The sequence below is a fragment of the Micromonospora sp. NBC_00898 genome (assembly GCF_045207895.1).
Classification (GTDB): domain Bacteria; phylum Actinomycetota; class Actinomycetes; order Mycobacteriales; family Micromonosporaceae; genus Micromonospora.
Genome location: NZ_CP108775.1, coordinates 5,798,785 through 5,854,632, shown reverse-complemented (window position 1 = coordinate 5,854,632; position 55,848 = coordinate 5,798,785). Strand labels below are relative to the sequence as shown.

The 55,848-nt window shown below is 74.0% G+C and carries 54 protein-coding genes (2 of these 54 cut by a window edge); 33 read left to right on the top strand and 21 right to left on the bottom strand.

Annotation, left to right across the window (positions count from 1 at the left end; genetic code table 11):
* Positions 1-338, top strand: partial view of a PP2C family protein-serine/threonine phosphatase gene (locus tag OG799_RS28445; protein WP_406039292.1) — the 3' end only. 790 nt of this gene lie to the left of the window's left edge; the window shows 338 of its 1,128 coding nt (coding positions 791-1,128); its start codon lies off the left edge, out of view; it ends in the stop codon at positions 336-338.
* A 37-nt stretch (positions 339-375) separates the two neighbouring features.
* On the opposite strand, the gene OG799_RS28440 is transcribed toward OG799_RS28445, so the two are convergent.
* Positions 376-822: a MarR family transcriptional regulator gene (locus OG799_RS28440; protein WP_406039290.1), complete on the bottom strand. Its 447-nt coding sequence runs from the start codon at positions 820-822 to the stop codon at positions 376-378.
* 130 nt (positions 823-952) lie between these two features.
* Here OG799_RS28440 and OG799_RS28435 point away from each other — a divergent pair, with 130 nt between their 5' ends.
* From OG799_RS28435 to OG799_RS28420, 4 genes are all read left to right on the top strand, one after another.
* Positions 953-1,621 (top strand): NAD(P)-dependent oxidoreductase, encoded by a 669-nt coding sequence (locus OG799_RS28435; RefSeq protein WP_406039288.1) that lies wholly within the window; start codon positions 953-955, stop codon positions 1,619-1,621.
* An 18-nt stretch (positions 1,622-1,639) separates the two neighbouring features.
* Positions 1,640-1,999: a DoxX family protein gene (locus tag OG799_RS28430; RefSeq protein ID WP_406039286.1), complete on the top strand. Its 360-nt coding sequence runs from the start codon at positions 1,640-1,642 to the stop codon at positions 1,997-1,999.
* A 115-nt stretch (positions 2,000-2,114) separates the two neighbouring features.
* The gene (locus OG799_RS28425) at positions 2,115-3,971 is read left to right on the top strand and encodes an acyl-CoA dehydrogenase (RefSeq protein ID WP_406039285.1); all 1,857 of its coding nucleotides are present in this window, start codon (positions 2,115-2,117) and stop codon (positions 3,969-3,971) included.
* 290 nt (positions 3,972-4,261) lie between these two features.
* Complete coding sequence (locus tag OG799_RS28420) at positions 4,262-4,531, top strand: DUF6458 family protein (protein ID WP_067300694.1); 270 nt, start codon at positions 4,262-4,264, stop codon at positions 4,529-4,531.
* 33 nt (positions 4,532-4,564) lie between these two features.
* On the opposite strand, the gene OG799_RS28415 is transcribed toward OG799_RS28420, so the two are convergent.
* Positions 4,565-5,101, bottom strand: a complete 537-nt coding sequence (locus OG799_RS28415; protein WP_406039284.1) for a SixA phosphatase family protein — start codon at positions 5,099-5,101, stop codon at positions 4,565-4,567.
* Positions 5,102-5,217: 116 nt separating this feature from the next.
* On the opposite strand from OG799_RS28415, the gene OG799_RS28410 reads away from it, so the two are divergent.
* On the top strand, positions 5,218-5,505 hold the full coding sequence (locus tag OG799_RS28410) for a DUF6458 family protein (protein ID WP_406039282.1): 288 nt from the start codon (positions 5,218-5,220) through the stop codon (positions 5,503-5,505).
* Positions 5,506-5,566: 61 nt separating this feature from the next.
* Here the strand turns inward: OG799_RS28410 and OG799_RS28405 are convergent, their stop codons facing one another.
* Positions 5,567-6,244 carry a hemolysin III family protein gene (locus tag OG799_RS28405; protein WP_406039280.1) on the bottom strand — a complete coding sequence of 226 codons (678 nt, stop codon included), beginning with the start codon at positions 6,242-6,244 and terminating at the stop codon, positions 5,567-5,569.
* Positions 6,245-6,352: 108 nt separating this feature from the next.
* On the opposite strand from OG799_RS28405, the gene OG799_RS28400 reads away from it, so the two are divergent.
* The 3 genes from OG799_RS28400 to OG799_RS28390 are packed head-to-tail and all read left to right on the top strand — an operon-like array spanning position 6,353 to position 8,572.
* Positions 6,353-6,964 (top strand): allophanate hydrolase subunit 1, encoded by a 612-nt coding sequence (locus OG799_RS28400; protein WP_406039278.1) that lies wholly within the window; start codon positions 6,353-6,355, stop codon positions 6,962-6,964.
* A complete protein-coding gene (locus OG799_RS28395) occupies positions 6,961-7,839 on the top strand; it encodes a biotin-dependent carboxyltransferase family protein (RefSeq protein WP_406039276.1) in 879 nt (292 codons plus the stop codon). The genes OG799_RS28400 and OG799_RS28395 overlap by 4 nt, the downstream gene beginning before the upstream one ends.
* On the top strand, positions 7,823-8,572 hold the full coding sequence (locus tag OG799_RS28390; RefSeq protein WP_406039274.1) for a LamB/YcsF family protein: 750 nt from the start codon (positions 7,823-7,825) through the stop codon (positions 8,570-8,572). Before OG799_RS28395 ends, OG799_RS28390 begins: the two co-directional genes overlap by 17 nt.
* Positions 8,573-8,797: 225 nt before the next feature.
* On the opposite strand, the gene OG799_RS28385 is transcribed toward OG799_RS28390, so the two are convergent.
* The 8 genes from OG799_RS28385 to OG799_RS28350 form a co-directional block, all read right to left on the bottom strand.
* The gene (locus OG799_RS28385) at positions 8,798-10,630 is read right to left on the bottom strand and encodes an NHL domain-containing thioredoxin family protein (RefSeq protein ID WP_406039272.1); all 1,833 of its coding nucleotides are present in this window, start codon (positions 10,628-10,630) and stop codon (positions 8,798-8,800) included.
* A gap of 118 nt (positions 10,631-10,748) precedes the next feature.
* On the bottom strand, positions 10,749-13,496 hold the full coding sequence (locus tag OG799_RS28380; RefSeq protein ID WP_406039270.1) for a hypothetical protein: 2,748 nt from the start codon (positions 13,494-13,496) through the stop codon (positions 10,749-10,751).
* Between the two features lie 349 nt (positions 13,497-13,845).
* Positions 13,846-13,983, bottom strand: a complete 138-nt coding sequence (locus OG799_RS28375; RefSeq protein ID WP_199737156.1) for a hypothetical protein — start codon at positions 13,981-13,983, stop codon at positions 13,846-13,848.
* A 222-nt stretch (positions 13,984-14,205) separates the two neighbouring features.
* Positions 14,206-15,672: a dihydrolipoamide acetyltransferase family protein gene (locus OG799_RS28370; RefSeq protein ID WP_406046434.1), complete on the bottom strand. Its 1,467-nt coding sequence runs from the start codon at positions 15,670-15,672 to the stop codon at positions 14,206-14,208.
* Between the two features lie 5 nt (positions 15,673-15,677).
* The gene (locus OG799_RS28365; protein ID WP_406039268.1) at positions 15,678-16,667 is read right to left on the bottom strand and encodes an alpha-ketoacid dehydrogenase subunit beta; all 990 of its coding nucleotides are present in this window, start codon (positions 16,665-16,667) and stop codon (positions 15,678-15,680) included.
* Positions 16,667-17,845, bottom strand: a complete 1,179-nt coding sequence (pdhA, locus tag OG799_RS28360; RefSeq protein ID WP_406039266.1) for a pyruvate dehydrogenase (acetyl-transferring) E1 component subunit alpha — start codon at positions 17,843-17,845, stop codon at positions 16,667-16,669. Before pdhA ends, OG799_RS28365 begins: the two co-directional genes overlap by 1 nt.
* A 795-nt stretch (positions 17,846-18,640) precedes the next feature.
* A complete protein-coding gene (locus tag OG799_RS28355) occupies positions 18,641-18,946 on the bottom strand; it encodes a hypothetical protein (RefSeq protein WP_406039264.1) in 306 nt (101 codons plus the stop codon).
* A 367-nt stretch (positions 18,947-19,313) separates the two neighbouring features.
* A complete protein-coding gene (locus OG799_RS28350; RefSeq protein WP_406039263.1) occupies positions 19,314-19,997 on the bottom strand; it encodes an NUDIX domain-containing protein in 684 nt (227 codons plus the stop codon).
* 75 nt (positions 19,998-20,072) lie between these two features.
* Here OG799_RS28350 and OG799_RS28345 point away from each other — a divergent pair, with 75 nt between their 5' ends.
* Both OG799_RS28345 and OG799_RS28340 read left to right on the top strand, forming a co-directional pair.
* Positions 20,073-21,167: an SPFH domain-containing protein gene (locus OG799_RS28345; protein WP_406039261.1), complete on the top strand. Its 1,095-nt coding sequence runs from the start codon at positions 20,073-20,075 to the stop codon at positions 21,165-21,167.
* Positions 21,164-22,075 carry a hypothetical protein gene (locus OG799_RS28340; protein WP_406039259.1) on the top strand — a complete coding sequence of 304 codons (912 nt, stop codon included), beginning with the start codon at positions 21,164-21,166 and terminating at the stop codon, positions 22,073-22,075. Before OG799_RS28345 ends, OG799_RS28340 begins: the two co-directional genes overlap by 4 nt.
* A gap of 32 nt (positions 22,076-22,107) precedes the next feature.
* Here the strand turns inward: OG799_RS28340 and OG799_RS28335 are convergent, their stop codons facing one another.
* The 3 genes from OG799_RS28335 to OG799_RS28325 all read right to left on the bottom strand — a co-directional run bounded on the left by OG799_RS28335 (position 22,108) and on the right by OG799_RS28325 (position 27,022).
* Positions 22,108-23,331: a hypothetical protein gene (locus OG799_RS28335; RefSeq protein ID WP_406039257.1), complete on the bottom strand. Its 1,224-nt coding sequence runs from the start codon at positions 23,329-23,331 to the stop codon at positions 22,108-22,110.
* Between the two features lie 111 nt (positions 23,332-23,442).
* Positions 23,443-25,128, bottom strand: coding sequence for a GTPase (locus OG799_RS28330; RefSeq protein WP_406039255.1), 1,686 nt, complete (start codon positions 25,126-25,128; stop codon positions 23,443-23,445).
* Between the two features lie 52 nt (positions 25,129-25,180).
* Positions 25,181-27,022: an ABC transporter gene (locus OG799_RS28325; RefSeq protein ID WP_406039253.1), complete on the bottom strand. Its 1,842-nt coding sequence runs from the start codon at positions 27,020-27,022 to the stop codon at positions 25,181-25,183.
* A gap of 219 nt (positions 27,023-27,241) precedes the next feature.
* Between OG799_RS28325 and dnaK the strand changes: the two genes are divergently transcribed.
* The 5 genes from dnaK to OG799_RS28300 all read left to right on the top strand — a co-directional run bounded on the left by dnaK (position 27,242) and on the right by OG799_RS28300 (position 31,997).
* Positions 27,242-29,098 carry a molecular chaperone DnaK gene (gene dnaK, locus OG799_RS28320; RefSeq protein WP_406039251.1) on the top strand — a complete coding sequence of 619 codons (1,857 nt, stop codon included), beginning with the start codon at positions 27,242-27,244 and terminating at the stop codon, positions 29,096-29,098.
* Between the two features lie 48 nt (positions 29,099-29,146).
* Positions 29,147-29,887, top strand: coding sequence for a nucleotide exchange factor GrpE (gene grpE, locus OG799_RS28315; protein WP_406039249.1), 741 nt, complete (start codon positions 29,147-29,149; stop codon positions 29,885-29,887).
* Between the two features lie 79 nt (positions 29,888-29,966).
* Positions 29,967-31,163 carry a molecular chaperone DnaJ gene (gene dnaJ, locus OG799_RS28310; RefSeq protein ID WP_406039247.1) on the top strand — a complete coding sequence of 399 codons (1,197 nt, stop codon included), beginning with the start codon at positions 29,967-29,969 and terminating at the stop codon, positions 31,161-31,163.
* A 30-nt stretch (positions 31,164-31,193) separates the two neighbouring features.
* Positions 31,194-31,634, top strand: coding sequence for a heat shock protein transcriptional repressor HspR (locus OG799_RS28305; RefSeq protein ID WP_406039245.1), 441 nt, complete (start codon positions 31,194-31,196; stop codon positions 31,632-31,634).
* A 141-nt stretch (positions 31,635-31,775) separates the two neighbouring features.
* On the top strand, positions 31,776-31,997 hold the full coding sequence (locus OG799_RS28300) for a hypothetical protein (protein ID WP_406039243.1): 222 nt from the start codon (positions 31,776-31,778) through the stop codon (positions 31,995-31,997).
* A gap of 288 nt (positions 31,998-32,285) precedes the next feature.
* On the opposite strand, the gene OG799_RS28295 is transcribed toward OG799_RS28300, so the two are convergent.
* The 3 genes from OG799_RS28295 to OG799_RS28285 all read right to left on the bottom strand — a co-directional run bounded on the left by OG799_RS28295 (position 32,286) and on the right by OG799_RS28285 (position 34,611).
* Positions 32,286-32,717 carry a hypothetical protein gene (locus tag OG799_RS28295; protein ID WP_406039241.1) on the bottom strand — a complete coding sequence of 144 codons (432 nt, stop codon included), beginning with the start codon at positions 32,715-32,717 and terminating at the stop codon, positions 32,286-32,288.
* Between the two features lie 179 nt (positions 32,718-32,896).
* Positions 32,897-34,105, bottom strand: coding sequence for a cation:proton antiporter (locus OG799_RS28290; protein WP_406039239.1), 1,209 nt, complete (start codon positions 34,103-34,105; stop codon positions 32,897-32,899).
* Between the two features lie 5 nt (positions 34,106-34,110).
* Positions 34,111-34,611, bottom strand: coding sequence for a cation:proton antiporter regulatory subunit (locus tag OG799_RS28285; protein ID WP_406039237.1), 501 nt, complete (start codon positions 34,609-34,611; stop codon positions 34,111-34,113).
* 30 nt (positions 34,612-34,641) lie between these two features.
* Here OG799_RS28285 and OG799_RS28280 point away from each other — a divergent pair, with 30 nt between their 5' ends.
* The gene (locus OG799_RS28280) at positions 34,642-35,745 is read left to right on the top strand and encodes a hypothetical protein (RefSeq protein ID WP_406039235.1); all 1,104 of its coding nucleotides are present in this window, start codon (positions 34,642-34,644) and stop codon (positions 35,743-35,745) included.
* A gap of 20 nt (positions 35,746-35,765) precedes the next feature.
* On the opposite strand, the gene OG799_RS28275 is transcribed toward OG799_RS28280, so the two are convergent.
* Positions 35,766-36,902, bottom strand: coding sequence for an epoxide hydrolase family protein (locus OG799_RS28275; protein WP_406039233.1), 1,137 nt, complete (start codon positions 36,900-36,902; stop codon positions 35,766-35,768).
* Between the two features lie 82 nt (positions 36,903-36,984).
* Here OG799_RS28275 and OG799_RS28270 point away from each other — a divergent pair, with 82 nt between their 5' ends.
* The 16 genes from OG799_RS28270 (at position 36,985) to OG799_RS28195 (ending at position 51,065) form a co-directional block, all read left to right on the top strand.
* Complete coding sequence (locus tag OG799_RS28270) at positions 36,985-37,626, top strand: TetR/AcrR family transcriptional regulator (protein WP_406039231.1); 642 nt, start codon at positions 36,985-36,987, stop codon at positions 37,624-37,626.
* Positions 37,627-37,711: 85 nt separating this feature from the next.
* A complete protein-coding gene (gene clpB / locus OG799_RS28265) occupies positions 37,712-40,300 on the top strand; it encodes an ATP-dependent chaperone ClpB (RefSeq protein ID WP_406039229.1) in 2,589 nt (862 codons plus the stop codon).
* Positions 40,301-40,409: 109 nt separating this feature from the next.
* Entirely contained in the window at positions 40,410-40,787 is a 378-nt protein-coding gene (locus tag OG799_RS28260; protein ID WP_406039227.1) for a hypothetical protein, read from the top strand.
* Between the two features lie 72 nt (positions 40,788-40,859).
* On the top strand, positions 40,860-41,771 hold the full coding sequence (locus OG799_RS28255; protein WP_406039225.1) for a hypothetical protein: 912 nt from the start codon (positions 40,860-40,862) through the stop codon (positions 41,769-41,771).
* A 163-nt stretch (positions 41,772-41,934) separates the two neighbouring features.
* Positions 41,935-42,564: a DUF4178 domain-containing protein gene (locus tag OG799_RS28250; protein ID WP_406039223.1), complete on the top strand. Its 630-nt coding sequence runs from the start codon at positions 41,935-41,937 to the stop codon at positions 42,562-42,564.
* A 2-nt stretch (positions 42,565-42,566) separates the two neighbouring features.
* A complete protein-coding gene (locus tag OG799_RS28245; RefSeq protein WP_406039221.1) occupies positions 42,567-43,118 on the top strand; it encodes a DUF2617 family protein in 552 nt (183 codons plus the stop codon).
* Entirely contained in the window at positions 43,115-43,546 is a 432-nt protein-coding gene (locus OG799_RS28240; protein ID WP_406039219.1) for a DUF4247 domain-containing protein, read from the top strand. The genes OG799_RS28245 and OG799_RS28240 overlap by 4 nt, the downstream gene beginning before the upstream one ends.
* A 29-nt stretch (positions 43,547-43,575) precedes the next feature.
* Complete coding sequence (locus tag OG799_RS28235; RefSeq protein WP_406039217.1) at positions 43,576-43,998, top strand: DUF350 domain-containing protein; 423 nt, start codon at positions 43,576-43,578, stop codon at positions 43,996-43,998.
* Positions 43,998-44,795 carry a hypothetical protein gene (locus OG799_RS28230; protein ID WP_406039215.1) on the top strand — a complete coding sequence of 266 codons (798 nt, stop codon included), beginning with the start codon at positions 43,998-44,000 and terminating at the stop codon, positions 44,793-44,795. The genes OG799_RS28235 and OG799_RS28230 overlap by 1 nt, the downstream gene beginning before the upstream one ends.
* Positions 44,792-46,360, top strand: a complete 1,569-nt coding sequence (locus OG799_RS28225; RefSeq protein WP_406039213.1) for a polyamine aminopropyltransferase — start codon at positions 44,792-44,794, stop codon at positions 46,358-46,360. The genes OG799_RS28230 and OG799_RS28225 overlap by 4 nt, the downstream gene beginning before the upstream one ends.
* A gap of 73 nt (positions 46,361-46,433) precedes the next feature.
* Positions 46,434-47,432 carry a hypothetical protein gene (locus tag OG799_RS28220; RefSeq protein WP_406046432.1) on the top strand — a complete coding sequence of 333 codons (999 nt, stop codon included), beginning with the start codon at positions 46,434-46,436 and terminating at the stop codon, positions 47,430-47,432.
* A 94-nt stretch (positions 47,433-47,526) separates the two neighbouring features.
* Positions 47,527-48,312, top strand: a complete 786-nt coding sequence (locus tag OG799_RS28215; RefSeq protein ID WP_406039211.1) for a hypothetical protein — start codon at positions 47,527-47,529, stop codon at positions 48,310-48,312.
* 72 nt (positions 48,313-48,384) lie between these two features.
* A complete protein-coding gene (locus OG799_RS28210; RefSeq protein ID WP_406039209.1) occupies positions 48,385-49,119 on the top strand; it encodes a hypothetical protein in 735 nt (244 codons plus the stop codon).
* The gene (locus OG799_RS28205; protein WP_406039207.1) at positions 49,116-49,925 is read left to right on the top strand and encodes an SDR family NAD(P)-dependent oxidoreductase; all 810 of its coding nucleotides are present in this window, start codon (positions 49,116-49,118) and stop codon (positions 49,923-49,925) included. The genes OG799_RS28210 and OG799_RS28205 overlap by 4 nt, the downstream gene beginning before the upstream one ends.
* Positions 49,926-50,090: 165 nt before the next feature.
* A complete protein-coding gene (gene pyrE, locus OG799_RS28200; protein ID WP_406039205.1) occupies positions 50,091-50,630 on the top strand; it encodes an orotate phosphoribosyltransferase in 540 nt (179 codons plus the stop codon).
* A gap of 57 nt (positions 50,631-50,687) precedes the next feature.
* Complete coding sequence (locus tag OG799_RS28195; RefSeq protein ID WP_007454255.1) at positions 50,688-51,065, top strand: helix-turn-helix transcriptional regulator; 378 nt, start codon at positions 50,688-50,690, stop codon at positions 51,063-51,065.
* A 180-nt stretch (positions 51,066-51,245) separates the two neighbouring features.
* Here the strand turns inward: OG799_RS28195 and OG799_RS28190 are convergent, their stop codons facing one another.
* The 3 genes in view from OG799_RS28190 to OG799_RS28180 are tightly spaced (at most 50 nt apart) and all read right to left on the bottom strand, a layout consistent with a single transcriptional unit that may run on beyond the window.
* Positions 51,246-52,052, bottom strand: coding sequence for a DedA family protein (locus OG799_RS28190; protein WP_406039203.1), 807 nt, complete (start codon positions 52,050-52,052; stop codon positions 51,246-51,248).
* A gap of 50 nt (positions 52,053-52,102) precedes the next feature.
* Positions 52,103-54,619, bottom strand: coding sequence for a polynucleotide kinase-phosphatase (locus OG799_RS28185; RefSeq protein WP_406039201.1), 2,517 nt, complete (start codon positions 54,617-54,619; stop codon positions 52,103-52,105).
* Positions 54,616-55,848, bottom strand: the 3' portion of a protein-coding gene (locus OG799_RS28180) for a 3' terminal RNA ribose 2'-O-methyltransferase Hen1 (RefSeq protein ID WP_406039199.1). It continues 201 nt past the right edge of the window; 1,233 of the gene's 1,434 nt are visible here — the last part of the coding sequence; its start codon lies off the right edge, out of view; the stop codon is at positions 54,616-54,618. Before OG799_RS28180 ends, OG799_RS28185 begins: the two co-directional genes overlap by 4 nt.

Below are 55,848 nucleotides of genomic sequence, written 5' to 3'. Positions count from 1 at the left end.
TGGAACCGCCCGCGCCCGCGCCGCCGCTCGGCTTCATGCCGGTGGTCCGCCTCCGGGTGGAACGGCTGGAGCCGGGGGACCGGCTGCTGCTCTTCACCGACGGCCTCGGCGAGGCCCGGCGGGACGGCGAGTTCTTCCCGACCGCCGACCGGGCCTGGCGGCTGCTCGGCCACGGCACGGTCGCCGACGGTCTGGCCTCGCTGGAGACTGCCCTGGTCGAGTGGGTGCACGGCCGGCTCGACGACGACATCGCGCTGGTCCTGATGGAGTACACGGGCCCGCGCAGCGGCGCGACCGCCGCCGTGCCGAGCTGGGAGGTCGGCGCGACCGAGAGCTGACGGCGGGTCGGGGCGGTCCGCTCACGGGCCGCCGGGCTCAGCCCTCCGCCAGCTCGTCGGTGGCCCGCCGGCCGGCCTCGCCGGCCCGGTGCAGGAAGTCGGCGATCACGTCGAGCTGGGTCGCGTCGTACCCGGCGCAGATCTCGTCCATCGAGGCGTTCATGCCGGCGTACAGGCCGTACAGCTCCGCGTTGCGCTCGCGCAGCGCCCGGACGGTGACCGACCGGCGGTCCGTGGCGTCCGGGTCCCGCTCCCGGACGATCCAGCCGCCGCGTTGGAGCCGGTCGAGGACGCCGGTCATGGTCGCCGGGTGCAGCCCGGCCCGCCGGGCCAGTGCGCCGGGGCTGAGCGGCCCGTGCCGGGCGATCAGGTCGAGGCAGTCCAGGTCCACGTCGCGCAGCGAGAGGCGTACGCCGACGTGGTGGTTGAGCAGCGCGAGCTGGTTGTTCAGCTCGCGCATCGACTCCTTGATCCGGGTCGCCATGCGGCGTCGACGACGCGCGTCCTCAGGTTCTACGGAATCCATATTGTTTGAGCCTCGTATCAACTGGTACGGTTTCCATATCTTACGAGGTTCGGCCGCAGATCGCGGTCGACGGTGGGGAGGCATTTCCATGAAGCTCACGATCGTCGGCGCCACCGGCGGCATCGGCCGGCACCTCGTCGACCAGGCCGTGGCCGCCGGTGACGACGTCACCGCCGTGGTCCGCGACCCGGCGAAGCTGGCCGGAATCCCGATCCGGGTGGTCGCCGCCGACCTGGCCACGGCCGACCCGGCCACGTTGCGCGCCGCGTGCACCGGTGCCGACGCCGTCCTGTCCGGCCTCGGCCCCCGCTCGTCGGCCGACGCCGGCATCGCCACCCGGGGCACCCGGGCCGTCGTCGACGCGATGACCGGCGCCGGCGTACGCCGGATCGTCGTGGTCAGCGCGGCACCCGTCGGGGTCGTGCCGTCCCCCGGCCGGCCGCACCCGCCGCGGCGCGACCCGGGCGACGGCCCCCTGATGCGGTACCTGCTCGGCCCGGCGATCCGGCGGGTGCTGCGCCGGCACTACGCCGACCTGGCGCTGATGGAGGAGGTGCTGCGGGACAGCGGGCTCGACTGGACGGTCGTGCGCCCACCCCGGCTGACCGACAAGCCGTTGACCGGCTCCTACCGGACCGCGTACGGGCGCAACGTGCGGGGCGGGCTCACCGTCTCCCGGGCCGACGTCGCCCACGCCATGCGCCACCTGCTCGACCGGCCGGAGTCGGTCGGGCGGACCGTCGGCATCGCCAACTGACCCGGACCGGAGCCGATCATGCACATCGCGTACGTCGTCGTCACCGTCCTGGCCGTCGCCGCCACCGGCTTCTCCGGGGTGGCGGCGCTGGCCCACTTCCGGCCGATCCTGCCCGGCATGGCTGCAGCCGGGGTCCCGCGGTTCTGGCTGACCTTCCCCATCGGCACGCTGAAGACCGCGGGCGCGGTGGGCCTGCTGCTCGGCCTGCTCGGCGTCCCGCTGGTCGGGGCGGCCGCAGCGGCCGGGCTGGTGCTCTTCTTCGCCTGCGCCGTGCACACCCACCTGCTGGCCCGCGACTACTCGGCGCAGTTCGTGCTGGCGAACGGATTCCTGCTGCTCTCGGGAGCGGCGCTGGCGCTGGGGTTGGCCGGAAGCTGAACTGGAAGTGTGTAATCGCTGTCACTTCCTCGATCGGCTTGTCGTTGCCTACCCGCCAGTAATACAGTCGGGGTTACTGATCGGTAACACCTGTCCGGAAGCGGGGCCAGCGAGCATGACCCACTACAAGAGCAACCTTCGGGACCTCGAGTTCAACCTGTTCGAGGTCTTCGGGGCGGACCGGACGTTCGGCCAGGAGCCGTACACGGACCTGGACGTCGACACCGCCCGCAGCTTCCTCTCCGAGGTCGACCGCCTGGCCCGCGAGGACCTGGCCGCCAGCTACACGGACAGCGACCGCAACCCGCCGGTCTTCGACCCGGCGACGCACACCGCGCCGCTGCCGGAGTCGTTCAAGAAGTCGTTCCAGGCGTTCATGGACTCCGAGTTCTGGCGGCTGGACCTCCCCGAGGCGCTCGGCGGCACCAACGCCCCCCGCGCCCTCTGGTGGTCGCTCGCCGAGATGGTGCTCGGCGCCAACGCCCCGATCTGGATGTACGCCTCCGGCCCGTCCTTCGCGCACGTGCTGCACGTCGAGGGCACCGAGCAGCAGAAGAAGTGGGCCAGGCTCTTCATCGACAAGCAGTGGGGCTCCACCATGGTGCTCACCGAGCCGGACGCCGGCTCGGACGTCGGCGCCGGTCGCACCCGCGCGATCCCGCAGCCGGACGGCTCGTGGCACATCGAGGGCGTAAAGCGCTTCATCACCTCCGGTGAGCACGACCTGAGCGACAACATCGTCCACTACGTGCTGGCCCGTCCGGTCGGCGTCGAGGGCGTCGGCGGTGCGGGCACCAAGGGGCTCTCCCTCTTCGTGGTGCCGAAGTACCACTTCGACGAGACCACCGGCGAGCTGGGCGAGCGCAACGGCGTCTTCGCCACCAACGTTGAGCACAAGATGGGCCTGAAGGTCTCCAACACCTGCGAGGTGACCTTCGGCGAGCACGGCGTGCCGGCCAAGGGCTGGCTGCTCGGCGAGAAGCACGACGGCATCCGGCAGATGTTCATGATCATCGAGTACGCCCGGATGATGGTCGGCACCAAGGCGATCGCCACCCTCTCCACCGGCTACCTGAACGCCCTGGAGTACGCCAAGAACCGGGTGCAGGGCGCCGACCTGGTCCAGCAGGCCGACAAGACCGCCCCCCGGGTGACCATCACCCACCACCCGGACGTGCGTCGTTCGCTGCTGCTGCAGAAGTCGTACGCCGAGGGCCTGCGGGCGCTGGTCTGCTACACCGCGTCCTGGCAGGACAAGGTCGCCAACGCCGAGGCGGCCGGCGACGAGAAGGCCACCAAGCTGGCGAAGCGGGTCAACGACCTGCTCCTGCCGCTGGTCAAGGGCGTCGGCTCGGAACGGGCGTACGAGCTGCTCGGCCACGAGTCGCTGCAGACCTTCGGCGGCTCCGGCTTCCTCCAGGACTACCCGCTGGAGCAGTACGTCCGGGACGCCAAGATCGACACCCTGTACGAGGGGACCACGGCGATCCAGAGCCTCGACCTGATCTTCCGGAAGATCGTCCGGGACAACGGCAAGGCTCTGATGGCGGTCGCCGGCGAGATCCAGGAGTTCATCGCCTCCGAGGCCGGCAACGGTCAGCTCAAGGAGGAGCGGCAGGCGCTCGGCAAGGCGCTCGCCGAGATCCAGAACATCCTCGGCACGATGACCGGCTGGCTGGGCGAGGCGCAGGCCGGCGACGCGCGCAGCCTCTACAAGGTCGGCCTGAGCAGCCGCCGCTTCCTGCTCGCGATCGGCGACCTGGTGGTCGGCTGGCTGCTGCAGAAGCAGGCCGACGTCGCGCTGAAGGCCCTGGCCGGCGAGGTCTCCACCGCCGACAAGGCGTTCTACACCGGCAAGGTGGCCGCCGCCCGGTTCTTCGCCCGCGAGGTGCTGCCCCGCATCGGCGCCGACCGGCGGATCATCGAGGGCGCCGACCTGGAGATCATGGACCTCCCGGAGGAGGCCTTCTGATCCCCGACGGGATCCGGCACTGACAACCGGCGGCCGGCGAGCGTGAGCTCGCCGGCCGCCGCCGTGTTCCCGCCCGGGTGCGCCGGGTGGGTTGCGGCATGTCGCGGTGTCCGACCCGTCCCGACAGCCCGCCGCCCTGCCGCACGGCGGCCCCGGGTCACCGGGCGCGGGTGCCCGGTCCGAGCGGGATTCGGGTGGCCCGGCCGGGTAGGGCGGCCATGCGACGGGTAACCGTCGCGGACGACGTCAGGGCACGCCCAAGGGCCACCGCACGGGGGAGTGCAGCGCACATGGGCATTGGTAGCGGCATCTTTCTCATCGCGCTCGGCGCGATCATGACCTTCGCCATCCGAGCCAACGTCTGGTGGATCGACCTGCGGGCGGTCGGTTGGGTGTTCATCCTGGCCGGGCTCGCCGTCCTGCTCACCACGCTCTGGTTCTGGCAGGACCGGCGCAAGCGGGCCCGCACGCTCATCGTGGAGGAGAACCGGCTCTCCCACCCGACCGCGATGATGCCGCCGCCGCCCGACCCGCCGCCGCCGACGGCCCCGCCGTCCTGAGCGTCGTCCCGGTGACCGCTGGACCGGCCCGCCTCAGCCCCGTGCGGTGTGCCGGGCGGTGATGGGCGCGCCGCCCGGAGCGAGGGCCGCCCAGCGGGTGGTCGGGCGGTGCACCACCAGCTCGGTGGTGCGCAGCCCTTCCGGATCCGCCCGCTGCGGGTCGAGCAGCGCCGACAGCAGCGAGACGCCCGGGTTGTGGGCGATCAGCAGCACCGTGCCCGCACCGGGCTCCACCGCCCGGACCAGCTCCAGCAGCTGGTCCGGCTGCGCCTCGTACGCCCCGGCCTCGTAACGCACCACCGGTGACGACCCCGCCGGTCCCCCCTCCGGCGGGGATCCCGTCATGCCCACGGCCATCCCGTGCCACGTCTGCCGGGTCCGCCGGGCCGTGGAGCAGAGCACCACGTCGGGGAGCAGCGCGTGCCGGGCCAGCCAGGCGCCGGCCGCGGCCGCGTCGGCGTGCCCCCGGGCGGTCAGCGGCCGCTCGGCGTCCGGCGCGTCCGGGGACTGCTCGGCCTTGGCGTGGCGGAGCAGCACCAGTGTGCGCTCCTGGTTCCTGCCGTCCGTCATGCGCTCAGCTTGCCTGATTGGCGATCGGAGCGCCTGGGTAAGTCGATGGATGCCGCTACCTCTTCCATGGCCGCGGCGGGTAGGAAACGCCAGCTGAACGCCAAGGAGGCGACGTCATGGGCATCGGTGCCAGCATCTTCCTGATCGCGCTGGGCGCGATCTTCGCGTTCGCCATCAACGCCAACCTGGGATGGCTGGATCTGAACGTCGTCGGCTGGGTGCTGATGCTGGTCGGCCTCGTCGGCCTGGCCATGACCCTCTACTTCTGGAACACCCGCCGCCGCACCGTGGTCGCCGCGCCGGTGCGCCAGCGGGTGGTCGCCGAGCCGGTGGTGCCGGTGCAGGACGACCGGGTCGTGCGCGAGGAGTACCGCGAGGTGCGCCGCCCGGGCTACCCGGCCTGAGCCGTACCGCAGAGACCTCGAGGGCCCCGCAACGGCGCGGGGCCCTCGAATCGTGTCCGGGTCAGGAGAAGAGCGCGAAGTAGATCGCGATGTGGTGGCAGATTGCCGCGACCAGGGTGCAGGCGTGGAAGAACTCGTGGTGCCCGAAGACCGTGGGCCACGGGTTCGGCCGGCGCAGCGCGTAGAAGACCGCGCCGACGGTGTAGATCGCGCCGCCGACGATCAGCAGCACCAGGGCGGTCACGCCGCCGGAGTGCAGGATCTCCGGCAGCATCGTCACGGCGACCCAGCCGAGCGCCAGGTAGAGCGGCGCGGAGACCCAGCGCGGGGCGTGCGGCCAGATCAGCTTCACCGCCACGCCGGCCAGCGCCCCGCCCCAGACCAGGCCGAGCATGATGCTCGCGTGCCGGGTGTCCAGCAGCAGGGCGCAGAACGGTGTGTACGTGCCGGCGATGAACACGAAGATCATCGAGTGGTCCATCCGGCGCATGATCTGGTAGCCGCGCTCGGACCAGACCCGCCGGTGGTAGAGGGCGCTGGTGCCGAACAGCCCGCAGACGGTCAGGCTGTAGACGAGGCAGCTGACCAGGGGCGCCCAGCCGGGCCGGGTGGCCGCGATCGAGCAGAGCACGATGCCGCAGACGAGCGCGACGAAGAACGCGTAGGTGTGCAGCCAGCCGCGCATCCGGGGTTTACCGATGTCGACCGGCTTGCGCCGAAGCGGTGCGGAGGTGGTCACGCCCATCAGGTTACGGCACCGTAGGTTACTTTCAAGTAGTGTGAAGCTTCACGCGACCGGTCCGGACGAAGGACCCTGGTCGTCGGCCCCGTCCGCGAGTATGTCGGGATGCGGATCCGACCCGTCGGCGCGCACGCCCTCCTGCTCGACTGCGACGATGCCGGCCAGGTGGAGGCGTGGCGGGCCGAGCTGTGGCGTCGCCGCGACACCGGTGAGCTGACCGCCGCCGAGATCGTCCCGGCCGCGGCGACCGTGCTGCTGGACGGCGTACCGAACCCCGCCGGGACGGCCGCCCGGATCGCCGGCTGGACGCCCCGGCGGGCCACCACCACGGCCACCGCGCGCGAGGTCGAGGTGCCCACGGTGTACGACGGGACGGACCTGCCCGCCGTCGCCGGGCACTGGGGCGTCGACGTGCCGGCGGTGGTCGACCGGCTGCGGCACACCGAGTTCCGGGTGGCCTTCTGCGGCTTCGCGCCCGGGTTCGCGTACCTGACCGGGCTTCCCGCCGAGCTGGCCGTCCCCCGGCTGGCCACCCCGCGTACCCGGGTGCCGGCCGGGTCGGTCGCCCTGGCCGGGCCGTACGCGGGGATCTACCCGACCGCCTCGCCCGGCGGGTGGCTGCTGGTCGGGCGGACCGACCTGGTCCTCTTCGACGTGCACGCCGACCCTCCGGCGCGGCTCACCCCCGGCACCGGGGTACGGCTGGTGCCGGCGTGATCGAGGTACTCCGGGCCGGTGCCCTCACCACCGTCCAGGACCAGGGCCGACCCGGGTACGCCCACCTCGGCGTACCCCGCTCCGGCGCGCTCGACCCCGCCGCGCTGCGCCTGGCCAACCGGCTGGTCGGCAACCCGGAGCTCGCCGCCGGCCTGGAGATCACCCTGACCGGCTGCACGCTCCGGTTCAGCCAGGCCGCCTGCGTCGCGCTGACCGGGGCCGAGGCCGACATTCGGATCGACCGCCCGCCGGCCGTGGGCCGGCCGACCGGCCCGCGGCCGGGTGACCTGGGGCGCCCGCTCTCCCTACCGGCCGGGGCGGTGCTGCGGATCGGGTCCGCCCGGTCTGGGCTGCGGACCTGGCTGGCCGTCTCCGGCGGGATCGCGGTCGAGCCGGTGCTCGGCAGCCGCGCTACCGACACCCTCTCCGGCCTCGGCCCGCCCCCGGTACGCGACGGCGATCGGCTTCCCCTCGGACTGCCCGCCGGCCATCCCGCGCCGGTGGACGTCACGGTCACCCCGCCCGTCCCCGGCGAGCTGCGGCTGGGCCTCCGGCTCGGCCCTCGGCACGACTGGTTCACCCCGGCCGCCCTGGATCTGCTCTTCGGCACCGCGTACCTGGTCAGCCCGGTGAGCAACCGGGTCGGCGCGCGACTGACCGGCGCTGCCCTGCCCCGCGCGATGGCCGGGGAACTGCCCAGCGAGGGACTGGTCCTCGGGGCGGTGCAGGTGCCGGTCGACGGGCAGCCGCTGATCTTCCTCGCCGACCATCCGACCACCGGCGGATACCCGGTCGTGGGGGTGGTGGACGACGTGACCCCCCTCGCGCAGGCCCGCCCAGGGACTACGGTGAGGTTCCATGGACCTCAACGCTGACCTCGGCGAGGGATTCGGCATCTGGCGGCTCGGCGACGACCACGCGCTGCTGGACCTGGTCACCTCCGCCAACGTCGCCTGCGGCTTCCACGGCGGCGACGCGTCCACCATGCGCCGCGTCTGCGCCGCCGCCGCCGAGCGCGGGGTCGCCGTCGGCGCCCAGGTCGGCTACCGGGACCTCGCCGGCTTCGGCCGCCGGCACATCGCGTACGACTTCGCCGAGCTCCGCGACGAGGTCACCTACCAGCTCGGCGCGCTGGAGGCGTTCTGCCGGCTGTTCCACACCCGGGTCCGCTACCTCAAGCCGCACGGCGCGCTCTACCACGCGGCGGCCTGCGACGAGGCCCAGGCCGCCGCGGTGGTCGCCGCGGTCGGCGGGTACGACCACGAACTGCCCGTGCTCTGCCCGCCCGGCTCGGTCCTCGCCCAGCTCGCCATGGGTGCCGGGCTGCGGGTGGTCGCCGAGGGCTTCGCCGACCGGAACTACCTGCCCAACGGCTCACTGGTCCCGCGCACCGCCCCCAACGCGCTGGTCACCGACCCGGAGCAGGTGGCCGAGCGGGCCGTGCGGATGGCCACCGAGCGCATCGTGGTCGCGGTCGACGGTCGCGTGGTGCCCTGCCAGGTCGAGTCGATCTGCGTGCACGGTGACACCCCGGGCGCGGTGGCCTCCGCCGCCCTCGTCCGGGCCGCTTTGATCGACGCCGGCGTCACCCTCTCCCCGTTCGCCTGACGGCCCGGGCCGGGGCTGCCGCTTGCCCGGCCGTCGGGCTCGGGGCCACCGTGGTGGGGCACCGGGTCGTCCAGCCCGCAAGCGAGGGTGTCGGCGGGACGCTATGGAGCTGATGTCGTGAACGAATCAGCGGCCGGATCGGCCGAAGTTCTGATTCGTCTGCGACATCAGCTCCATAGGAGCCGAGCACGCCAAGGTCGTCCGAGCAGCCGGGCGGGACGGTGCTCAGGCGTCCAGGCCACGCAGGACGAGCGGGAGACGGGTGGCGGCGTCGGCGACCACCCGGACGGGGACGCCCCAGTCCTGCCGGGTGAGGTGGCAGGCGGCGTGCTCGACGTCGGCGTCGCAGGTGGCCGCCTGAGCGGTCACCTGGAGCACCCCGCCGGCCACCTCGCCGTTGACCACCAGTCGGCGGGACAGGTCCGTCGTCGTCCCCGCGCCCTCGATCAGCAGTTCCGGCGGCGAGGCGGAGACCACCAGCCGGGTCGACGGCCCGTACGTCTCGTCCAGCTTCTGGCCCGGCGCGGGCGTGAAGATCACGTCGAGGGTCACCTCGCCGGCCGCCACGTCGGTCGGCTTCCGCTCCGCCCGGTGCCGGGGGCCGTCCACCGTGCTGGCACCCGCCGCGGTGAGCGCGCCCGGGGCCAGCCGGGTCAGCCGGTGCCCGGCCGACTCCACCACCAGCACCTCACCCTCGGCGGTGAGCACCACGTCGCTCGGCTCGGCCAGCCCGTCCGCCACCGTGGCGACCTGGTCCGTCTCCGGGTCGAACCGGCGGATCGCCCCGTTGTACGTGTCGGCGATCAGCACCGAGCCGTCGGGCAGCGCGCACACCCCCAGCGGGTGCTGGAGCAGCGCCTGGTCGGCCGGGCCGTCGACGTGGCCGAAGTCGAAGAGGCCCTGCCCCACCGAGGTGCCCATGACACCGTTCTCGACGTACCGGACGGCGCTGGTCTCGCTGTCCGCGATCCACAGCCGGGCGCCGTCGGCCGAGACGGAGAGGCCGGAGGGCTGCGCCATCCAGACGTCCGGCAGCGGGCCGTCGCGCAGCGCCTCGACGGTGGTGCCCGCGTACATGCCGGCGGTCCGGCGGGTCGGGTCGAACCACCAGAGCTGGTGAATGCCGGCCATCGCGATGACGACCTTGTCGTCGTACCAGGCCACGTCCCACGGGGAGGAGAGGTCGACCGAGCGGGCGTCGTGCGCGTGGTCGTCGACCGTCGAGCGCCACTGCCGGCCGGTGCCGGCGACCGTGACCACCTCGCCGGTGTCCAGCCGGACCCCGCGCAGCAGGTGGTTGACGGTGTCCGCGACGACCACGTCGTAGCCGGCCACCTCGGCGACGTGCGCCGGGAGCAGGCAGAGCCCTTGCGGCTCCGAGAAGGTCGCGCTCTCCGCCGGGCCGTCCGCGTGCCCTCGGGCGCCCGCCCCGATCCGGCGGACCAGCTTCTCGCCGTCCGGAGCCAGCTCCGCCAGCGAGTGCCGGGCCGAGTCGGACACCAGCAGGTTGCCGCCGTCGAGCACCACCGCCTTACCCGGGAAACGCAGCGTGGTGTCCGGCTCGGCCGGCGGGACGTACGGGCCGTCGCCCCGGTGCAGGGTGCCCTTCGCCTCGTGGACGCCGATCAGCTCGTCGACCAGCCGGTCCAGCCCCTCGGCGTGTCCCTCGCCGGCCATCGTGGCCACCACGTAGCCCTCGGGGTCGACCACCGACAGCGTCGGCCAGGCCTTCGCCGCGTACTGCTGCCACATGTCCAGTTCGGGGTCGTCGAGCACCGGGTGGTGCACCCCGTACCGCTCGACGGCGGCGGCCAGCGCGTCCGGGTCCTTCTCGTGCTCGAACTTGGGCGAGTGCACGCCGATGACGACCAGCACGTCGCCGTACTTCTCCTCGAGCGGGCGCAGCTCGTCGAGCACGTGCAGGCAGTTGATGCAGCAGAAGGTCCAGAAGTCCAACAGGACGATCCTGCCGCGCAGGTCGGCCAGCTTGAGGTCCCTGCCGCCGGTGTTCAGCCAGCCCCGGCCCCGCAGCTCGGGTGCCCGTACTCGTGCGCTCATGCCTTCAGTCTGCCGGACCGGCCGGTCCGGACCGGCCGGCACCCGGAGCGGGCTCGATCACATCCCCGGATGCGGCGGCGGGGCCACGGATCACCGTGGCCCCGCCGCCGACGAGGAGTTACTTGCCGGCCGGCTTCAGGCAGAGCACCCGGTTGGTCCCCTCGCCCGGCAGCACGACGTGCGGCTGCGTCGGGTCGGCGCACTTGTCCTGCGCGTCGACCTTCGAGACGACCGTGAAGGCGCCCTGCTCGCCGCAGTTGGCGGCCACCGCACCCCCGCCGGACTGCTTGACGCAGGAGCCCACCGCCGGGTCGAAGCCCGCCGGCTTGGTGTTGTCGTCGCCGCCGAACTTGCCGAGCAGCGTGAGCAGGCCGAGCGGAACGGCCAGGATCAGTACCGCCACGATCAGCACGACGGCCAGCACCCGGCCGTTGCGTACCTTCGGTGTCGGCGCCTCGGTCTTCGGCTCGGCGTCGGGCTTGAACGAGTCGAAGCGGCTCTGCTCCGACCCGCCGCCCGGGCCCGGCTGCCAGGCCGGCGGCGCCTGCTGGGGCGGCGGCGGGAACGCCGGCGGGAACCCGCCCGGCCCCTGCTCGTGAATCACCCCCGGTCCCTGGCCCGGCACCGCGACGGAGGCGCGACCGCCGGCCGGCCCGCCCGGACCCCCGAACGGGTCACCGTGGCCGCCCGGGCCGGGCTGGCCCCCGAAGGGATCATGGTGTCCGCCCGGGCCGCCGTACGGGTCGCCCTGGCCGGGACCGCCGAACGGGTCGCCGGGACCGCCGTGGCCGCTCGGGCCGCCGAACGGGTCGCCGGGACGTTCGCCGCTGTGCGGGTGCACGCCGTTGGCCGGCCGGTTGTTCGCCGCCGGGTCCACGAAGGACGGCACGCCGGGCGGGAACGGCGGCGGGCCCGCGGGCGACGACGGCGGTGCCGAGGGCATCTCGGCGAAGCCGTGCGGCTCCGCCGGCCGGCCCTGGTCGTCGTAGCGGGACTGGCTGCCCTGGTCGTCGTAGCGCGACTGCGGGGCCGGGTCGTCGAAGGGCTGGCCCTGGTCCGGGTAGCCGTTGAGGTCGTCCTGCGCGGCGGCCTCGTCCGGCTCCGGTCGGCTCGGGCGGCCGTACACCCGGGGCTGCGGGGCCGGCGAGCCGGCGGGCCGCAGGGCCTGGTCGGTCGGGGGCGTCACCCGGCTGGCCATCGGCACCGACGCGCTGGCAGAGACACCGCCGGCCTCCGGAGAGGTACGCGGCGCGGGCACCACCGGCCCGGCCGGTGACTGCGGCTCCTGGTGCGAGGCCTCGGCCGGACCCCAGCCGGACACGGCGCCCGACTGCTCCGACTCGTACCCCTGCGGGTCCCGGCCAGCCGGCTCGCCGGGCGCCTCCGCGGCGGGGGAGAACTGCGCCGGCGGCAGGTAGTCGGCCGGGGGCGACGCGGCCAGGCTGGCGCCCGGCACCCGCTGCTCCTGCGGCGGCAGCGGCACGGCGTTGGCTGGTGAGATGCCGGGTCCCGGCGCCGGCTGGTAGACCGACGACTCCTCGGCCCGGCCGGGCTCCCAGCCGTTCGACTGGGGCGCGGCGGGTTCCGCCTCGGTGGCCCGGCCCCACACCTCGCTGGCCGGCCACGGCTCGGCGTCCGGCCCGGCCGGGCGGTCCCCGCGGGTCCACTGTGGTGCGTCGTCCTGGTTGGCGCCCCAGGCCGGCGGGCCGTCCGGGGACGGCACCGAGGCGGTGGCCCGGGCCGGCGACGGCTCCTGCGGCGTCCAGCCGCCGGACTCCGGCCGGTCGTCCTGCGCCGGTGCGGCCGTGCCCCAGGCGCCGGCCCGCGCCGATTCCTCCGGCGCGGTCCGGTCCTGCTGCTGCGGTACGGCGGCGGCGCCACTCCAGCCGGTGGCCGGACGCTGGTCGTCCGGCGCGCCCCAGCCGGGCTGCTGCGCAGGCTCGCCGTGGGTGGCCGCCCGGCCGGCGGCCCAGCCTCCGGAGCGGTCCGGGTCGTCGTCGCGCGGGCCGGCGGGAGCGGACTCCCAGCCGCCGGCGTCCTGCTGCGGGGCACTCCAGCCGCGGGCCTGCTCCCCGTCGTCCTGCCGGGCCGGCACGCCCGCCGCCCAGCCGCCTGAGCGGGCGGGATCGTCCTGCTGGTCCGGGTTGCCGGCCGGCCAGCCGCCGGACCGGTTCGGGTCGTTCGGCGTGGACCACGCCTCGTTCGGCTGCCCGGTCGGGGCGGGTACCTGCGCGGCGGCGCGGGCGGTGGGCGCGGCGGAGGCCCACGCGGGGGCGGCCTGCTCGCCCTGCTGACCCCAGGCCGGCTGGCCGTCCTGCTGCGGCGTGGCCCAACCACCCGAGCGGGCCGGGTCCTCCTGCGGCTGCCCGGCGGGCACCTGCGCCGCGCCCCGGGCGCCCTGCTCGGCGGCCTGCGCCCAGGCGGGCTGCTGCCCCTGCGCGGCGGCCCAGCCGGGGTCGGCCTGCTCGGGCGCGTTCGCCCACGCGGGCGGGGCCTGCTCCGCCGGGGGGTTGGCGGCGGCCCAGGCGGGGCCGGCCTGCTCCGGGGCGGCCCAGGCGGGCTGGGGCGAGCCACCCCAGGCGCCCGGTTCGGTCTGCTGCGGCACCTGAGCGGCACCCCAGGCGGGATTCGGGGGCTGGCCGCCCGGCTGCGCCCAGGCGGGGGCGGGCGACTGGTCGTCCTGCCCGGCCCAGGCGGGCTGGCTCGGCCGACCGGCCGGCGGGGGCGGCGCCCAGCCGAGGTCGGGGGCGTTGGGGTACCCGTTGTCCTGCTGCGCCGGGTGGTCGCCGTACGGCGCCGGTCCGCCGGCGCCCGGCGACACCTCGCCCGGCTCCTGGCCGGGGCGGTGCGGGGCCTCGGACGTCATGGGTGCGCCTCCTCCATCACATGTCGGCCGCCGATGCCGATCGGGGTCCGTCGGCATGGTTGCCGGCGTCGCCGGCGGGTACCGGCCGTGCGGGCTCCCCGCACCGTATCCGGTGGCCGCCCGGAGGTGCCCGGGGAGCACCGGCCGTCACTCACCGTTGCCCTACGGTGTCGATCGGCTTCTCTCGGCGCGATCTGCTCCGGGGCGGATGGGTGGCGACCGAGCCCCACCGTACCGGGCGGTGGGGCGAGGTGGAATCCCGGTGTCAATCACCCCCAAACGCCGAGGACCCGCCCGGCTGCGCCGGGCGGGTCCTCGAACTGGAGGAGGTGAGGAAAGTCGTGGAGCGTCAGCTCATGTGACGCTGGGCGATGGCGAGAAGCTCCTCGCGGACCGCGGGCGAGTTGGCGGAACGCAGCGCGTGCTCGATGGCGCGGGCACGGCGGTTGGCGTCGCGGCGGCTGCGGATTCGCTCGATCATGCTCATCTGGGTCTCTCCTCCTGGCTATTCGGTTGTCAGCCCTTGATGTCTCTATTGAAGCGCACAACGCCGCCAACTTCCATCGATTATTAGGTGAGCTGAACCACGGACCTACGGATCGTAGGTCAGGGGGTGGTCGTAGCCTACGATTTCTTCCCTCAACGGCAACGGCCGGTGTGCCGGGCGTTAACCCGTGGCACACCGGCCGTGGCCTGGTGTCGCGACCCGTCAGGTCCAGGCGAGCAGCGCCGCCTCCGGGTCGGCCAGGAAGTCCCCGATGTCGCGGAGGAACTTCGAGCCGAGCTCACCGTCGATGATCCGGTGGTCGAACGACAGGCCGAGGGTGGTGACCAGGCGCGGCTTGACCTTGCCCTTGTGCACCCACGGCATCTCGCGCACCGCGCCGAAGGCCAGGATCGCCGACTCGCCCGGGGGCAGGATCGGCGTACCGGTGTCGACGCCGAAGACCCCGACGTTGGTGATCGTCAGCGTCCCGCCGGACATGTCCGCCGGGGAGGTCTTTCCCGTCTTGGCCGTCTGCACCAGCGCGGTCATGGCGTCCGCCAGCTCGCGCAGCGAGAGCCGGCCGGCGTCCTTGATGTTCGGCACGATCAGGCCGCGCTCGGTGGCCGCCGCGATGCCCAGGTTGACGTAGTCCTTGACCACGATCTCGTCGCCGGCCCAGGTCGAGTTGACCATCGGGTGACGCTTGACCGCCAGCAGCACCGCCTTCGCCACCAGCAGCAGCGGCGAAACCCGGACGTCGCGCCACTCCCGCCGCTCGCGCAGCCGGTCCAGGGCCTTCATCGCCCGGGTCACGTCGACGGTCAGGAACTCCGTCACGTGCGGGGCGGTGAACGCCGAGCGGGCCATGTTCTCGGCGGTGAGCTTGCGTACCCCCTTGACCGGGATGCGCTGCTCGCGGTCCGCGCCGAAGCTCGCGACGGCCGTGGCCGGCGCCGCGACCGTCAGCGGCTCGGCCGCCGCCGGGGTCCCGCTCGCCGCCCGCTGTACGTCCTCCCGGGTGATCGAGCCCAGCGGGCCCGAACCGGTCAGCGCGGCGAGGTCGACGCCGAGGTCCTTGGCGAGCTTGCGCACCGGCGGCTTGGCCAGGACGAGGCCACCGACCCGCCCGCTGCCGTTGACCGCCGGAGCGGGCGGCACCGGCGCGGCGACCGGGGCCGGCGCGGCCTGGACCGGCGCGGCCGGGGCGGCCGACACCTGGGCCGGCGCGCCGCCCTTGCGGGGACGCCGCTTGGCCGCCGTGGTGCGCGGGCCGTAGCCGACCAGCACGGCCGTCCGCCCACCCGGGGCGGGACCGCCGATCAGGCCCGGCTCGACCGCGCCCTCGGCCGGGGCCACCTCGACCGCCGCGAGGGAGGCCGCGGACGGGGTGGGCAGCGCGTCAGCCGGCGCGCCGGTCGTCGACTCCTCGATCGGACCGGCGCCCGGGTCGGTGTCGATCGCGATGATCGGCGTGCCGACCTCGACCGTCGTGCCCTCCGGGTGGAAGATCGACCGCACCTGGCCGGCCCACTTCGCCGGGATCTCGACGGCCGCCTTCGCCGTCTCCACCTCAACGATCGGCTGGTTCAGCTCGATCGTGTCGCCCACCTTGACCAGCCAGGCGAGGATCTCGCCCTCGGTCAGGCCCTCGCCCAGGTCGGGGAGGTTGAACTCCTTGATCCGTGACATGCCGCTCACCAGCCGAAGGTGCGGTCGACGGCGTCGAGCACCCGGTCGAGGTCGGGCAGGTACTCCTCCTCCACCCGGCTGGCCGGGTAGGGGGTGTCGAAGCCGGTGACGCGCAGTACCGGGGACTCCAGGGAGTAGAAGCACTCCTCGGTGATCCGGGCGGCGATCTCCGAGCCCAGGCCCAGGTTGCCCGGGGCCTCGTGGACGACCACGCAGCGGCCGGTGCGCTTCACCGACTCGTACGCGGCGGTCAGGTCCAGCGGGGAGAGCGAGCGCAGGTCGATGACCTCCAGCTGCCGGCCGTCCTCGGCCGCCGCGGTCGCCGCGTCCAGGCAGGTCCGCACCATCGGGCCGTACGCGAGCACGGTGACGTCGGTGCCGGCGCGGGCCACCCGGGCGGAGTGCAGCGGGTATGCCGCGTCCAGCGGGGCGTCCAGCTCGACCGGGCCCTTCTCCCAGTAGCGCCGCTTCGGCTCCAGGAAGACGATCGGGTCGTCCGAGGCGATCGCCTGCTGGATCATCGTGTACGCGTCCTGCGGGTTCGCGCAGGTGACGACCTTCAGGCCGGCGGTGTGCGCGAAGTACGCCTCGGGCGACTCGGAGTGGTGCTCGACCGCGCCGATGCCGCCGCCGTAGGGGATCCGGATGACCATCGGGATCCGGACCTTGCCCTGCGAGCGGTAGTGCATCTTCGCCACCTGCGACACGATCTGGTCGTACGCGGGGTAGACGAAGCCGTCGAACTGGATCTCGCAGACCGGCCGGAAGCCGCGGATGGCGAGGCCGACCGCGGTGCCGATGATGCCGGACTCGGCCAGCGGGGTGTCGATCACCCGCTGGTCGCCGAAGTCCTTCTGCAGGCCGTCGGTGATCCGGAAGACGCCGCCGAGCTTGCCGACGTCCTCGCCCATGATGACGACCTTCGGGTCGTTCTCCAGGGCCCTGCGCAGACCGGTGTTGAGGGCCTTGCCGAGGGTGAGCGTCTCCGTGGCCATCAGTGGGCGCTCCCCTCGAACGACTCCATGTACTTGCTGAACTGCGCCCGCTGCTCGTCGAGCTCGGGGGACCCGTTGGGGTAGACGTGGTCGAACATCGTCACCGGCTCCGGGTTGGGCATGGCGAGCACCCGCTCGCGCAGGTGGACCGACTCGGTGCGGGCCTGCTCGTCCACCTCGGCGAAGAACGACTCGTCGGCGATCTGCTGCTTGGTCAGGAACGCCTTCATCCGGGCGATCGGGTCCTTGGCCTGCCAGGCCTCGACCTCGCTGGCGATCCGGTACCGGGTCGGGTCGTCGGAGGTGGTGTGCGCCCCCATCCGGTAGGTGTATGCCTCGATCAGGCTGGGGCCCTGGCCGAGCCGGGCGTTGTCCAGCGCGTGCCGGGTCACCGCGTACGACGCGAGCACGTCGTTGCCGTCCACCCGCACGCCGGGGAAGCCGAAACCGCCGGCCCGCTGGTACAGCGGGACGCGGGTCTGCCGCTCCAGCGGCTCGGAGATGGCGTACTGGTTGTTCTGGCAGAAGAACACCAGCGGGGCGTTGAAGACGCTGGCCCAGACGAATGCCTCGTTCACGTCGCCCTGGCTGGTGGCGCCGTCGCCGAAGTAGGCGATCACCGCCTCGCCGTCCTCGGTGCCGGTCTTGCCGTCCATGTGGACGCCCATGGCGTACCCGGTCGCGTGCAGGGTCTGCGCCCCGATGACGATCGTGTACATGTTGAACTTGAACTCGTTGGGGTCCCAGCCGCCCTGGTCGACGCCGCGGAACAGGCCGAGCGGCATGATCGGGTCGATGCCCCGGCAGTAGAGGACGCCGTGCTCCCGGTAGGTCGGGAAGGCCATGTCCTGGCTGCGCAGCGCGCGACCGGAGCCGACCTGCGCCGCCTCCTGGCCGAGCAGGCTGGCCCAGAGGCCCAGCTCGCCCTGGCGCTGCAACGCGGTGGCCTCGGCGTCGAGCTTGCGGACCAGCACGAGGTCGCGGTAGAGCCCGCGGTACTCCTCGTCGGTGAAGTCGGCACGGTACTCGGTCCCGTCCGGGCCGATCGCGCTCTCGATCCGCTCGCCCTCGGGCGTCAGCAGCTGTACGAGTTCCGGTTCGCCCGCCGTGGCGGTTCGCTTGGAACGGGGTGCGGCCCGCCGGCCGCGGGTGGTGACCCCGGGGTCGCCCTTTGCCATCCGTCTCTCCCTGTCGTGTCTGCGTCGGCGCCGGGGGGTGACCCGTGCCGCGCAACTCGTGCGCCGCCCGGCTGGTGCCGGGCTGGTCCCTGGCGGCCGCGCCTAGCCCCGGTGAGGGTTGCCGCGCGGCGTTGAGCCGGATTCTTGGGGCGAACCCGGTTCGGGAGCGCCGGCGCCGTGCCGCACCAGCCGCGGGGTGCGCGGAGGTGGCGGCTGCGTTGCCGTCGTGCCTGAATGATGTCAGAGGAGGTGAGCGGGCCCACAGTATGGCCCTCCACCCCGGCGGTGTTCCGTCTGCTACGCGACGAATAGACCGTTTGCCGGGTGAGTACTTCGCAGCGACGGACAAATTGTGTGTCGACACGCGGTGGCGGCTGGTGAACTGAGCGTGACTGGTTCAAGCTGAGTGGTGTCCGGTGAGCGTTAAGCGGCGTTTGTCCGTTTATTTTGGCTGGCCGCGCCACGGGCGATCGCGCAGCTGTCGATGACGAGGAGTGTGCCGGTGTCCGAGCCAGCCGAGGGTCCCGGAACTCCGCTCCTCGGCCGCCACGGCGCGGCCCCCGGCGCCGCGTACCGACGGGTGGTCGGCGCGCACCGGGCGTCCGGACTGGGCGGCCCCAGCCGGGGGTACCTGTTCACGGTCGCCCTGCTCGCCGGCACCGCGTCCATGCCGATCCTCGCCGCCATCAGCGCTGGGTCGGCCACCGTCGGCAGCACCGCCCTCCCGGACAACAGCACCCCGTTCATCCCGACGCCGTCGGTCGGCCCGGTGGTGGTGCCGCTGCCCTCGGCCAGTCAGCCGGCGGTGGCGCCCGCCGCCCGTCCCGCCCCGGTGGTTACCCGCCCCGGCCCGGCGGAGGGTGCCCCGGCTGCCGCCCCGGCCCCGCCGAGGACCTCCGACTCGGCCTGGGCGCGTCGGCCCCGGCCGCCGGCCCCGCCGGCGCCTCCTAACCGGGCGGTCCGCCCCACCCCCGCCGCCAGCGGTGGAGAGTCACCGTCGCCGAGCGTCTCACCGAGTCCGTCACCCAGTCCGATGCCGACGCCCTCGTCGAGCCCGGACCCGAGGCCCCTGCCGGTGCCGCTGCCCACGATCATCCTCACGCTGCCGCCGTCGCACCCGGGCGGAGGCGGTCCCCCGGGCCGCGACGACAGCGGCTCGCCGTCGGGACCGCCGGCCTCGCCCCCCGATCCGCCCGCGTCACCCCGATCGCCGTCCGGCCCGCCCGCGTCGCCGCCCCCGCCGTCGTCCGGCCCGGCGGATTCCGGCGCTCCTCCGCTCACCCGGCCTGCCGGGCCCCGGCCCGCCCGCGTCCCGGCTCTGCCGGCGCCGCCGGCCGCCCGACCGCTGGTCGACGCGCTCGTCCCGGTCCCGTCGCCACGGTGCTCGCCGGTCCCGTCGGGTGCCGGAACCGCGCCGGCCGTGGCGCCGGCCGGTCGGGACTGACGCCCGCGACACCGGAAGGTGCCCTCACTGGGGACGGAGCATCGGTGGGTGCAGCAGGGTGGCCGGGCCGCGCCGGAAGAGCTGCGCGGGCCGGCCGCGCTCGCCCTCGGTGGCGCGGCCGGCCGGCTCGACGAAGCCGGGCGTCCCGGTGACCTTGCGGTGGAAATTGCGCGGGTCCAGCCGGGCGCCCCAGACCGTCTCGTAGACCGCCCGCAGCTGTGCCACGGTGAACTCGGGCGGGCAGAAGGCGCTGGCCAGCGGGGTGTATTCGAGCTTGGCCCGGGCCCGTTCCAGCCCGTCGGCGAGGATCCGGTCGTGGTCGAAGGCGAGCTGCCCGGGGCTGAGCCGGGAGACCGGCAGCCACTCGGCGGAGGCGGCGTCGCTACCGGCCACCGGCGTCGGCAGGTCCGGCAGCAGGGCGAGCCAGGCCACCGTGACGACCCGGCCGCGCGGGTCCCGGTCCGGCCGGCCGTACGTGCCGAGCTGTTCCAGGTGACCGGCCGGCTCGGGTAGCCCGGTCTCCTCGGTCAGCTCCCGGGCGGCCGCGTCGGGCAGGTCCTCGTCGATGCCGACGAAGCCGCCGGGCAGCGCCCAGCACCCCTCGTACGGCGGAATGCCGCGCCGGACCAGCAGCACGCTCAGCTCGTCCGCGCGGACGGTGAGCACGACCAGGTCGACCGTCACGGCGAAGGGCGGGTACTCGGCCATCTCTTTATCACCACCTTGACGATAACCTAGCAGAACAGTTATCGTCGGTTGGACGAAAAAGGGGAGGAACCCATCATGGCCGATGTGACGAGGCGACTGTTCCTGCGCCACCTGCGCGGGACGCCGACCAGCTGGGTGCGGCTGCACGTGGGCGGCAAGGTCCGCCGCGAGGGCACCGGCCAGTCCTTCTGGTACCGGCCGCTCAACGCCGTCCTCAGCGAGGTCCCGATCGATGACCGGGAGCTGCCGCTGCTCTTCCACGCCCGGACCGGCGACTTCGCCGACATCACCGTCCAGGCCACCGTCACCTACCGGGTCGCCGACCCGGCCCGGGCCGCCGGCCGCCTCGATTTCTCCGTCGACCCGCGCACCGGCAAGGCCCGGTCCCGACCGCTCGACCAGGTGGCCACCCTGCTCGCCGAGCTGGCCCAGCAGCCCGCCCTCGACCTGCTCGCCCGGGTGCCCCTGGCGGAGGCGCTGACCACCGTCGCACCGGTCCGCGAGGCGGTCTCCGGCGCGCTCGACGACGACCCCCGCCTCACCGACCTCGGCGTCGCCGTGGTCAGCGCCCGGGTGGTGGCGATCCGGCCCGAACCCGAACTGGAACGCGCCCTCCAGACCCCCACCCGGGAGGCGGTCCAGGTCCAGGCGGACCGGGCCACCTACGCCCGTCGCGCCCAGGCCGTCGAGCAGGAGCGGTCCATCGCCGAGAACGAGCTCCAGAACAAGATCGAGCTGGCCCGCCGGGAGCAGCAGCTCGTCGAGCAGCATGGCGCGAACACCCGCCGCCGGGCCGAACTCGACGCCGCCGCCGAGCTGGCCGCCGCGCAGGGCAAGGCGGAACGCGAGAAGGTCGCGAACGCGGCCGCCGCCGAGCGGGCCCGCGTCCTCGCCGCCGCCGAGGCGGAAAAGGAGCGCGTCCTCGCCGGGGGCGCGGCCGAGAAGGAGCGGCTGCTCGCCGCGGCCCGCGCCGACGGCGTACGCGCGGTCGGCCACGCCGAGGCCGAGGCGGAGGCGGCGAAGCTGGCCGCGTACGCCGAACTCCCGCCGGAGGTGCTGCGGGCCCTGACGGTCCGCGAGATCGCCGGCCAGCTCCCGCAGATCGGCCAGCTCACCGTCACCCCCGACGTGGTGACCGACCTGCTGGCCCGGCTCGGCGCCGGCCGGTGAGCGCGACCCTGGCCCCGCGGGTGGTCGTGGTGAGCCGCCGCAGCGAGCTGGACGAGCTGCTGGCCCGGCACGGCACCCGCGCGGCGGCGGCCTGGTACCTACGGGAGCGGGGCCGGGACCTGGCCGAGGTCGTCGACCGGCACGACGCCCTGCAGGAGGCGCTGACCACGGTCGGCGCCGCCGTGCCGGCGGACTGGCGGCGCGGCGCGGTGGACCGCGACGACCTGCCCCGGTTCCTCTTCGGGCCGGAGGACGTCGTGGTCGCGGTCGGCCCGGACGGACTGGTCGCCAACGTCGCGAAGTACCTGGACCGGCAGCCGGTGATCGGCGTCGACCCGGAGCCCGGCCGCAACGCCGGCGTGCTGGTCCGGTTCACCGCCGGGCAGCTCGCCGGCCTGCTGCCGGCGGTCGCCGCCGGCGCGGCGACCACCCGGGGCCGCGCCATGGTCCGGGCCGCGCTCGACGACGGGCAGGAGCTGGTCGGTCTCAACGAGGTGTACGTCGGCCACGCCTCCCACCAGTCCGCCCGCTACCTGCTCACCGTCGGCGACGGCGGGCGGGCCCGGCGGGAACGGCACTCCTCCTCCGGGGTGGTGATCGGCAGCGGTACGGGGGCGACCGGCTGGTGCGCGTCCATCGCGCGCGACCGTCCGGGTGCGCCGCGGCCGCCCGCCCCGGAGGAGGAGGCGCTCTGCTGGTACGTCCGCGAGGCGTGGCCGTCCCCGGTCACCGGGGTGAGCCTCACCGCCGGCCGGATCGTCGGCGCCGACCGGCTGGAACTGGTCGCCGAGTCCGACGGCCTGGTCGCCTTCGCCGACGGCCTGGAGGCCGACCGGCTGGCGCTGAGCTGGGGGCAGCGCCTCACCGTCGACGTCGCCCCCCGCCGCCTCGCCCTCGTCGAGCCCTGACCCCCTGGCCGCCGCCCGGCGGGCACTGACGCTCAGGCGGGGTCGTCGGTGAGGCGGTGGCGGTTGGCCTCGATCCAGGCGTCGAGGGCGGCCGGGTCGTCGGGGTCGACGCCGTCGGCCATCAACTGGGCGACGGCGGCGGTGGCGGGGCTGCGCCGCTCGCCGGTGCTGTAGAGCCGGGCGAACTCGGGAACCATCTCCTCGATCGCCTCGTCCGTGCGGCGGGCCGCCGCCTCCGCGAGCCCCCGCTGCCGGGCCGCGTACGCCGCCCAGCCGCGGAGCACCCGGGGCAGCATGGCGGCGTCGTCCATGTCCAGCACGGCCCGCCGGTGCACCCAGTCGAGCAGGAACAACTCGGCCACCGTCGGGCTCCACCGCATCGGGTCGGCGTCCGGGAAGCTCTGCGCGTGGTCGAGCAGCAGGCCCAGGCAGAAGTGCAGCGAGGCCAGCTCGGCGTCGGCCACCGTGCCCAGGCCGAACCGGGCGGCCTCCGGCGAGCCGAGGAAGCCCCGGACCAGTCGGCTCCGCTCCTGGTCGGTGAGCGACGGAACGGCCGGCTCGGCACCCGCCCGGGCCGGTGCGGGCAGCACGGCCAGCCGCGCCCCGACCAGAGCCCGGTCGGTGGCGAGCGAGCCCGCCGCCGGCAGCTCACCCAGGTCGTCGGTGACCGCCAGGTGCCGGGTCACCTCGCCGCGCATCCGGGCCGGCTCCTCGGTGCGGAACCAGGTCAGCTCGTCCTCGGTGCACATCTGCCGGACCTGTTCCAGGATCCGCTCGGCCGGTCCGCCGACGAAGACGTCCTTGGTGATGCCGATGTTGTGGTCGACCAGGGCCACCAGGGCGTGCTCCGGGCCGCCCTCGGCGTCGTCGTAGGCGAAGGTGGCGAGGTACGAGGTCTGGTCGCCGTACACGTCGCCGTAGGACCAGACGCCGGTGAGGTGGACCCGCCCGAGCTGACCGGCCCACGCGGGCGTCAGCGCGCCGGGGCGGACCCGGCCGGCGCCGTCGGCGTCCGGCACCAGGGCGGCGAAGATCGCGCGAATGGTGGTGGCGGCGGCGCTGCGGCGGCGGGAGGTGGCGGCGAGGAAGCCGGTCACGAACTCCCGGACGGCGGTCTCCCGGTCGGTCTCCGCGACGGCGTACACGCTGCCGAGCAGCGCGGCGCCGAGCATCTCCGCGTCGAGGGCGCAGTCGAGCCTCGTCACGTCGCGGGCGGCGTGCAGCACCGCCTCGTATGGGGTCTGTGGCGTGGCCATGCACCGACCCTACGCCGCCGACCCGGCCGGAACACCCGCCAGCACGCCGCGCCTCGCCGCGACCGGCCGACCCGGGCCCATGATCGGGGCGTCCGGGTCGCCGGTCGGTATTCAACGCCGGGCGGCGTCCCGGAGCGCGTCGCGGGCCTGCGCGTACCGGGCCAGCACGGACCGCACCGGGACGAGCACGTACTCCTCGCCGACCGTCGCCACCGAGCCGGTGAGCCGCTGCTCCGCCCGCTGCCGGGCGCGCCGCGCCGCCCACCGGACCACCGGCCGGGTCAGCGCTGCCACCAGCAGCCCGGTGAGCAGGCCACCGAGGAGCAGCACCGTCGGCAGCGGGACCTCGCCCACCCTCGGGTAGTCCAGCGCGGGCAGGCCGAGCGCCCGCAGCGCGTAGCCGAGCGCGAGCCAGCCCAGCCCGGCCAGGGCGGCGGCGGTGACCAGCCACTGGAGGCCCCCGACCACCCGCCACCAGGCCGGCCGTCGGTCCATCCCCAGGTCGGTGCCGGCCACCGCGCGGTCCAGCGCGTCGGGCAGGTCGCCGAGCCGGGACCGGGCCGCGGCGGTCACCGCGGCCGGCCAGGGTGCCGGCAGGCCGGCGCCGGACCGGTCGGCCACCGCACGGATGGCCAGGTTGAGCGCCGAGCGCTGCGCGGCGGTCGGATCCGGTACGGAGGTAGCGGCGACCAGGCTCTCCGCGGGCGCGTCGACATCCCCGCCCGGCCCGGGCAGGTGCAGTCGGCGCAGCGGGTCCGGCCGCAGCCGGCGCCAACCCTTGACCAGCGGCCAGCCGGTCGTCCCCCCGGCCCGGTGCCGGTACGCGCCCTCGACCGCCTCGGCCACCGCCGGCACCCCGGCCGTGCCGGCCAGGGCCCTGGTGAGCTCCCGCGCCGACGCGTCGTCCGGCCCGGTCCGGGGCGGCTCGACACCGACCAGCGGCTCCAGCTCGTCCACCACCGTGTCCACGTCGCCGGCCAGCCGGCGCAGTGCCGCCTGCTGCTCGGCGACCGTACGCTCCAGCGCCCCGCGCAGCCCGGCCATGCCGGCCGGGTCGACCGCGACGGTGGGCAGCAGCGGCACCCCGGCCAGCCCGTCGGCGTCGAGCAGCCGGCGCAGGTCGTCCAGCACCCGGGGCAGCTCGGCCGGGGGCAGCCGGTCGGCCTGGTTGAGCACGACCACGGTGACGTCCCGGTGCCGGTGGAATTCGCGCAGGTAGCTGCGGTGGATCACCCGGTCCGCGTATTTCTGCGGGTCGACCACCCAGACCACCAGATCGACCAGGCCGAGCAGCCGGTCCACCTCCAGCCGGTGGGTCCGCTGCACCGAGTCGAAGTCGGGCAGGTCCAGCAGGACCAGGCCGTGCAGGGTCGACTCGTCGTCGCCGTCGAGCGCGCTCTCCCGGACGAACCGGTGCCGGGGCAGCACGCCGAGCCAGTCGAGCAGCCGGCTGGCGCCGCCCAGCGGCCCCCAGACGCAGGCGTGCGCCACCCCGGTGGTCGGCCGCCGGACGCCCACCGGGGAGAGCTCCAGCCGGGCGAGGGCGTTGAACAGGCTGGATTTGCCGCTGCCGGTGGCCCCGGCCAGGGCGACCACGGTGTGGTCGCCGGAGAGGGCGAGCCGGGTGCCGGCCCGCTCGACGACGGTGTGCGCGCCGACCAGCCCCGCGTCCGGCACCTGGCCGTCCACGGCGCGGAGGAAGCGCTGCACGGCGTCCAGGCGGGCGATCAGCGCGTCCGGGTCGACCCGCTGGTCACCCCGGAGCGCCTCGCGCACCCGACCGGCGATGTTGGTCATCTGAGCCAACCTTCGTTCGCGACTGCGGGGCTCGCAAGCTCACTCCTCGCGCTCACCGCTCCCCACCCGCTCCGGCCGGCGGCAGGGCCGGCCCGTCGGTGCGGGACAGGCCGCTGCGGTGCCGGGCCATCTCCACCTCGCCGGCAGCCTCGCGCAGGGCGGTGCCGGTCTCGGCGGCCGGGCGGGCCGCGGCCGTCCGGTCCAGGAAGCGGGTCGCTTCCTCCTCGAGCAGCGCGCCGACCCGGTCCAGCAGGTCCACCCGCGCCTTGTTGGCCAGGTTGCGCACCGCCTGGTCGCCGAAGATCGCCTGGAGCACCGCCTGGGCGGCGACCGTGGTGCCGGCGCCGGTGGCCACCTCCAGGCCGGTCGGGATGAAGGCGGTCGAGGCGAAGACCGCGATCATCACGGCCAGCCCGGTGGCGTTCACCGCGTACGCGGCCGTCCGGGCCACGAAGCGACGGTCGCCGCCCTCCTCGCGGACCAGGTCCAGCACCCCGCGCTGCCAGTCGCGGACCAGCCGTTCGGCGCGTTCGGCCAGGTCGTCGGAGGCGTGGGCGAGCGGCGGGTCGAGCAGCGCCGCTCCCGCCGGATGCGCCTTCCACCCGGTGTACGCGTTCTCCGCCGCCTCGGAGGCGACCCCGCGCAGCAGGGTCACCAACTGCGACTCGATGGCGTTGCGCAGCTCCGCGGCGGGTGCCGGACGCCCGGTCACCGCCGCGACCACCCGGTCCCGGAACCGGCCGATCCGCGCCTCCAGGGTGCGGAAGAACTCGCCGGTGCCGACGAACTCCTGCCAGCGGGCCAGCACCTCGCCGCGGAGCAGCCGGCCGTCGGAGAGCCCCTGCTCGACGGAACGTCGCGCCCCCCGGTACGCCGCCCGGACCCGCTCGTCGAGCGCGTCGGCCGCGGCCGCCTGCTCGTCGGCGGCGTCGGCCAGCCCGTCGACGGCGGGGTGCAGGGCGGCGAGCGCCCCGTCGAGGGTCTGCCGGACCACGGCGGACCGGGCGTCGGCGTCGGCGGCGAGCCGGGAGAACCAGGTGCTCAGCGGGGCGGTGACCTTGTCGGGGAGCAGCCCCTGGCCGTCGACCCAGGTCTCCGGCAGCACGAACAGCGGCGCGGCGTCGAGGCCCTGGGCGGCGAGCATCTCCGACAGGTGGGCGGCGATCTCGTCGGCCGCCTCCGGGGGCACCCGGTCGAGCACCATGGCGATCACCGCGCCGCGGGCCCGGGCGCTACGCAGCAGCTCCCAGGGGACGGCGTCGGCGTACCGGGCGGCGGTGGTGACGAACAGCCAGAGGTCGGCCGCGGCCAGGAGTTGGCCGGCGAGGGCCCGGTTGGCGTCGACCACCGAGTCGATGTCGGGCGCGTCGAGGAAGGCCAGCCCGGCGGGGAGCGCCGGCGCGGTGACCAGGTGCAGGATGCCCGGGTTCTCGCTCGGCTCGTTGGTGCGGGTCAGGCCGGGCAGCAGCTCGCCCTGGCGGAACCAGGCGGAGTCGGTCGGGTTGCAGACCAGCACGGGGGAGCGGGTGGTGGGGCGGAGCACACCGGCGGCGCTGACCCGGGCCTGGACCAGGCTGTTGACCAGGGTCGACTTGCCGGCGCCGGTGGAGCCGCCGACGACCACCAGCAGCGGGGCGTCGAGCCGGGCCAGGCGGGGCAGCAGATAGTCGTCGAGCTGGTCGGTGAGGCCGACGGCGGCGTGCCGGGCCGGCTCGGCCGAGGGCAGGGCCAGCGGGAACCGGGCCGCGTCGATCGCGGCCCGCAGGCCGGCGAGCGCGGCGGACAGGCCGTCCCCGGTGGTGCCGGGCGGACCCTCCCCGGCGTCCGGCGGGCCGGTGCGGGCTGCGACGGCGGGCGCGCCGGGATGGGTGGCGGGATCGCCATGCGTCGTCACCGCTAAAGCGTGCCCGACCGATGCAAGGGAAGACAACCGGACGGTAATAACGGTCGGGTTGCGTCGGGTCGACTCAACTCGACTTGCGGTTTCCGACGGCCGTGGCACTATTGAGTCAAGTTCACTCAACTTGTGGTGGGATCGCTGCCGGCGACACCCGCCGGAACCCAGCGGGCGATGCCCGTCACCTGCTCGACGTTACGAAGCGAGGAAGCGAACATGGCACGTGCGGTCGGCATCGACCTCGGCACGACGAACTCCTGCGTCAGCGTTCTCGAGGGCGGTGAGCCCACCGTCATCGCCAACGCTGAGGGCTCGCGGACGACCCCCTCGATCGTCGCGTTCGCCCGCAACGGCGAGGTGCTCGTCGGTGAGGTCGCCAAGCGCCAGGCGGTCACCAACCCGGACCGGACCATCCGTTCGGTCAAGCGGGAGATCGGCACCAACTGGACCGTCGACATCGACGGCAAGAAGTACACCCCGCAGGAGATCTCGGCCCGGACGCTGATGAAGCTCAAGCGGGACGCCGAGGCGTACCTGGGCGAGCAGATCACCGACGCGGTGATCACCGTTCCGGCCTACTTCAACGACGGCCAGCGCCAGGCCACCAAGGAGGCCGGTGAGATCGCCGGCTTCAACGTGCTGCGGATCGTCAACGAGCCGACCGCGGCCGCCCTGGCGTACGGCCTGGACAAGGGCTCCAAGGAGCAGACCGTCCTGGTCTTCGACCTGGGTGGCGGCACCTTCGACGTCTCCCTGCTGGAGCTGGCCGAGGGCGTCATCGAGGTCAAGTCGACCAGCGGTGACAACCACCTCGGTGGCGACGACTGGGACCAGCGGATCATCGACCACCTGGTGAAGACCTTCCGGGGCGAGCACGGCATCGACCTGGCCCAGGACAAGATGGCCCTCCAGCGGCTCCGCGAGGCGGCCGAGAAGGCCAAGATCGAGCTGTCCGCCGCCACCACCACCAACATCAACCTGCCGTACATCACCGCCGGTGCCGCCGGCCCGCTGCACCTGGACGTGACGCTCAGCCGGGCCGAGTTCCAGCGGATGACGCAGGACCTGCTGGACCGCTGCAAGGGCCCGTTCGAGCAGGCCGTGAAGGACGCGGGGATCAAGGTCTCCGACGTCGACCACGTCATCCTGGTCGGCGGCTCGACCCGGATGCCGGCCGTGACCGACCTGGTCAAGCAGCTCACCGGCCGCGACCCGAACAAGGGCGTCAACCCGGACGAGGTCGTCGCCGTCGGCGCCGCCCTGCAGGCCGGTGTGCTCAAGGGCGAGGTCAAGGACGTCCTGCTGCTCGATGTGACCCCGCTGAGCCTGGGCATCGAGACCAAGGGCGGCATCTTCACCAAGCTGATCGAGCGCAACACCACCATCCCGACCAAGCGCTCCGAGGTCTTCACCACGGCGGACGACAACCAGCCGTCGGTGCTGATCCAGGTCTTCCAGGGCGAGCGGGAGATCGCGGCCTACAACAAGAAGCTCGGCACCTTCGAGCTGACCGGCCTCCCGCCGGCGCCGCGCGGTGTGCCCCAGATCGAGGTCACGTTCGACATCGACGCCAACGGCATCGTGAACGTGCACGCCAAGGACCTGGGCACCGGCAAGGAGCAGAAGATGACGATCACCGGCGGCTCCTCGCTGCCGAAGGACGACATCGAGCGGATGCGCCGGGACGCCGAGGAGCACGCCGACGACGACAAGCGGCGCCGCGAGGAGGCGGAGACCCGCAACGTCGCCGAGGCCCTGCAGTGGCAGACCGAGAAGTTCCTCGCCGAGAGCGGCGACAAGCTGCCCAGCGAGAACCGGGAGCAGCTCAACGAGGCCCTCGGTGAGCTGCGCGGCGCGCTCGGCGGCCAGGACATCGAGAAGATCAAGGCGGCGCACGAGCGGCTCGCGCAGGTCTCCCAGCAGGCCGGTTCGCTGCTCTACTCGCAGCAGGCCGAGCAGGGTGAGCAGCCGGGCGCGGCTGGGCCGGGCGCGGGTGCGACCGGTGGCCCGCAGGCCGGCGGCGCCGACGACGTGGTCGACGCCGAGATCGTGGACGAGGACGGCAAGAAGTGACCTGCCGCCCCGGACACGCGCCCATGGCCAGAGGGATGAGGTAGCCGCATGACGGAGAAGCCACGAGCCGCCGCCCCGGGCGCCACCGGGTCGGCGCCGGGTGGCTCCGCGACCGCCGGGCAGGCCGCCGGCGAGGAGCCGCGGGTCGTCATCCGTGACAAGCGCAAGATCAGCAAGAACGCCGGGCAGCCGGCCGCCGCCGACGCCGCGGCCGACGCGCCGGCCGAGGGGCTGGTCGAGGAGGCCGAGGTCGTCGTCGACGAGATCGAGGCCGAGGCCGAGGTCTCCGGCCCGCCGGTGGTCGACGCTCCGGCCCAGCCGACCGAGGAGGCCGCCGCGCCGGCCGCGCCGCTCGGCGCCGAGCTGGAGTCGCTCCGCGCCGAGCTGGACGAGCGGACCCGGGACCTGCAGCGGGTGTCGGCGGAGTACGCCAACTACCGCAAGCGGGTGGACCGGGATCGCAGCCTGGTCCAGGAGCAGGCGACCGGTTCGGTGCTGGCCGCGCTGCTGCCGATCCTCGACGACCTGGACCGGGCCCGCGAGCACGGCGACCTGGTGGGCCCGTTCGGCACGGTGGCGGAGCAGCTCACCACGGCGCTGGGCAAGTTCGGCCTGACCGCGTTCGGCGAGCAGGGCGACCCGTTCGACCCGACCCGGCACGAGGCGGTGGCGCACCAGACCTCCGCCGACGTGACCGAACCGACCTGCGTGCAGGTCATGCGCCGGGGTTACCAGCTCGGCGAGCGGCTGCTGCGGCCCGCGCTGGTCGCGGTGGCCGACCCGGAGTAGTGCCGACCCGCGCCGTCCCGCCCGCCCCTCAGGGGCGGGCGGGACGACCGGGATACGTCCCGTGGAAGGGGGTGGACCGGTGAGTTCCAAGGACTGGATCGAGAAGGACTACTACGCCGTGCTGGGCGTGGAGAAGTCCGCCTCCTCGGACGAGATCAAGAAGTCGTACCGGAAGCTGGCCCGGGAGTCGCACCCGGACCACAACCCCGGTGACCCGAAGGCCGAGGAGCGGTTCAAGGCCGTCTCCGAGGCGTACGCGGTGCTCGGCGACGAGAAGAAGCGCCGCGAGTACGACGAGATGCGCTCGCTCTTCGGCTCGGGCGCGTTCCGCCGCAACGCCCGGGGTGGGGGCCAGCCCGGCGGGATGCCGTTCGACGTCTCCGACCTGTTCGGCGGCGGCGCGGCCGGCGGCGCTGACACCCGCTTCGGTGGCGGGGGCTTCACCGACCTGTTCAGCACGATCTTCTCCGGTGGCGCCGGCGCCGGCGCCGGCGGTCCGGCCCGCCCCCGCGGCCCGGCTCGCGGCCGGGACGTCGAGACCGAGGTCGCGCTGGACTTCGACGACGCGGTACGCGGGGTGACCCTGCCGCTGTCGCTGCGTGCGCCCGGCGTCTGCGACACCTGCCACGGCAACGGCGCGAAGCCGGGCACCCAGCCGGTGGCCTGCCCGGTCTGCCACGGTGCCGGGGTGACCACCCGCAACCAGGGGTCGTTCAGCTTCTCCGAGCCGTGCCGCAACTGCCAGGGCGTGGGCACGGTCGTCGAGGAGAAGTGCCCGGAGTGCCACGGCACCGGCGGGGTCACCAAGACCCGCACGCTGAATGTCCGCTTCCCCGCCGGGGTGGCCGACGGCCAGCGGATCCGGCTGGCCGGCCGGGGCGAGCCCGGCGAGCGGGGCGGCCCGGCGGGCGACCTCTTCGTCCAGGTGAAGGTCCGCCCGGACGAGCTGTTCGGGCGTTCCGGGGACGACCTGACCCTGACCGTGCCGATCACCTTCCCGGAGGCGGTGCTCGGCACCGACCTGCGGGTGCCGACCCTCGACGGCACGGTGACCCTGCGGGTGCCGCCGGGTACGCCGAGCGGGCGGGTGCTGCGGGCCCGGGGCAAGGGTGTGGTGCGCAAGGACGGCCGGGCCGGTGACCTGCTGGTCACCCTCGACGTGGTGGTGCCGGCGAGGCTGTCGGACGAGGCGCGGGCGGCGCTGGAGTCGTTCGCCGACCAGACCCCGCCCGCCGCGCGGGAACATCTCGACGCGCGGGTGCGTCGATTCAGTTGATCGGTCGAGTGCTGCGGAGGTGAGTGGGGGATGTCAGGGGAGTTCGTCGGCTCGGGTGACCCTGCCTACGAGGCCAAGGTGCTGATGATCTCGGTCGCGGCGCGGATGGCAGGGATGCACCCGCAGACGCTGCGCCAGTACGACCGGCTGGGCCTGGTGCAGCCGGGCCGGGCCGCCGGCGGCGGCCGCCGCTACAGCGTCCGGGACGTGGTGCTGCTGCGCGAGGTGCAGCGGCTCAGTCAGGACGACGGGATCAACCTGGCCGGGGTCAAGCGGATCATCGGTCTGGAGCGGCTGTTGGAGCAGGCCCAGCAGCGGGTGGCCCGGCTGGAGGCGGAGCTGGACGCCGCGTACCGGCGGATCGCCGAGCTGGAGGCGCTGGCCACCTTCCCGGGCCGGGACCTCGTGCCCACCAACCGCACCTCGACGGCGCTGGTCGTCTGGCGTCCGCGCCGGAACCCGGAGCGCTGACCCACTCGCCGCTCGACCGCCTGGTCCACGCCGGCCCGGCTCGCAGTTCGGGGAATTCCCCGGCGCGGGCCGGGCCGTTGTCGTTAGCCTGAAATCAGGTCCAACAAGCTCAATCCGGACTCCGAACTGGCAGGGGGAGCCATGGCGGAATCGGCGAAGAAGGTGGCCCAGCAGGTGGCCCAGCAGACGGAGGACCGGCTCGAGAAGGTGGCCGAGAACGTCCGGGAGAAGTTCGACCAGGTCACCGAAGGCAAGTTCGCGGACAAGATCAAGGAAGGGCGCTTCGCCGACCAGGTCGACCACGGCATAGACCGCGGCCGGGCCGACGTGAAACGCCGGCAGCAGGGCGGATCGACCAGCTGACGATCCGTCGACGTGCGGGCCGGGACCCACGGGGGGTCCCGGCCCGTTCGCCGTCCTGACGTGCGGGCCGGGACGCGGGATGCCGCGAAGGGGTCCCGGCCCGTTCGCCGTCCTGACGTGCGGGCCGGGACGCGGGATGCCGCGAAGGGGTCCCGGCCCGTTCGCCGTCCTGACGTGCGGGCCGGGACGCGGGATGCCGCGAAGAGGTCCCGGCCCGTTCGCCTTTCCAGAGACGTGCGGCCGGGACGCGGGATGCCGTGGAGGGGGTCCCGGCCCGTTCGCCGGGGTTCAGCCGATGCGGCGGTTCTCCCGGACCAGGCCGCCCTCGCACCAGTCGTGGTAGGCGAAGAGGTCCGGCCGGGCCAGCAGCACCCGGCTGTTGTGGGCCCAGTTGCGCATCAGCTCGTCGCCGGCCCGCTCGGCCTGCTCGACCAGCTTGCGGAAGCGGCGCTTCGGGTGGGCCCGGAAGTTCGTCCGGATGCCGTCGGCCGCGTAGATGTAGAGGCAGTGCAGGGCGAACCGCCGGGCCGGGCAGGCCGGGTCCATGGCCAGCTCGAAGAGTGTCGCCACGAGTTGGTCGCCGGCGACCAGCAGGTCCCAGTCCGGGGGCATCGAGGCCAGCGGCACCGAATCCGGCTGGTACGCCCAGGCCCGCAGCTCCGCCGGGGACGGATCAACGGGGTTGGCGAAGCCGTGGAACGTCGACTCCTGCACGCTCACCGGCCAACCTTCCGCTTCGCTCGCGGGGGCACCGGCCACCCGCGGACCCTGGCTGCTGGGGCGACACGGTAACGCGCTTTCGCGCGGCGGCGGAAGACCTGTCCGGGACCGATTCGGCAACGGTCGGCCGGGCCGGGTCCACCGTACGGCCGACCCGGCCCGGCCCGCATCGACCGGCGTCAGTCGGCCGCCGGCACCGGTTCCGGCCGGCGGACCTGACTGTGCCGGCGCAGCCAGCGCTTGAACCACGGGAAGTCGGGCAGCCGGGCCAGCATCGGCCCGGTCACCACGGTGATCAGCACGTACGCCGTGGCGAGCGCCGCCAGCCGGGGCTCCACCGGTTGGGCGGCGGCGACGGCCAGCCCGGCGATGACGATGGAGAACTCCCCGCGCGGGGTGAGCGCGAAGCCGGCCCGCCAGCGACCTGGCTCGGCGATCCCGGCCCGCCGGGCGGCCAGGTAGCCGGTGAGCAGCTTGGTCCCCATGGTCACCACGGCCAGTGCCAGCGCCGGCAGCAGCACCGGCGGCATGTCCAGCGGGTCGGTGACCAGCCCGAAGAACACGAAGAAGACCGCGGCGAAGAGGTCCCGCAGTGGGGAGAGCAGCTCGGTGGCGTGGTGCGCCACCGGGCCGGAGAGCGCGATGCCGACCAGGAACGCGCCGACCGCCGCGGAAACCTGGAGCTTGGCGGCGGCGCCGGCGACCAGCAGGGTCAGGCCCAGCACCCCGAGCAGCAGCGCCTCCGGATCCTTGGCGGAGAGCGCCGCGGAGATCAGGTGGCCGTACCGGATGGCGACCGCCAGCACGGCCACCACGGTGAGCACCGCGACGGCCAGCGCCACCCCGCCCTTGACCAGGCCGACGCCGGCGAGCAGCGCGGTGACCAGCGGCAGGTAGAGCGCCATGGCCAGGTCCTCGATCACCAGCACGGAGAGGATCACCGGGGTCTCCCGGTTACCGACCCGGCCGAGGTCGCCGAGGACCTTGGCGATCACCCCGGACGAGGAGACCCAGGTGACGCCGGCGAGCACCACCGCGGCCACCCAGCCCCAGCCGAGCAGCAGCGCGAACGCGAAGCCGGGCAGGGCGTTGAGGACCGCGTCGATCAGGCCGGCCGGGGCCGCCGAGCGGAGGTTGCCGACCAGTTCGTTGGCGCTGTATTCCAGGCCGAGCATGACCAGCAGCAGGATCACGCCGATCTCCGCGCCGACGGCGAAGAACTCCTCGCTGGCGTTCAGCGGCAGCAGGCCGCCGTGGCCGAAGGCGAGACCGGCGAGCAGGTAGAGCGGGATCGGGGAGACGCCGAACCGGCGGCTGAGCCGGCCGAGGAGGCCGAGCAGGAGCAGCAGCGCGCCGACCTCGACGAGCAGTGTTGTGGTTTCGTGCATCCGCCTCAGCCGTCCGGGTCGTCGTCGGCGAGGATGGCGGTCACCCCGTCGAGACCCTGCCGGGTGCCGACCACGACCACCACGTCACCGGCCGCGAAGCGGAAGGTGGGATCGGGCGAGACGATGACCTCGCCGTCGCGCAGCACCGCCACGATGGAGGCGCCGGTGCGGGTGCGCGCCCTGGTGTCGCCGAGCCGCTTGTTGACGTACTTCGAGCCGGCCGGGATGGCGACCTGCTCGGTGAGCAGCCCGGCGGCCTGCTCGCGCAGCCCGGAGAGCTGGCCGAGCATCAGCGACGCGCCGAGGATGTCGGCGAGCGCCTCCGCCTCGTCGTCGGTGAGCGGGATGTCGGCCTGGCAGGCGTCCGGGTCGTCCGGGTCGTACAGGACGAGGTCACGCCGGCCGTTGCGGTGGGAGACCACCCCCAGCCGGCGGCCCGATTCCGTCACCAGATCGTGACGTACGCCGATCCCCGGTAAGGCAGTCTGTTCGACACGTACTCGCACCTCGGCAACGCTACCGGGCGGAGGAGGGCGATGATCGGTCACAGGTTTCTCCCGGCGGTCGCGGCGCTGCTGGTGCCGGTCCTCGCCGCCTGCTCGATCGGCGACGTCCGGCGGCCTCCGCCGCACCGGGCGTCCGCGTCGCCCCGGCCGGCCCCGACCGCGCCGGGGCCGCTCCGCGCCGTCGGCTTCGACGAGGTACGGCAGGTCCGGGTCGCCGTCCCGCCGCGGTACGACCGGCCGTACGTCGAGTTCGCCGACGCCGCGCACGGCTACGCGCTCTTCGCCGCCTGCGACGGAGCGCCACCCGGTCGGGGCTGCACCGCCCTGCTCTACGGCACCGTCGACGGCGGACGGTCCTGGCAGATGCTGCGGCATCCCCGTCCGGTGGCGGCCGACCAGCAGCTCTACGCCGTGCCGGGGGCGGTGGTGCTGCTCGCCGAGCCGTACGGCTGGTACACCTCGACCGACGGCGGCGCCACCTTCGCCCACACCACCGGTGGTGAGCCGGCGGTCCTGGTGGCCGCGCGGGGTCGCTACCAGGTCGTCGAGGGGCGGGAGCTGGTCGGTGAGTGGGACGGCGACCGGCTGCTGCCGCTGGCCGCCCAGCCCTCCGTACCCGGGCTGAACACGGTCGGCCAGGACGGCGACCTGCTGGTGGCGGCCGGTGCCCGCGACGGCCGCCCGTACGCCGCGGTCTCCCGGGACCGGGGACGGAGCTGGCGGGTCACCCCGGTGCCGGCGATCGACGGCGAGGTGGGTGTGCTGCGGGTGGTGCTCGCCCCCGACGACGGCGTGTGGCTGGTCGGGGAGCGGTCGGACCGGGTCGGCTTCCCCGCGCTCTGGCGTCTCGTGGGTACGGGGTTCTGGGAGCCGGCCCGAGCGGCCGGGCACCCGGCGCAGGCCCGGTCCGTGGTCCCGATCGGGGTCGGACTGCTGGCGGTGACCGGCCCGTACGGTGTGGGCGTGGTGGCCGGCGGGCTCTACTACCACGTCGACTGGCCGCTGACCGGCGACCATTATCTGACCGTGCTCGCCGACGGCACGATCGCCGCCCGCGGGCCGGAGGACGTCATCCTCGGCACCGGGTGGACGGCCAACCGGCGCTGGATCAAGGTCGTCCTGGACGGCGACTGACAGCGGCCGGCGGTCGACGCTCAGCGGAGCGGGGCGAAGAACTGCCGGATGTCGCCCACCAGCACGGCGGTCGCCTCGTGCGCGGCGTAGTGGCCGCCGACGTCCCCGCGTCCCTCGACGTCCGTCTCGTACGCCGTCCACCGCACGATGTTCGCGTGGTCGCGTTCCGCGAACCGGCGGATCGACTGGAAGTCGCCCGGGAACATCGCCAGCGCGGTCGGCGCGGTGGTAGGCCCGGTGGGCTGCTCGGTGGCGTGCGCGTCCTCCCAGTAGAACCGCATCGCCGAGGCGGCCGTCCCGGTGAGCCAGTAGATCGCGACGTTGGCCAGCACGAAGTCGGCGTCGAGGCTCTCGTCGAAGAGCTGGGCGTTCCAGGCGAGCAGACCGACCGGCGAGTCGGCCAGCGCGAAGGCCAGGGTCTGCGGCTGCTGGCTGTGCACCTGGTTGAAGGAGAACTTGTGCTCGTAGAACCACTGGAGGTGCTTCAGGGCCGTCTGATCGGCGCCGGAGAGCCCCTGGAACTCGGCGGGGTCGCCGGACGGGAACGAGAAGAGTTGGGTGACGTGCACCCCGAGCACGTGCTCGGCATCGACCCGGCCCAGCTCGGGCGAGATCAGCGAGCCGCCGTCGTTGCCGACCGCGCCGTAGCGGTCGTACCCGAGCCGGGACATCAGCTCGGCCCAGGCGCGGGCGGTGCGGTACCGGTTCCAGCCGGCGCTGCGGGTCGGGCCGGAGAAGCCGAAGCCGGGCAGCGACGGGATGACCAGGTGGAACGCCGGCCCGGCCGGGTCGGTCGGCTCGGTGAGCGGGGTGATCACGTCCAGGTACTCGACCACGGTGCCGGGCCAACCGTGGGTGAGCACCAGCGGGGTGGCATCCGGACGGGACGACCGGACGTGCAGGAAGTGGATGTCCTCGCCGTCGATCTCGGTGACGAACTGCGGGTGGGCGTTCAGCCGTGTCTCGACCGCCCGCCAGTCGAACTTCTCCAGCCAGTACGTCGCCAGGTCGCGGACCCGGTCGGTGGTCATGCCGTACGCGTCGCCGGCGCCGGGCAGCTCACCGGGCAAGTTGGTGCGGCGCAGCCGGTCGGCGAGGTCGTCCAGGGCGGTCTGCGGGATGTCGACGCGGAACGGGCGGATCGCGGTGCCGGACATGGCTGCTCCTTCAGAACGGAATGTTTTGTTCCGCTTAAACATACCAGAGCGGAACGATCCGTTCCACTGCTATCCTGGACCCGTGCCGAACCCGACTGACAGCCCGCCGCTCACCGGCCGCCGCGCCCAGGCCGCCCGGAACGACGCCGTCATCCTGGACGCGGCCCGCGCCGTGTTCCTGGACGACCCGAAGGCGCCGATCGCCGCCGTCGCCGAGCGCGCCGGCGTCGGCATCAGCGCCCTCTACCGGCGGTACGCCGGCAAGGAGGACCTGCTCCGCAAGCTCTGCCACGACGGGCTGCGGCGGTTCGTCGCGGCGGCCGAGGAGGCCGCCGCCGACCCGGACCCCTGGCGGGCGTTCGCCGGGTTCCTGGAGCGGGTGGTCGACGCCGACGTGCACTCGCTCACCGTGCGCCTGGCCGGCACCTTCGCTCCGACCGAGGAGATGGGCCGCGACGCGGTGCGCGCCAACGAGTTGGTCGCGGCGCTGGTCGAGCGGGCGCGGGACGCCGGGCGGCTCCGGCCGGACGTGGTGACACAGGACGTCGGGCTGCTGCTGGAGGGGTGCGCCGCGGTCCGCGTACCCGATCCGGAGCGGACCCGGCAGTTGCGCCGCCGCCACCTCGCGGTGCTGCTGGCCGGCCTGGCCGTGACCGAGCCATCGCTGCCCGGCCCGCCCCCCGCGCCCGGCGAGTTCGACTGGCGCTGGCGGCGCCCGGAGTGAGCCAGGTCACACAGCTGGAGTTGAGCGGAATAGGCTCAACTCTGGTTGTGTCTTTCTTAGTGGACACGCCGATCCGGGGGAGCCCATGAACACGGAACGTCTCACCACCAAGAGCCGCGAGACCATCACCGGCGCCGTCGCCCTGGCCAACCAGCGCGGCCACGCCACGGTGGAGCCGTGGCACCTGCTGCTGGCGCTGCTGGACACCGAGGGCTCGACCGCCGCCGGCCTGCTGCGCGCCGTCGGGGCCGACCCCGCCGAGCTGCGCCGGGTCGCCCAGCGCTCGGTCGACGCCCTGCCGGCCGCCCGCGGCTCCAGCATCGCCGAGCCCACCCTGGCCCGCGAGTTCGTCAACGCCATCGGGGCCGCCGAGCAGATCGCCCGGCCCCTCGGCGACGAGTACACCTCCACCGAGCACCTGCTCGCCGGCCTGGCCCGGGTGGGTGGCGCGGTCTCCGGCGCGTTGAAGGCCGCCGGCGCCACCGAGGAGAACCTGGTCGCCGCCTTCCCGACCGTCCGCGGCGGGGACCGGCGGGTCACCACCGCCGACCCGGAGCAGACCTACCAGGCCCTGGCGAAGTACGGCGTCGACCTGACCGCCAGCGCCCGGGACGGCAAGATCGACCCGGTCATCGGCCGGGACTCGGAGATCCGTCGGGTGATCCAGGTGCTGTCCCGGCGTACCAAGAACAACCCGGTGCTGATCGGCGAGCCCGGCGTCGGCAAGACCGCGATCGTCGAGGGCCTGGCCCAGCGGATCGTCGCCGGCGACGTGCCCGAGTCGCTGCGGGACAAGAAGCTGGTCTCGCTCGACCTCGGGGCGATGGTGGCCGGCGCGCAGTACCGCGGCCAGTTCGAGGAGCGGCTGAAGTCCGTGCTGGAGGAGATCAAGAACTCCAACGGCCAGGTCATCACCTTCCTCGACGAGCTGCACACCGTCGTCGGCGCCGGCAAGGGCGAGGGCTCGATGGACGCCGGCAACATGCTCAAGCCGATGCTGGCCCGTGGTGAGCTGCGGATGGTCGGCGCGACCACGCTGGACGAGTACCGCGAGCACATCGAGAAGGACCCGGCGCTGGAGCGCCGCTTCCAGCCGGTACTGGTCGGCGAGCCGACCATCGAGGACACCATCGGCATCCTGCGCGGCCTCAAGGAGCGGTACGAGGTGCACCACGGCGTCCGGATCACCGACGCCGCGCTGGTGGCCGCCGCCAGCCTCTCCGACCGCTACATCACCGACCGGTTCCTGCCCGACAAGGCGATCGACCTGGTCGACGAGTCCGCGTCCCGGCTCCGGATGGAGATCGACTCCCGGCCGGTCGAGGTGGACGAGATCGAGCGGGCGGTGCGCCGGCTGGAGATCGAGGAGATGGCGCTGGCCAAGGAGCCGGACGCCGCCTCCGCCGAGCGGCTGGAGCGGCTGCGCAAGGAGCTGGCCGACAAGCGCGAGCAGCTCACCGCGCTGTCGGAGCGCTGGCAGCTGGAGAAGAGCCACATCACCAAGCTCTCCACCGCCAAGGAGGAGCTGGAGCGGCTCAGCGGCGAGGCCGAGCGGGCCGAGCGCGACGGCGAGCTGGAACGCGCCGCCGAGCTGCGCTACGGCCGGATCCCCGCCCTCAAGGCCGACCTGGCGAAGGCCGAGGAGGAGCTGGCCCGGCTCCAGGCCGACGGCGCGATGCTCAAGGAGGAGGTCGGCGCGGACGACATCGCCGCCGTGGTCGCCTCCTGGACCGGCATCCCCGCCGGCCGGCTGCTGGAGGGCGAGACCGCCAAGCTGCTCCGGATGGAGGAGTCGCTGCGCACCCGCGTGGTCGGCCAGTCCGAGGCGGTCGGCGCGGTCTCCGACGCGGTCCGCCGCGCCCGGGCCGGCGTCGCCGACCCGGACCGCCCGACCGGCAGCTTCCTCTTCCTCGGCCCGACCGGTGTCGGCAAGACCGAGCTGGCCAAGGCGCTCGCCGAGTTCCTCTTCGACGACGAGCGGGCCATGGTCCGCATCGACATGAGCGAGTACGGCGAGAAGCACTCCGTCGCCCGCCTGGTCGGCGCCCCGCCCGGGTACGTCGGCTACGAGGAGGGCGGCCAGCTCACCGAGGCGGTGCGCCGCCGGCCGTACTCGGTGATCCTGCTCGACGAGGTGGAGAAGGCCCACCCGGACGTCTTCGACGTGCTGCTCCAGGTGCTCGACGACGGCCGGCTCACCGACGGCCAGGGCCGGACGGTGGACTTCCGCAACGCGATCCTGATCCTCACCTCCAACCTGGGATCGTCGGTGATCAGCGACCTGACGCTGGCCGAGGAGCAGCGCCGGGAGGGCGTCCTCGCGGTGGTCCGGTCGCACTTCAAGCCGGAGTTCCTCAACCGCCTCGACGACATCGTGGTCTTCGCCGCGCTGCGCGGTGACGACCTGCGGTCGATCGTGGACATCCAGCTCGACCGGATGCGCCGCCGCTTGGCCGACCGGCGGCTCGGCCTGGAGATCACCGAGGCGGCCCGGACGTGGCTCGCCGAGCACGGGTACGACCCGATCTACGGTGCCCGCCCGCTGCGCCGCCTGGTCCAGTCCGCCATCGGCGACCAGCTCGCCAAGGCCCTCCTGGCCGGCCAGATCCGCGACGGCGACACCGTCAGGGTCGACCTCGCCGACACCAAGGAAGGCCTCACGGTCACCGCCTGACGACCCCCTGTGGTGATCAAGAAGTTTGCGTCCGTGGAGCCCGTGCTCCCGGACGCAAACTTCTTGGTCAAGAGGGTCAGCGGCGGCGCGGCGGGGCAATAGTGAGGGCATGTTGGGGATCGGGAAGAAGGACCGCGAGCTCGACGCGGCCGTCAAGGAGCTGGCCAAGGCGGACACGCTCGCCTTCGGCGGGGTGGGGATCGCCTCCCAGATCCTGCCGGAGACCGACGCGTACCGGCACGTGGAGCGGGCGCTCGACGAGCATCCGGAACAGGCCCGCAAGAAGGTCGACTGGCTGCTCCAGCACGGCTCGCCGGCCGGCAAGGCGTACGCGGCCACATTGCTGGACCGGGTCGACCCGGAGGCCGGTCGGGCGGCCTGGACGCGGCTGCGCGACGACGCCGGCGAGTTCACCACCTTCAGCGGCTGCGTGATGGGCCGCGCGACCCTGCGCGGGTACGCCACGGAACGGCTCGCCGGCAACTGATCCGCTCCGCTGTCCGGGTCCTGCCCGATCGGCTCTGCCGGCGCCTGGCGGGCACGCCGTACCTTGCCAGCCATGACCTCGCCCGACACCGCGCCGGCCCGACCCGCCCGACCCGGCATCGTCACCGTCGCGGTCTGGTTGCAGCTCGCCACCGTCGCCGTCCTGCTGCTCCTGATCGGCCTGGTGGTCTTCGCGGCGGTGCGGTACGACGCCCAGATCGACCGGGCGGTACGGCTGGTCCCCGACGCGGACCCCACGGAGGTCTCGAACGAGCGCTCCGGCAACCTCTTCATGACGCTGAGCGTCGGTGTGCCTGTGCTGCTCCTGGCGGGCTGGCTCGCCGCCACCGCGCTGCCCCTGCGCCGGGGCAGCAACATCGCCCGGATCCTGGTCTTCGTGGCCGCCGGTGCGCAGCTGCTGGTCTGTCTCGTACAGGGCTGCTCGGGCGCGTTGGTCATCCCGATCATGCTGGCCGCGGGAACCACCGACCCCGGCTTCGACCCGTCCGACGGCGTACCGCCCGAGGACTGGGAGCAGTCGAAGTTCCTGGACACCCTCTATGCGCAGGGCGACCCGGCCGACACGTTCTTCGGGCTCACCGGCATCGGGTTCCTCCTGGTGCTGGCGTTGACCGCGACCGTGGTGGTGCTGCTCCTGCTCCCCGAGTCGGGCCGCTGGTTCCGGCCACAGCCGGCGGTCCCGGCAGGCGCTCCGCCGCTGCCCTTCGGCTACGGCCCCCCGCCGCCCGGTGCGGCATTTCCCTACGGCTACGGCTACCCGATGCCCGCTGCGATGCCGCCGCCGGGGTACGTGCTCTGCCCCAACCCGGCGCTGCACTTCGCCCAGCCGCCCACCGGACCGGCGGCGCCCACCCCGGACGATCCCCCGCCAGCCGGCGTTGACCGGTCCGCACCCGGGAGCCGGACGCCCGACGGGCCGGGGAAGCCGCCCGTCGATCCCACCGCCGGCACCCTGGGTGGCTGAGCCACGAGCGGGGCTCCCGAGCGGAACCGCTTCCACCCGCCCAGATCGTGCCGGGCCAGCTCTGGCCGCCGCGTAGCTGACCGGTGGCTCAGCGGTCAGCCGTTCGGCGGCTGTGCGTCGGGTTGTTACCGTCTCCCCGACGCACGTGGGGGAGGCGGTCGGCGTGAACGGTTCGGTGGCGTACCTGGTGACGGCGCTGGGGTGTCTGATCGGGGTGGCCGGTGTCGTGATCGCCGTGGTGGCGCTGCGCAGGGCCCGGTCCCGGCCACGCCCGCCGGCCCCCGCCGACCCGTTCCGCGACCGGGACTCCGACGCGCTGCGCGGTGACCCCCGCAAGCTGCGCCCCGGCGACATCGTGGAGATCCGCCAGGTGCCGTGCACGGTCCGCGGCTCGGTGCACCTGGTCGAGGGCGGCTGGAGCTGGGCCGAGCATCTGCTCGACGACGCCGGTGGGGTGAAACGCTGGCTCTCCGTCGAAACGGACCCCGACCTGGAGTTGGTGCTCTGGACCGCCGAGCCGTCCGCCACCGTCACGCCGGGCGCGCCGACCCTCGACATCGCCGGCCGCCGGTACACCTGGGACGAGTCCGGCCAGGCCCGCTACACCGCCACCGACGGCACCGGCCTCGACCCGCGCGGCACCATGCGCTACCACGACTACCAGGCGCCCGGCGGCGCCCGGCTCTCCTTCGAGGCGTACGGGGAAGCCGGCTGGGAGGTGGCGCTCGGCGAGAAGCTGCACCGGGCCGAGGTGATGATCTACCCGCAGGGCGGCCCGGAGCAGGTGGCCTGAGCGTGCTGGTCACCCTGGACGCCCCGTACGTGGACACCAGCGCCGCCGACCTGAGCCTGACGCTCGGCGGCCCGGAACGCCCCGCGCTGCACGTACGGGAGCTGAGCCTGCCCGACGGGCTGACCCTGCGGCTGCGCCTGCTCGGCGCCTCCCACCAGGTCGTCTGCGGACAGCTGACCGAGACGGTCGCCTGCCTGCCCGGCCGCCCGCCGCACCTGCCCGGCGCCCTGCACGACGACGCCGCCGGCTACCGGTTCACCGCTACGGTGCTCCGGCCCGACGGCGACGGCCTGCGCACCCGGGTCGCCGCGCTCCGCGCCGAACTGGCCGGCGACCCGTACGCGCTGGTCGGGGTCTTCCCCGGCGACGTGGACGCGGTCACCGCGCTCTCCGTGCGCCCCGACCCGCCCGACGGGACGGTCGCCTGGCGCACCTGGCACGCGTACCCCCAGACCAACGAGCTGGTCCTGACCGAAACGGTGGTGATCCTTGTGAGCGCGAGGAGTGAGCCGGGTTTGCGCGCCCCGCAGTCGCGAACCGCGGTGGCACTGTGACGACGACGTACCGGCGGTGGATCGTGGTGGGGGTGGCCGTCGCCGTGGTCGGCGCGCTGCTCGCCGCCTTCGCGATCTTCTACGGCAACTTCTCGCCGCGCGGGTACGTGCAGGACCACTACCGCCGCGCGTCGAGCCGGGACATCGGCCGGGACGCCGTCGCGTACACCTCGAACCGCACGCCCAGCCAGGTGTCCAAGGACATCACCGACGCCTGGCGGCCCGCCGACCAGTACGTCGACGGCAGCGGGGTCTACCTGCGCTACGACGACGACTCGGTGGTGATCCTGCCGGTCGCCGCCGGCTCGGTGATCCTGCTGGAGCGGATGACCACCGCCTACCCCCGCTACCACCACGTCGTCGGCCGGGGCTGGGGCTGGGGCCGTGGCAGCACCGTCCGGGGCGGTGGCCCCGGTGCCGGCAAATAGCCGTCCGACCCCCTCACCCTGGAGCTGAAGTGCAGAACCTCGCCACCGATCTGCTGGTCACCCTCGCCTACGGCGTGGTCGGCGTCGTCCTGATGGGCATCGGTTACCTGCTGGTCGACCTGGCCACCCCGGGTCGGCTGAACCATCTGATCTGGCACGAGCGCAACCGCAACGCGGCGCTGCTGCTCGCCTCCAACCTGGCCGGGGTCGGCGTCATCGTGGTCGCCGCGATCGCCGCGAGCGAGGACGACTTCGTGCTCGGTCTGGTCGGCACGGCCGCGTACGGCGTCCTCGGGCTGGTCATCATGGCGGCGGCCTTCGTGCTGCTCGACGTGGCCACCCCCGGCAAGCTCGGTGAGCTGCTGGTGGACCCGGAGCCGCACCCGGCGGTCTGGGTCTCCGCGGTCGTGCACCTCGCCACCGGCGCGATCATCGCCGCCGCCATCAGCTGATGGCCGCCGCCAGGCCGACCGGCCACGACATCCCGAACGCCCGCGGGAGGTCCAAGGCGTGGAAGCAGGCCGCGCTCTGGATCGGGATCACGGCGGTGGTGGTGGCCTTCTGCGCCGTCGGCGCGTTCACCAACGACTCCGACAGCCTGACGGTGCCCGCCCCGGCGGCCGACGAGCGGACGGACACCGTGCCGCTGCTGCAGGAGGCCGCCGCCAGCCAGGGCATCTGCTACGGCTGGCGGCTGACGGACTACCCGACGGTGACGAGCGTCGGCTCCAACCTCGGTGACGGGATCGCGGTGGGCGAGGACCCGCGCTGCCTGCGCTGGATCGAGGTCGAGGCCGACGTCAACTACACCTCGGAGAGCAGTGAGGCGTCGGACTCCGCCTCCGTCCGGGTGAACGGCTCGGACGACGTCGACGCCGCCGACCTTTCCAGCATCCAACGCGGCCTGGAGCGGTTCGGGCTGGACGACGACGCCTTCGTCGACGACCCCGGTTGGGCGGTCACCCGCGCCGCGACCACGCTGCCGCTGCTCGCCGCGGAGGCGGGGGTCGCGCAGCCGGCGGCCCCCCCGAGCGTCGAACCGGCCGCCGCGGCCAGCCCGCTGCCGGCCGCCGGCAGCGACTTCTGGCGGGACCGCTGGGGCTGGCTCATCGCCGTGACCGGGCTGCTGCTGCTCGCCGCACTCTTCGTCACCGTGGGCGTGGTGCAGCGCCGCCGGCAGCTCCGGGGCGTCGTGCCCGCGCAGCGCGCCGGGGCGGAAGCCGCCGGGCGTACCCGGGAAACGGCGTGACCACCGACGCGCCGGCGCGGCCGCGTTGGCGGGCGGCCCGCGCGGCGGTCCTGCTCGCGGTCTTCGTCTGCGCGGCCTGCGGCCTGGTCTACGAGCTGGCGCTGGTCGCGCTCGGCAGCTACCTGATCGGCGACGCGGTCGGCCAGGCGTCGATCGTGCTCGGCGTGATGGTCTTCGCGATGGGCGTCGGCGCGCTCGTCGCGAAGCCGCTGCAGTCCCGGGCCGCCGCCGCGTTCGCCGCGATCGAACTGACCCTCGCCCTGCTCGGCGGCCTCTCCGTGCTCGGCCTCTACGCCGCGTTCGCCTGGCTCGACCTCTACGGCCCGGCGCTGGTCGGCACCGCCTTCGTCCTCGGCCTGCTGATCGGCGCGGAGATCCCGCTGCTGATGGTGATGCTGCAACGCATCCGCGAGCAGTCCGCCGGCAGCGCGGTCGCCGACCTCTTCGCCGCCGACTACGTGGGCGCGCTGCTCGGCGGGCTGGCCTTCCCGTTCCTGCTGATGCCGGTCTTCGGCCAGCTCAAGGGCGCCCTGGTGGTCGGCATGGTGAACGCGGTGGCCGGCCTCGCGCTGGCCTGCACGGTCTTCCGCCGCGAGCTGAGCCGTCGCGCGCGCGTCGCGCTCGGCGCGGGCGCCGTCGTGGTCGCCCTCTGCCTGGGATACGCCTGGATCACCGCCGCCGACTTCGAGCTGACCGCCCGGCAGCAGCTGTACCGGGACCCGGTGGTGCACGCCGAGCGCAGCCCCTATCAGGAGATCGTGCTCACCCGGTCGGTGCGGGAGGTGGGCCACGCCGACACCGACCTGCGGCTCTTCCTCAACGGCGACCTCCAGTTCAGCTCGGTCGACGAGTACCGCTACCACGAGTCGCTGGTGCACCCGGTGATGAGCGGCCCGCGCGGCGAGGTGCTGGTGCTCGGCGCCGGGGACGGGCTCGCCCTCCGCGAGATCCTGAAGTATCCGGACGTCCGTCGGGTGACCGTGGTCGACCTCGACCCGGCCGTGGTGAGGCTGGCCCGCACCGAGCCGCAGCTGCGCGACCTCAACCGGAACTCGTTCGCCGACCCTCGGGTGCGGGTGCTCAACGTCGACGCGTTCGGCTGGCTGCGCACCGCCACGGAACGCTTCGACGTGGTGGTGGCCGACCTGCCCGACCCGGACGAGACGGCCACCGCCAAGCTCTACACGGTCGAGTTCTACGCGCTGATCCGCTCGGTGCTCGCAGATCGTGGGCGGCTGGTGGTGCAGTCCGGGTCGCCGTACTTCGCGCCCCGGTCGTACTGGTCGATCGAGCGGTCGGTCCGCGAGGCCGGCTTCGCCACCGTGCCGTACCACGTGGACGTGCCGAGCTTCGGCGACTGGGGGTTCGTGCTGGCCGCGCCGGGGACCACCCCGCCGGTGCTGGAGCTGCCCGCCGACGTACCGCCGCTGCGCTTCCTCACCCCGTCGGTGCTGGCCGCGGCGGCGGCCTTCCCCGCCGATCGGGGCCGGCTGGACGTGCCCGCCTCCACGTTGTTGCAGCCCAGGGTGCTGGAGTACGCCCGCGTGGAGTGGCGCGGCTACTAGGTTCGGGGGCATGCCGCCCCGGTCGTCGCGTCGCCGCCGGACGCCACCGGGCGTCGAGTGGCTCCGCAACCGGGTGCCGACCCGGTCGGTGGAGGCGGCCACGTACCTCGAGGCGTTCGTGCTCTCCGGGGTGGTCACCGTGCTGGTCACCCGGGCGTATCTACAGGCCACCGGATATCCGCAGCTCGGCGGGGGCGGCCTGCACGTCGCGCACGTGCTCTGGGGCGGGCTGCTGATGGCGGTCGGCCTCGGCATCGCGATGGTCTTCCTCGGCGGGGGGCCCCGAACGGCCGGCGCGATCGTCGGCGGCGTCGGCTTCGGGCTCTTCATCGACGAGGTGGGCAAGTTCGTCACCACCCGCACCGACTACTTCTACGCCCCGGCCGCCGGCATCATCTACGGCGCGTTCGCCCTGCTGGTCGTGCTCACCCAGGCGGTTCGGGGCCGGATCCGGCTGACCCCCGCCGAGCGGACCGCGAACGCGCTGGACCTGGTGCTGGGCGGGGTGCCGGGTGGACTCACCGACCGGCGGCGCGCGGCGGTGCTGCGGCTGGTCCGGGGATCGGGTCCGGCCACGGAGGAGGCGGTGGCCCGGCTGCTCGACGCGGTGCCGCGCCGCGAGCCGCCACCGGTCCGGTTCTGGCAGCGCTGGGTGTCCCTCGGCCGCCGGGTCGTCGCCTGGCTGACCGCGCGCCGGTGGCTGGTCTGGCCGGTGGTGGTCTACCTGGTGGTGGAGCCGGTGGTCACCGTGGCCGCGGTGCTGCTCGACCAGGTGACCGGTGAGCTGAACCAGCAGCGGGAGTGGGGCGCGGTGCTCGGCACCTCGATCTCCGCGCTGATCACCGCCGTGCTCAGCGTACGGGCGGCGCTGCGGCTGCGCCGGGACCGGGCCGACGCGTTCCGGCTGTTCAAACTGGCGCTCCTGGTGGACCTGCTCTTCGGGCAGATCTTCAACTTCACCGTCAACCAGTTCGGGGCGGTCTCCGCCGTCGCCGTCGACCTCTTCCTCCTCGGTGTGGTCACCGCCGAGCATCATCGGCTCTGCCGGGCGGAGTCACCGCTCGCCGGCTGATCCACGCCGTCGCCCCGCAGGTTCCCGCCCGGCGTGCCGTGCCGTGGTGGCCGGAGCTGGTTACGGTATGCGGGTGATCTAGGGAAGGAGAATCATGGTCGATGTCCACGGCACGCCCACCCGCGCCCGCCCCGGCGTGGTGACGATATCCAGCTGGCTGCTCATCCTGTTCGCCGTCATCCAGGTGGTGAGCCTGATCCTCACGCTCTCCACCATCGGCACCATCCGGAACGTCCTGCGGGACGCCTACCGCGGCACCGCCGCCGAGCAGGCCGGCGACCTCGCCTACGGCTTCGGCATCGGGGTGGGCGTGCTGACCCTGCTGCTCGCCGTCGGCATGGTCGTCCTGGCGCTGCTGAACAACCGCGGCCGCAACGGCGCCCGGATCACCACCTGGGTGCTGGGCGGCATCCTGGTCTGCTGCACCGGCGGCAGCCTGGTGAACAACGCGGTCGGCGGGTTCACCAGCGGCGGGAACACCGGCGACATGCCGAGCGGCGCGGAGATCCAACGCCGGCTGGAGGACGCCTTGCCCTCCTGGTACGGCCCGGTCACCACGCTGCTCGGCGTCCTCGGCCTGCTCGCCCTGCTGGCCGCCCTGATCCTGCTGGCGCTGCCCCCGGCCAACGAGTTCTTCCGTAAGCCGCAGCAGGCCTGGGAGCCGCCGCTGCCCGGCGCCGCCTACCCGGCCCAGCCGTACGCCGTCGGCCAGCCCGGCTACCCGTCGGCCCCGGCCCACCCCGCCGAGCCCGGTCCGTGGCAGCCGCCGGCCCCGCCGGCTCCCGGCCAGCCGGGCTCCGGCCAGCCTGGTCCGGGTCAGCCGGGTGGTGGGGAGGGCGGGACCGCGGGTCCGGAGAGCCGGCCGCCATCCGCGAGTTGACGTCCGGATAAGAGCGACGCCGACGATCCCTCCGAGTAGGTTGCAAGCCGACGCCTACCGGAGGGATCTGTCGTGTCGTATGCCGATCAGGCGCCGCCCCGTCGCCCGGCGGCGGTCGTCGCGGCGGCCGCCGTGCTGGTGCTGATGGCCGTCGGCGCCGTGGTGTACGCCGTCGCGGGCCTGCTCGTCCTGGGCGGCACCGTCGACCGCTTCCGGGCGGCGGCGAGCGCGACCGGTGCCGGGGCCGACGAGATCGACGGGGTGGTGTCGCTGCTGCGCGCCTCCACCGTGCTGTCGGCCGTGGTCGGGGTGCTGGTCGGCCTGGTGCTCTTCGGTCTCGCCCTCGGCCTGCTCGCCGGGCGCGCGGGCGCCCGGGTGGGCACCTGGGTGGTCTGCGGGCTGGGCCTGCTCTGCGGCTGCTGCGGGCTGGCCGTGCTGGTCGGCCAGCGGGCCGCGCCGCTGCGGCTGGGCGCCGGCGAGCAGGTCACCGCCGAACTGCTCGCCCGGCTCGGCGACGCGTATCCGGGCTGGTGGATCCCGCTGAACGCGGCCCTGTCGGTGGCGCAGGTCCTCGGCTACCTGGTGGTCGCCGCGTTGCTGACCCTGCCCGCCGTGGACGCCTTCCTCCACCGCCGTCCGGCCCCGGCCGGCCCGCCGACGCCGTCGAGCGCCCCGACCGCGCCCGGCTACCCGACCGCGCCCGGCTACGGACCCCCGCCCGGGTACGCGCCGCCGTCGGGGCCGCTCGCCTCCTGGTCGCGCACCGCCCCGCCCGGCCCGACCCCGCCCCCGGAGGAGCGCCCGTGACCGCCGAACCAACCACCACCCAGGGCCGGGCCCTGATCACCGGCGCCAGCGCCGGGATCGGGGCCGCCTTCGCGCACCGGCTCGCCGCCGACGGCTGGGACCTGGTCCTGGTGGCCCGGGACGCCGGCCGACTGGACGCCACGGCCGGCGAGCTGACCGGCCGGTACGGGCGGTCGGTCGAGACGATCTCCGCCGATCTGTCCACCGACGACGGCTGCGCGGCGGTCGAGCGCCGGCTCACCGCCGAACCGCCGGTCGAGCTGCTGGTCAACAACGCCGGGATCAGCCTCAACACCCCGTTCCTCCGGTCGACCGTCGAGGACGAGGCGCGGCTGCTGCGGCTCAACGTGTTGGCGGTGCTGCGGCTGACCCACGCGGCCCTCGGCCCGATGGTCGAACGTGGCCGTGGGACAGTGATAAATGTCTCTTCGGTTGCCGGGTTCGGGGTGGTCATGCCCGGGTCGACGTACTCGGCGAGCAAGGCGTGGGTGACGAATTTCAGTGAGTCGATCGCCCGGTCGGTGGCCCCGCTCGGCGTACGGGTGATGGCGCTCTGCCCCGGCTACACCCGTACCGGCTATCACGAGCGGGCGGGCATCGACATGTCCGGAACTCCGCGCTGGCTGTGGCTCAAGGCCGACGATGTGGTCGCCGAAGGGCTGCGTGACCTGGGGAAAGGGAAGCTGGTCAGCGTTCCGACGTGGAAGTACAAGCTGGCGGTGGCCGGGCTGCGGCACGCGCCCCGGCGGCTGCTGCGCGGGGTCTCCCGGGACACCCGGGGTCGGGTGGACCGGGACGGCCGCTGACCGTCGATCGGCGGGGCGGCTGTCCCGCCGGCGGGACGTCGCGGCGTCGGCCCAAGTGGACGGTCGCGCGGAGTAGTTGAATATCGCCAACTATCTGTCGCCCGGAGGGTGACCCGGGTGGACCCCGCAGACGGCTCCCAGACTTGCGCAGTACCCTCTAACGCCATGGGCCACCACGACGACCTGCGTAAATTCATTACCGACCTGGCTGTGGTCCATGGACGGGTGGTGCTCTCCTCAGGTCGCGAGGCGGACTGGTACGTCGATCTGCGTCGCGTCACGCTCCATCACCGGGCGGCGCCGTTGGTCGGCCGGGTGCTGCGCGACCTGACCGCCGACTGGGAGTACGACGCCGTCGGCGGGCTGACCCTGGGCGCCGACCCGGTGGCTCTCTCGATGCTGCACGCGGCCGCCGCGACCGACCGCCCGCTGGACGCGTTCGTGGTCCGCAAGGCGGGCAAGGCGCACGGTCTGCAACGTCGGATCGAGGGGCCGGACGTCGCGGGTCGTCGGGTGCTGGCGGTGGAGGACACCTCGACCACGGGTGGCAGTGTGTTGACCGCCGTCGAGGCGCTGCGCGAGGCCGGGGCCGAAGTGGTGGGCGTGGCGGTTATTGTTGATCGAGGTGCCGGCGACGCGGTGCGAGCCGCCGGACTGCCTTATCGGGCGGCCTATACGTTGGCTGACCTCGGCCTTGTGGCGTAAAAGTTTGCCGATTCGGATCTGCTGATATGCAGGCGGATCGATGCTGCTGGTGGAAGGATGGAATACGTGGGAACTGCGTTGGCTGAAATGACCATGCCTCAGATCTCGCCGCTTGCCGGCGAGCCGATCGAACGTGCCGATGCCGAGCGTCTCGCGGGGGTCCTGAAGGCCCTCGCCGATCCCGCTCGACTCCGGCTGCTCAGCCTGATCCAGTCGGCCCCCGAGGGCGAGGCGTGCGTCTGTGACCTGACCGCGCCGCTCGGCCTCTCGCAGCCGACGGTCAGTCACCACCTGCGTATCCTCACCGAGGCCGGCTTGCTGGAGCGGGAGAAGCGCGGTGTCTGGGCGTACTACCGGCTGGTGCCGTCCGCGATCGCGACGATCGCGGATCTGCTCACCCCGCCGCGCAAGCGGGCCACCAAGAAGGCCCGCTGAAACCGGACGTGTCCGACGGCCTGATGGTCGCCCCTGCCCGGGGTGACGTCGGGTGGCGTGCCAGGGGTGGCGTCACCACCGGACGGTGACGGCTGCCCGTCATCCGTACCATCCGCAGATCGACAGGTCGTTGCCGATGGCCGGCCCCCGAGAGGGGACCGGCCATCGGCGTGTCCGGGGTCAGCGGCCGTGCTGGCCGCGGCGGTGATCGTCCTCGCCGTCGACGGCATCCCGCACCGCGTCGACCACGCCCGCCGCGCTGGCCGCGGCGACCATCGCGGCCGCCTCGCCGCGCTTGCGCGCCCGCCGGTCGCGGAGGAACTCGAAGAAGATCGGCAGCACCGACACCACGATGATCAGGGCCACCACCGGCAGGATGTACCGGTCGATCTTGTCGCCGATCGCGTGGTAGATCTGGTCGGCGAGCAGGTAGCCGATCAGCAGGATGCCGTCCACCCAGAGGACCGCGCCGACGATGTTCCAGATCAGGAACTGCCGGGCCGGCATGCCGAGCACCCCGGCCACCGGGTTGAGGAACGTGCGGACGATCGGGATGAAGCGGGCCAGCACCACGGCCTTCGCCGGACCGAACTTCTGGAAGTAGTACTCCGCCTTCTCCACGTACTCCCGCTTGAACAGGCGGGAGTTGGGGCGGTCGAACATCCGGCGGCCGTACCGGTGGCCGAGCCAGTGCCCGAGCTGCGCGCCGGCGATCGCGAAGAGCGGCCCGCCGATCAGCAGCGCGGCCAGGTGCAGCCGGGTGCCGCTGCCGAAGATCGCGTCGGCCACCGGCGACGCGGCCACGCCGGCCAGGAACAGCAGCGAGTCGCCGGGGAAGAAGAAGCCGACCAGCAGGCCGGTCTCGGCGAAGAGGATCGCCCAGACGCCGATCAACCCGAAGGTGTGGATCAGGTCCTTCGGGTCGAGCGGGTTCAGGGCGATGCTCTCGGAGAGCACCCGGGTCTTCTCTGCTGTGTCCACGGCCACACAGGTTACCGAAGCCCGGTCCGGCGTCGCGCCGGACCGGGCCGGACGGGTCAGAGGCGGGGGTCGACCGGTTCGGACTCGCAGGCGAGGATCGCGAAGACCAGCTCGTGGCGGCGCCACAGCGGGGCGTTCCCCGCCAGGGCGTCCAGGGCCGCGAGGCCGAGGGCGTGTTCGCGCAGGGCCAGACCCCGCTTGCGGCCCAGGGACCGCTTGCGCAGCGCGGCGAGCTGAGCCGGCTCGGTGTAGCCGGGGCCGTAGATGATCCGCAGATACTCCCGGCCCCGGCACTTGATGCCCGGCTGCAGCAGCGAACCCCGGGCGGACCGGGCGGCGAGGCCGGCGTACGGCTTGACCACCATGCCCTCCCCGCCGACGGCGGTGAGCGACAGCCACCACCGGGTGGCCGCGTCCACCGCCGCCGCGTCGGTCAGGTCGACCACCAGTCGCCGGGTCGGGGTGAAGAACTCCGGGTCGGCGGCGCAGAGCCGGTCGGCCAGGTCGAGGTGCCAGCCGTGGTCCCGGTCCGCCCAGCTCGCCCCGGCCCCGGCCAGCACGGCGAACGGCGCGAGGGTCACCCCGCGCAGCCCGTCGATCGGCCCGACGTACGCCCGGTACGCCGCCGAGTACGCCGACACCTCCGCCGCCCGGTCGGCCATCCGCCCGCGCAGCCCGTCGACCGGCAGTCCCCGCCCGGCCGCCGCGTGGAGCGTGGCGAGCACCGCCGGCAGGGCGGCCCGGCCGGCCGCGCCGACGCCGGCGTACTGCTCCCGGATCAGCCCACCGGCTTTCGCCGACCACGGCAGCAGCTCGCAGTCGAGCAGCAGCCAGTCGGTGTCCAGCTCGGCCCAGAGGCCAGCCGAGGTCACCGCGGCCCGGACCCGGGCCAGCAGCTCGTCGTCGAGCGGCGGCCCGAAGAACGGCCGACCGGTCCGGGTGTGCACCACCCCACCGCCGAACCGGCCGGGCTCCCGCTCGACCAGCACCACCGCCCGCGAGCCCATGTGCTTCTCCTCGCAGACCACCCGTTCGACGCCCGCCGACCGGTAGTCGGCGAACGCCTGCGCCGGGTGCTCCAGGAACCCGTCGACCGTCGAGGTCGAGCAGGGCGCCATCGTCGGCGGCAGCCAGACCAGCCGGCCCGGGTCGACGGCGAAGCGGCTCATCACCTCCAGTGCGGCGGCGGCGTTCTCCGCCGGCACGGTCAGCGTGCCGTAGGGGTGCTCGAGGTGCCGCCGGCCGGTGACGTCGGCCAGGTTCAGCACGGTGTCCGGCCGGGTCGGCGTGGGTGCGACCAGCGGGCGGGCCGGGGCGTACCACTCCTTCACCGCCGGGACCGCGACCAGCTCCTTCTCCGGGTAGCGCAGCGCGGTGAGCTGCCCGCCGAAGACGCAGCCGGTGTCGACGCAGATGGTGTTGTTCACCCACTCCGGCTCCGGGGTGGGCGTGTGGCCGTAGACGACCATGGCGGAGCCTCGGTAGTCGCGCGCCCACGGGTAGCGGACCGGCAGGCCGTACTCGTCGGTCTCGCCGGTGGTCTCCCCGTACAGCGCGAACGACCGCACCCGGCCGGAGGTGCGGCCCTGGTAGGCCTCCTTCAGCCCGGCGTGCGCGACCACCAGCCGGCCGCCGTCCAGCACGAAGTGGCTGACCAGGCCGTCGATGAAGGCGGCCGTCGCGGCCACGAACTCCGGGGACTCCGACTCCAGCTGGGCCATCGTCTCGGCCAGGCCGTGGGTGAGCCGAACGTCCCGGCCCCGCAGCTTGCGCAGCAGCTTCTGCTCGTGGTTGCCGGGCACGCAGATCGCGTGCCCGGCCGCGACCATGCCCATCACCAGGCGGAGCACGCCGGGGGAGTCCGGGCCGCGGTCCACCAGGTCGCCCACGAAGACCGCGGTACGACCAGCCGGGTGCACCGCGTCCACCGGGCGGCCCGCGTCGTCGCGGCGCAGCATCCAGCCGAGCCGGAGCAGCAGCGCCTCCAGCTCCTCCCGGCAGCCGTGCACGTCGCCGACGATGTCGAACGGCCCGGTCAGCTCCCGGCGGTCGTTGAACAGCTTCTCGTACCGGATCTCGGCGGCCTCGATCTCCTCGACGCCGCGCAGCACGTGCACCTTGCGGAAGCCCTCCCGGGCCAGCTGCCCGTACGACCGGCGCAGGTCCCGCTGCATCCGGGCCAGCACCTGCCGGCCGAAGGTCCGGTCGGCCCGTCCCTCGGTCCGCTCCCAGGCCAGCGCCTCCGGCACGTCGAGCACGATCGCCACCGGCAGCACGTCGTGCTCCCGGGCCACCCGGACCAGCGCGGCGCGGGCGTGCGGCTGGAGGTTGGTCGCGTCCACCACGGTGAGCCGGCCGCGCCGCAGCCGGGTGCCGGCGACGTGGTGCAGCGCCTCGAACGCGTCCGCCGAGGCCGACTGGTCGTTCTCGTCGTCGGCCACCATCGCGCGGAAGGTGTCCGAGGAGAGCACCTGACTGGGCCGGAAGTGCCGGCGGGCGAAGGTGGACTTGCCCGAGCCGGAGACGCCGACCAGCGCCACCAGGGCCAGCTCGGGAATGTCGAGGGTGGTCATGCGGTCTCCTCCTGCCGGGTCAGCACGGCCAGCTGGGTCGGTGCGCCCACCTCGGGGTCGTCGTCGCCGATCCCGCTGATCGTCGCGGTGTAGCCGTGCGCGACGGACACCCGGTCGACCCAGGACGCGAACTCGGACCGGGTCCACTCGAACCGGTGGTCGGCGTGCCGGAACCGGCCCGCGCCGAGCCCCTCGTAGTGGACGTTGTACTCGGCGTTCGGCGTGGTCACCAGTACCGTGCCCGGCCGGGCGTGACCGAACACGGCGTCCTCCAGCGCCGGCAGCCGGGCCGGGTCGACGTGCTCGATCACCTCCATCAGCACCGCCGCGTCGTACCCGCGCAGCCGGTCGTCCCGGTAGGTCAGCGCCGACTGCCACAGCCGGATCCGGTCGCGCTGCCGCTCGGGCAGCCGGTCCAGCCGCAGCCGCCGGGCGGCCAGGGTCAGCGCGTGGCTGGACACGTCGGTGCCGACGACCTCGGTGAACCGCCGGTCGGCGGCGAGCGCGGTGAGCAGCGCGCCCCCGCCACAGCCCAGGTCCAGCACCCGGGTCGCCCCGCTGGCCCGCAACGCGGCCAGCACCGCCTCCCGACGCCGCACGGCCAGCGGGGCGCGCGGCGGGCTCTCGGGCGTCGGCTCGTCGGTCACGCTGTCGTCGGCCGGCGGCTCGTCGGCGAGGCGCAGTTCGGCCAGCCGGGCCAGCGCCTCGCCGGCCAGCGCCCGACGGTGCGCCAGGTAACGGCGGGTGATCAGGGTCCGCTCCGGGTGGTCGGCCAGCCAGCCGGCGCCGGCCCGGAGCAGCTTGTCGACCTCGTCCGGCGCCACCCAGTAGTGCTTGGCGTCGTCCAGCACGGGCAGCAGGACGTACAGGTGGTTGAGGGCGTCGGCCACCCGCAGCGTGCCGGCGAGGGTCAGCGCGACGTACCGGCTGTCGCCCCACTCGGGGTGCGTGTCGTCGAGCGGGATCGGGTCGGCCATCACCGTCCAGCCCAGCGGGGCGAAGACCCGCACGGCCAGGTCCGCGCCGCCCCGGCAGCGCAGCACCGGCACCCGCACCTCCAGCGGGATTCCGGTGGCGGCCAGCTCCGGCCGGTCCCGGGACTCGCCGCGCAGCGCCGACCGGAACACCTTGGCCAGGGCCGAGGAGAGCAGGCTGGACGCGGCGTACGGGCGGTCGTTGACGTACTGGCCCAGGGTGAAGGTCTCCGGGGTGGCCGCCTGCGCCTTCCC

What these genes read in the sequence shown, in the direction of transcription:
- OG799_RS28440 (WP_406039290.1), bottom strand. Translation starts at nt 822, where the DNA reads ATGGCGACCCGGATCAAGGAGTCGATGCGCGAGCTGAACAACCAGCTC.
- OG799_RS28435 (WP_406039288.1), top strand. Translation starts at nt 953, where the DNA reads ATGAAGCTCACGATCGTCGGCGCCACCGGCGGCATCGGCCGGCACCTC.
- OG799_RS28430 (WP_406039286.1), top strand. Translation starts at nt 1,640, where the DNA reads ATGCACATCGCGTACGTCGTCGTCACCGTCCTGGCCGTCGCCGCCACC.
- OG799_RS28425 (WP_406039285.1), top strand. Translation starts at nt 2,115, where the DNA reads ATGACCCACTACAAGAGCAACCTTCGGGACCTCGAGTTCAACCTGTTC.
- OG799_RS28420 (WP_067300694.1), top strand. Translation starts at nt 4,262, where the DNA reads ATGGGCATTGGTAGCGGCATCTTTCTCATCGCGCTCGGCGCGATCATG.
- OG799_RS28415 (WP_406039284.1), bottom strand. Translation starts at nt 5,101, where the DNA reads ATGACGGACGGCAGGAACCAGGAGCGCACACTGGTGCTGCTCCGCCAC.
- OG799_RS28410 (WP_406039282.1), top strand. Translation starts at nt 5,218, where the DNA reads ATGGGCATCGGTGCCAGCATCTTCCTGATCGCGCTGGGCGCGATCTTC.
- OG799_RS28400 (WP_406039278.1), top strand. Translation starts at nt 6,353, where the DNA reads ATGCGGATCCGACCCGTCGGCGCGCACGCCCTCCTGCTCGACTGCGAC.
- OG799_RS28390 (WP_406039274.1), top strand. Translation starts at nt 7,823, where the DNA reads ATGGACCTCAACGCTGACCTCGGCGAGGGATTCGGCATCTGGCGGCTC.
- OG799_RS28385 (WP_406039272.1), bottom strand. Translation starts at nt 10,630, where the DNA reads ATGAGCGCACGAGTACGGGCACCCGAGCTGCGGGGCCGGGGCTGGCTG.
- OG799_RS28380 (WP_406039270.1), bottom strand. Translation starts at nt 13,496, where the DNA reads ATGACGTCCGAGGCCCCGCACCGCCCCGGCCAGGAGCCGGGCGAGGTG.
- OG799_RS28375 (WP_199737156.1), bottom strand. Translation starts at nt 13,983, where the DNA reads ATGAGCATGATCGAGCGAATCCGCAGCCGCCGCGACGCCAACCGCCGT.
- OG799_RS28370 (WP_406046434.1), bottom strand. Translation starts at nt 15,672, where the DNA reads ATGTCACGGATCAAGGAGTTCAACCTCCCCGACCTGGGCGAGGGCCTG.
- OG799_RS28365 (WP_406039268.1), bottom strand. Translation starts at nt 16,667, where the DNA reads ATGGCCACGGAGACGCTCACCCTCGGCAAGGCCCTCAACACCGGTCTG.
- pdhA (WP_406039266.1), bottom strand. Translation starts at nt 17,845, where the DNA reads ATGGCAAAGGGCGACCCCGGGGTCACCACCCGCGGCCGGCGGGCCGCA.
- OG799_RS28350 (WP_406039263.1), bottom strand. Translation starts at nt 19,997, where the DNA reads ATGGCCGAGTACCCGCCCTTCGCCGTGACGGTCGACCTGGTCGTGCTC.
- OG799_RS28345 (WP_406039261.1), top strand. Translation starts at nt 20,073, where the DNA reads ATGGCCGATGTGACGAGGCGACTGTTCCTGCGCCACCTGCGCGGGACG.
- OG799_RS28335 (WP_406039257.1), bottom strand. Translation starts at nt 23,331, where the DNA reads ATGGCCACGCCACAGACCCCATACGAGGCGGTGCTGCACGCCGCCCGC.
- OG799_RS28330 (WP_406039255.1), bottom strand. Translation starts at nt 25,128, where the DNA reads ATGACCAACATCGCCGGTCGGGTGCGCGAGGCGCTCCGGGGTGACCAG.
- dnaK (WP_406039251.1), top strand. Translation starts at nt 27,242, where the DNA reads ATGGCACGTGCGGTCGGCATCGACCTCGGCACGACGAACTCCTGCGTC.
- grpE (WP_406039249.1), top strand. Translation starts at nt 29,147, where the DNA reads ATGACGGAGAAGCCACGAGCCGCCGCCCCGGGCGCCACCGGGTCGGCG.
- OG799_RS28305 (WP_406039245.1), top strand. Translation starts at nt 31,194, where the DNA reads ATGTCAGGGGAGTTCGTCGGCTCGGGTGACCCTGCCTACGAGGCCAAG.
- OG799_RS28300 (WP_406039243.1), top strand. Translation starts at nt 31,776, where the DNA reads ATGGCGGAATCGGCGAAGAAGGTGGCCCAGCAGGTGGCCCAGCAGACG.
- OG799_RS28290 (WP_406039239.1), bottom strand. Translation starts at nt 34,105, where the DNA reads ATGCACGAAACCACAACACTGCTCGTCGAGGTCGGCGCGCTGCTGCTC.
- OG799_RS28280 (WP_406039235.1), top strand. Translation starts at nt 34,642, where the DNA reads ATGATCGGTCACAGGTTTCTCCCGGCGGTCGCGGCGCTGCTGGTGCCG.
- OG799_RS28275 (WP_406039233.1), bottom strand. Translation starts at nt 36,902, where the DNA reads ATGTCCGGCACCGCGATCCGCCCGTTCCGCGTCGACATCCCGCAGACC.
- clpB (WP_406039229.1), top strand. Translation starts at nt 37,712, where the DNA reads ATGAACACGGAACGTCTCACCACCAAGAGCCGCGAGACCATCACCGGC.
- OG799_RS28260 (WP_406039227.1), top strand. Translation starts at nt 40,410, where the DNA reads ATGTTGGGGATCGGGAAGAAGGACCGCGAGCTCGACGCGGCCGTCAAG.
- OG799_RS28255 (WP_406039225.1), top strand. Translation starts at nt 40,860, where the DNA reads ATGACCTCGCCCGACACCGCGCCGGCCCGACCCGCCCGACCCGGCATC.
- OG799_RS28230 (WP_406039215.1), top strand. Translation starts at nt 43,998, where the DNA reads ATGGCCGCCGCCAGGCCGACCGGCCACGACATCCCGAACGCCCGCGGG.
- OG799_RS28215 (WP_406039211.1), top strand. Translation starts at nt 47,527, where the DNA reads ATGGTCGATGTCCACGGCACGCCCACCCGCGCCCGCCCCGGCGTGGTG.
- pyrE (WP_406039205.1), top strand. Translation starts at nt 50,091, where the DNA reads ATGGGCCACCACGACGACCTGCGTAAATTCATTACCGACCTGGCTGTG.
- OG799_RS28195 (WP_007454255.1), top strand. Translation starts at nt 50,688, where the DNA reads ATGGAATACGTGGGAACTGCGTTGGCTGAAATGACCATGCCTCAGATC.
- OG799_RS28185 (WP_406039201.1), bottom strand. Translation starts at nt 54,619, where the DNA reads ATGACCACCCTCGACATTCCCGAGCTGGCCCTGGTGGCGCTGGTCGGC.